Source organism: Enterococcus sp. GPZ-007 (assembly GCF_059374735.1).
Map to the genome: position 1 here is coordinate 1 of NZ_JCAFYN010000032.1, position 46,431 is coordinate 46,431.

A 46,431-nucleotide genomic window follows, 5' to 3' on the forward strand; every position below is an offset into this window, starting at 1 on the left:
TTTTTTAACCTAGTAAATGACTTTTTTGTGTTTTTGAACTGAAAAGCAGTTTGGACATTCGATCCTGTTCCAAACTGCTCTTTTAAAGTATTTTCATTTTGATGTTGTTTTTTACTTTCTTATTGAACATTCAGATTTCTAGTCAAAATAGATTCTATCTGTTCTCTTTCCTGTGTACGTGTTTTAGCCTCTACCATTCTCCAAACAAAAAATAAACGAGAACGACGACTAAAATTACACCTACTACTGCGAAAATAACTTTTCTCGCTGCTGTTTTTTCCTGACGCACTCCCAACGCTTCAGCCAATCGCTCAATCTCTTCTTCTGTAAAATCATTTTCTTCGCGAAGCAGATTAATTTTATCCGGATCAATATTTGTTACTTCTGCTAACTCTTCATTTGTAACACTATTCGTTTGAAGAGCCTTCTTTACATTTAGAAAATTCTTTTGACGAGTCCCTATAAAATGAGAATAAAAGAAATACATAACTAAGCAGAAGATTCCAAGAATAAATGTGGAATTCTCAAAATAATCCATCGCTAAGCTAAAACTAGCTACTAATACAACAAACCCTATCGAAATAATATTGATCTTTTTCAAATTTCGAGCTCCTTTTTAATAGTTCCACTCATTTGGATCAATTTAGATGAAGCAGCAAATAAAAAATAAAAGAGGCGATCATGATTAAGCCGTTGTTCAATATGTGTACAAGAGCTGAAAGTTCCCATAAATCCTCTAATCTGTTAACTGACCTTCTGCTTTTTTTAAAGAACTAGCGGCTTCTTTGAGCTTTTCCCGATTCGCATCAAATTGACTTGGCTTGGTAGATGCGTATACTTGCACGAAATTCTGTTCCGCCTCTAAAAGATAGGCAAGCGCTTTGTGTTTTACGCCTTCGGTATCGCCTTCAAGTACCATCTCAACTCCAGACATTCCATGAACCTCAACAGGTTTTCCTTGCTCAACGAATTGATACCCCATAGATTCATACGTATTGACTATCGTATTTTGCCAGCTTGCAAAATCCACATAATCCATCTTGTCTTCTATGAACAAACTCAAACCTTCTTCAACGGTCGTAACAAACAGTTCAGAGTTCTTATCTACACGCTCTACCCATCCCTTTAATACTGTGTAATGAAATAGTTCGCCATTTTCAGCTCTGACCTCGGTCACATAATCTTTAGTTGCTTCGCCTTTCAAAAGTTCGCTACTTTCTTGTATTTTCTTCGATTCTTGCGTTTGTTCAGAACCCTCTGTATCTTTCGGTGCACAACCGCTGATTGCCAATAATACCAATCCTAAAACAACGAACTTTTTTCTCATCTTGTTCTCCTTTGTAAACTGTCAATAATCGCACTCACTTTTCTAACTACTGTGGTCTTTATCTATCGCTTTTTCATCTATCCAGCTATAAATGAATTCACCATTTCGGTAACTAGATCACCATTTCTTTCAAAGAATGAAGGCAGTCCTACGAAATTAAGAATAATATACTCCGTCTCCGTTTCTAAAAAATAGAAACGAACATCGACTTTTGCGCCCTCAGCGATTCCCGTTAAGCTATAAAGTTCACCTGTATAATGTGCTGTTTGATACGGCTCTTCTTTAATCGTTTCTTCTTTTATTTGAACCTCCTCATCGGATTTCATTTGTTCCTTCATCGCACTTTTTAAGACATTAAAATCATCGATATCGGATTTCTTTAATCCTGAAACCATCACTTCTTCAACGCTGTTATCATTCTCAGCACGAAAAGAAAACTCTTCATCCTCAATGACTTTCCAGCTATCCACTATCTTCATTTTGTAATTTGTTCCTTCAACTTGAAAATCGACATCTTTCATTTCAATTTTCTTTTCTGAAGAAGATGTTACGGTTTTTGACGGTGAAACTTCTGTCGTAGATGCTGACTTAGTATTTTTCTCTGATTCATTGGTTTCCTTTGCTCCGTCTGAGCCACATCCTGCTAAAACTGCTACTATTGCTGCTAAAACAATCCATTTTTTCATTCTATATTCTCTAAACATCCTAATTTTTAATGACGTAATTTGCCAAATAAAGGCAATAAGGTTATACGAAGTAACCTAATTTTTTTTAGCTACTTTACACCGGATCTGACTCGTCCTGTACGGCATCTGTATCTTCTTGAGTGATGAGAATATTCCCTAATTCAGATTGATCGGGCCTTAGATAGATCACTTGAATTTTTGCGTCAGGGACCATCCCTTTTACAGAGTCCATAATTGGTTTCATTGCTTTGACCATCACTGGTTTTAACGCTTCGCTATCCATTGCCAGCCCTGGATCTTCTGTGAAGGTGTATTTATAAATCACCGTATGATTTTCACCGGCAGCGATTTCGATATTCGAATAAACGCCACCCATTTGTTCTTTCATTGCGGGAAGCTGAGACCGTGCCGCTTCGATCATGAACTCAAATAGTTTTGAATTGCCTCCCTCACTACTCTCCTCTGAACTTAATGTTTCTTCAAGTAGTTCCACTTCTTTAGAAGAAGATGTAGATTCTTTGGTCGATTCTGTGATTGATGAGGAAGACTCTGTGCCCTTCGTCTTTGCTGGACTGGCAGACTTATCATTAGAACATGCTGCTAAGCTAGTTAAAACAAACCCAACAAATAAAATCTTAAGCATTTTCTTTTTCATTTTAAACCCTCCAAAATTTGAAATTTAATAACTTCTTCAACCCTAATTATAGTTTACACTAATTCCAAATTAATCAATAACAAAATTTATTCTTTTCTCAACAAATTATGAATAAACGGATTTAAAATCCACGAGAAAATATCGATTAATACTACTTGGTGTTGAAATATAGTAAATCCACCTGAATATTTAAGATCAAATAAACAGCTTGGATACAATAAAAAGTATTCCAACCTACTTTCAAAAAATATTCTATTTTAGGATGTTAATTATTGGTTCAGAACGAGTGGCTATGTCAATGACATAATTCAATGTGATGATGATATGTTACACTCTCCGTTTTTGAGTAAATCAGTTGAATTAATGCTCTAAAATGTTTGATTATTAGATAAACTTTGCGACACAACTTGGAAAAGCACCTATTTCAATTTCTTTTCCTGAATTTCTATTTCTGGTTCATAATGGGCAATTATCTCAACAGAATCGTCTTGAGTCCATACAACAAAATGCCTTAAATCCCAATCATCATAGATACCCATAGTTTGGTCTGAAATAAAATCAAGAAACTTTGAATTTGATAGTTTGAAAAATCCCCACTTTAGATCTTTTCCGAATTTTCTGACCCATTCATAATCTCTTTTTTGAAGTCCAGATTCATCTGCGGTTAACATGGCATAGACAAAACCTGCAAAAAGAATTTTCACCATAAATTGTTTGCTATCTAATACTATCAGGGTTCCCTTCTCATCCTGTAATACTTTTTTTACCCAGTAATCACATTCAGGTAAATTATAGCTTGTTAATTTTCCCATTATTTTGTTCCTTTGCTTGTACCTTATTTTTGTGTTTCTGATTTTTTGAGTGATCACTACCCTATTTTCCTAACATTTACAATTGAAAACCCTAAATTATCTTAAAAATAGATTATTCACATGTGCAATTTTTTCATAAAGTTTTTTATCTTCATCATTATCAAAAATAACTGGGAGGCTCAGATCATAATTGGCGATTAACATCATAGGATGTGAGTTAAAGTATAAACTGTTCCATATTTTTTCTCGAAGAAAACCTTTGATAAATAGTTTTAAAAGATTTATATTTCCAATCTTATATATATAATTCTCACCATTATTTAATATATCGATTTGATTCATATAAATTAGTCTATCTATCTTATCTAATGCCTCGCAATCATTATCCATTGATTCTATTATCTTACTCTTGCCATCTTCACCTCCCAAATCTATATAAGCTTCGTTATCATTTATTTCAAATACTCTCTCAAAAAAAGATAAATACTTATTTTCTTGACTTAGTCTGAAGTATTCATTTGACAATAGATCAAGTCTCGGGTCTCCTATCTGCATAGTTTCATTAAACACATCTAATACAGCAACTTTTTTAAGCCTTGTCGCTTCAACCACTATATCATGATAATCTGTTGCATCGAAAAATAACTTATAAAGCTCATTATCAAAACTGCTTGATGAAAAATCCATTTTTTCTAATTCAGGGATCTTCCCATCCTGAATGTTAATCACTGATTTATCTTTATTCATCATCAAATCTTTCTTCCTCCAATTTGTAGATAACTAATTTCCCTGTTTTAAAATAATGAAGTCTGCCGCATATCCTACACGCCCACATTGAACCAACAGGCATTTTATCAACAAGCTTCTCCACATTTTTTGGCTTTTACTCCAGCACATCATAATAATCATTCGAAGGAAAAATCGTTAGCGGGATCGTAGTCTCTAAGTTTTCATCATTCAGTATATTTCCACACGCGCACCCTATTTTCACTGTTAAATCGCCCTCCTAAGTTAAACAGGAAGTTAAAATCATTTGAATGTTTACTATAAAATAGCACATTATCGGATAAAAACGAACAAACAATAGAATAAATATCAATTATTGTCACTTAACATAAAGCGAAAGAGTATTTTCTAACGTTTATAAATTTACTGGTCTGTCTTTCTACTCCTCATATGATATTTGGTAAAAAAAAATGAGTTTATATTTAAATCAAAATTAATAGGCGTTTTTGTAATTATTTATTGAAAACCCTAGAGAGTTACGATCAACGATTGAAACTTCTTCTATTAGTTGTTTTATTTTGATGATATTCCTTATTTTCAAGGATTAACAAAATAAAAACCGATTTCTCTTCGTTATTTATTCTATTAATTTTCTATTGCAGTTCGATTCATCTTTCGGTATACTATTCTTTGTGCTAAGTGGTTCCGTGGTGTAGGGGTTAACATGCCTGCCTGTCACGCAGGAGATCGCGGGTTCAAATCCCGTCGGAACCGTTAGTTATTCTGGAGGATTACCCAAGTCCGGCTGAAGGGAACGGTCTTGAAAACCGTCAGGCGGGTAAAACCGTGCAAGGGTTCGAATCCCTTATCCTCCTTTTATTTGGGGAAGTACTCAAGTGGCTGAAGAGGCGCCCCTGCTAAGGGTGTAGGTCGGGAAACCGGCGCGAGGGTTCAAATCCCTCCTTCTCCGTAACGAATAAGCCGGACTAAACTCTTTGAACGTTTAGTCCGGCTTATTTATGTTTTCGTGATTGTATCTTGTACGAAGGGAACAAGATCAAAACGAAAAAGCATTCATCACCCACCTATAGAGGGTGGCGACTTCTGCCTATATTAGTTAAATTGAGTGAAAGGATGCTTGATCATTCTATGAGGAATATTTATAGAGATGCCCATAAGTATTGTGAACACAACAAAGCAATATTGAAGGAATCCAAAATATGCGGATGCTTTTACTGCCAGAGTCTATTCAACTATGACAAAATAACTGATTGGATAGAAGATACCGCCTTGTGCCCGTATTGTGATATTGATTCCGTTATTCCCCAAAATGAAAAGTATGCTTTTCCAATCGACATTTTGCAGGGAATGCATGATAGTTGGTTTTAAGTCTTTTAATTATCGCTTAAAATACTGCATAAAAAAACCCAGTGATATTCACTAGGTTCCTGTTACTAATTAATGTTTATGCTGTTCCTCTTTTACCGGACAGCCACTGTTGCAATCCTCACATGAGCTACCGTTTTTAACGCGTCGATAAATGATCACTCCAGCACCGCCGAAGATCAAGATACTTAATACTATAGTTGCCATTCTTTCACCTCTTTGATCTCTTCGATTGTAATGGACGGTGTTTGTTTAGCTGGTCTTCTCACGATGAAGTAAACCATCGCTGCAAGTACTAATGCAGCTAAAATCAAACCAATCCCAATCGCTCCACCTTCAAACATTACGTGACCAAATTGATAGACGATGAAGCTCACAGCATAAGCGAGTCCGCATTGATAACCGATCGCCCGCCACGTCCACTTGATATCCCCCATTTCACGATGAATCGCTCCAATCGCTGCAAAGCATGGGGCACAAAGCAGATTAAAGACTAAGAATGAATAGCCGGCAATTGGTGTGTATGCTGCTTGCAGAGATTTCCAGATTTCTACACCATTTTCCGCAACTTCTGCATGGCGATATAAAATCCCGAAAGTCCCGATGACGTTTTCCTTCGCAACTAAGCCAGTAATAGCTGCGACTGCTCCGCGCCAATCACCCCAGCCTAATGGTGCAAATAATGGTGCGATCAAACCGCCCAATGCAGCTAAGATACTATCATTTTCATTAACAGCTTGCAGTGAAAAGTTGTAGCTGGAAATAAACCAGATAATGATACTAGAAACAAAGATGATCGTCCCAGCACGTTTAACAAAGGCCTTACTGTGATCATACGTATATCGAAGGGTATTGCCGATTCTCGGCATATGATACAACGGAAGCTCCATGATAAACGGTGTTGGATCACCAGAAAATAGCTTGGTTTTCTTCAAAGCAATTCCAGATAAAACGATTGCCCCCATTCCAACAAAGTAGGCTGACGGTGCTACCCAGCTGCTATTAGGAAAGAAAGCTCCGGCAATCAAAGCAATGATCGGTAGTTTCGCAGAACAGGGCATAAAGGTCGTCAACATGGCAGTCATGCGGCGATCCTTCTCGTTCTCGATCGTTCGACTAGCCATTACTCCCGGCACGCCACAGCCTGTCGCAATCAACATCGGAATGAAGGATTTTCCAGACAAGCCAAACTTACGGAAGATTCGATCCATGACAAAGGCGATCCGAGACATATAACCGCAGTCCTCTAACAGAGCTAGACATAAGAAAAGCACCATCAATTGCGGAAGAAAGCCTAGAACAGCTCCGACTCCAGCAAGAATCCCATCCAAAATCAAGCTTTGCATCCAATCAGCAACATTCCATGATTGAAGAGTCGAGCTGACAAAATTTGGTACGATATCGCCGAATAAATTCTCATTTACCCAATCCGTTCCCATTGCGCCCACTGTTTGAATCGCAATGTAGTAAATCAACCACATCACTAAAGCAAAAACTGGTAACGCCAAGAAGCGGTTCGTAACGATTCGGTCAATTTTATCAGAGATGGATAATTTGAATTGATCTTCATCGACGACGCACAATGCTTTCAAATCAGTAATAAAATTGTAACGCTCATTGATTACTAAACTTTCCGCATCTTCACCAAAAATTTTCTCTGTAATCTTAATAATTTCCTGCAGATCTTTTTGTTGAATGGGACTCAGATCTAAATCACTTTGTGCCCGCTCATCCCGCTCGAACAACTTCAGACTGTACCAGCGGCTATATTTAGCGACTACCGTACTACCTAAAACTTCTTCGATTTCGTTAAGTGCGGCTTCCAAACGATTATCATAATGAGGAAAATTGACCTCCTCCACGCCTTTTTTTACTAGATGTAGGGCTTCGCTGATCGCTTTATCCAAACCCCAATTTTTTAGCGCACTGATTCCCACGACCGGCACACCTAAAGCATAGGAAAGTTTGTCTAGGTTGATTTGCTTGCCACTTTTCTTGATAATATCCATCATATTTACAGCAACTACCACAGGAATGCCTGTCTCGATCAACTGTGTCGTCAAATATAGATTCCGTTCTAGGTTGGTTCCATCAATAATATTAACGATGGCGTCAGGTGTACCCGATAGTAAATAGTCTCGTGCCACCACTTCTTCTGGAGAATAAGGTGATAATGAATAGATACCTGGCAGATCATCGATGATTACTTCTGAATCCTTCTTATAGATACCTTCTTTGCGTTCAACCGTTACACCCGGCCAGTTTCCCACAAACTGATTGGTCCCCGTCAAAATATTGAAAGTACTCGTTTTCCCGCTGTTGGGATTTCCTGCTAAAGCAATATGCGTCTTCACCAGCTATTCCGCCTCCTTCGATACGACCACCATCTCTGATTCGTTTTTTCGTAAACTCAGCTCATATCCACGAACCCGCAGCTCGATCGGATCCCCTAATGGAGCAAGCTTCACTACTTTGACCGCGGTTCCCTTTGTCAACCCCATATCCATCAATCGGCGTTTGATCGAACCACTGCCATGAACGTTCACCACGACACCCTCTTCGCCTGCGCTTAATTGATCTAAAGAGACCCAAGTTTCCTGATCTTCTGTTAGTTCCTTCACAAGTATTTTATTTAATAAAGACTGGGATAAAGCCAGTCGTGTATTGTGTAGCAAAATGATTCCGTTATCACCAGAATGGTTCACGACGGCAACTTTTGAACCGACAATCATTCCCAAATCCTGTAAGCGGTGCTTCAAATCATTTCCTAAAGCCATTTCATCAACCTGAACGACGTGGTTCAATGAGACATCTGCCAAAGTTGTCATTTTTTTCTCCACCTTACGATTCAATTTCTATATCTAATTAATAATGAGAATCTTTCTCACTAAGAATAGCTTCATTTGCTAGCAAAGTCAATAAATGGTCGAAGATTTTATATTTTTTCTGAGCAATTTATTTGACAATCATCGCTTTGTTTGTTTTGAATTCTAGTTTTTCGTTATAAAAAAAACTTATTTTCCGTAAAAAAACATCTCGTAACGGTTTTTTTTATTCTGTAAAGGGATTATTCTTTGCAACCGCCTGTTTTCAAGGTTTTTGCAAAAAACACAAAGAGTAGTATACCACTATTTCGCCACCACAATATATGGTGTTTAACGATTGACTTTTTCCCTACATCTTTTATACTAGTAATTGTAGAAATCAAGGGAGGCAGTCTTATGGTTAAAGTATATTCTAAAAACAATTGTATGCAGTGCAAGATGACAAAACGTTATTTAACTGAGAATCAAATTTCATTCGAAGAGGTCAACATCGACAATGAGCCCGAAGCTCTAGGTTTTCTAAAAGATCAAGGTTTCCAAAGTGTCCCAGTTATTTTCGGCGGACAACAAGCCATCATCGGTTTCCGTCCAGATCAATTGAAAGCATTAGCGTAATTTAAGAGGTCGCGACAGAAGCGTTTAGCTTCAAGAAATAAGAAGGATTATCCTAAAACAGCCTTTCATGTTTTAGGGATGATTCGGCTTATTTCCGAAGAAGCTGCTTCTAGAGCACCGTTTTTCGAAACTTTGCGATCCACGATTGCAAAGTTTTCTTTTTTCTTACTACTACATATAGAAAGATGTGACGAGATGAGTTTGAAAGACTTAGGTGAAGTATCTTACTTCAAGTTGAACAACGAAATTAACCGTCCAGTAAACGGACAGATACCACTAAATAAAGATAAAGAAGCCCTAGCCGCTTTTTTCAAAGAAAATGTTGAACCAAACACCCATACATTTTCTTCGGTACAAGAAAAAATCGACTACTTAATAGAAGAAGAATTTTTAGAAGCAGAGTTTCTAGCGAAATATTCTCCTGCTTTTATTGAAAAACTCTTCAATTATTTAGCTGAACAGAACTTTACCTTCAAATCATTTATGGCGGCGTATAAGTTTTACTCTCAATACGCGTTGAAGAGTAATGACGGAACAGAATACTTGGAAAGCTATGAAGATCGCGTGGCTTTTAACGCCTTGTATTTTGCAAATGGCGACGAAAAATTAGCGTTGTCATTAGCTGACGAAATGATCCATCAGCGTTATCAACCAGCTACCCCATCCTTTTTGAATGCTGGACGCAAACGTCGCGGCGAATTGGTGTCATGTTTCTTGATCCAAGTAACCGATGACATGAACAGCATTGGTCGTTCGATCAACTCCGCTCTGCAATTATCACGAATCGGTGGCGGCGTTGGGATCAACCTGTCCAATCTACGTGAAGCTGGCGCACCGATTAAAGGCTACGATGGTGCCGCTAGTGGTGTTGTTCCTGTCATGAAACTATTCGAAGACAGCTTTTCTTATTCAAACCAATTAGGTCAACGTCAAGGGGCCGGAGTTGTTTATTTGGATGTTTTCCATCCAGATATTGAAATGTTCTTATCTGCGAAAAAAGAAAATGCTGATGAAAAAATTCGCGTGAAGACTCTTTCACTTGGTGTGACTGTACCGGATAAATTTTACGAATTGGCTCGTAAAAATGAAGATATGTATTTGTTCAGCCCTTACGGTGTTGAACGTGAGTATGGTGTGCCTTATTCTTATGTCGATATCACAAAAGAATACGACAACTTAGTCGCAAATCCAAACATTCGCAAGAAAAAAATTCGCGCACGTGATCTAGAAAATGAAATTTCTAAATTGCAACAGGAATCTGGTTATCCATACATCATCAACATCGATACCGCAAATCGTACCAATCCAATTGATGGAAAAATCGTCATGAGTAATTTGTGTTCTGAAATTTTACAGGTGCAAACACCTTCTACGATCAATGGACGTCAAGAGTATGATGTTCTAGGTACTGATATTTCATGTAATCTTGGTTCAACCAATATCGTTAACTTGATGGAAAGTCCCGACTTTGGTCAATCTGTTCGGACAATGGTGCGTGCATTAACTTTTGTTACCGATGAATCAGATATTGAGGTCGTTCCTTCAATCCAAAATGGAAACAAACTGAATCATACGATTGGTTTAGGCGCGATGGGCTTGCACAGCTTCTTTGCGAAACATTTGATGGAATATGGTTCAGAAGAATCCATCGACTTCACCAATATTTATTTCACGTTGCTCAACTATTGGACATTAATGGAAAGCAATGAATTGGCAAAAGAACGTAAGACGGTCTTCCATAATTTTGAAAAATCAGCCTATGCTGACGGTTCATATTTCGATAAATACACAACTGGTGAATTTGTACCTAAAACAGATAAGGTCAAAGAAATCTTCAAGGATATCTTCGTACCAACTGCTGAAGACTGGCAAGCATTAAAAGAGGCAGTCAAAAAAGACGGTCTGTATCACCAAAACCGTTTGGCTGTTGCGCCAAATGGCTCGATCTCATATATCAATGATACTAGCGCAAGCTTACACCCGATCACTCGTTTGATTGAAGAACGTCAAGAAAAGAAAATCGGTAAGATCTATTACCCAGCACCTTACTTAAATAATGAAACCTTGCCTTACTATACTTCTGCCTATGACATGGATATGCGTAAGGTGATCGATGTTTACGCGACTGCGCAACAACACATCGATCAAGGAATGAGCTTGACCTTGTTTATGCGTTCAGAAATTCCTGAGGGCTTGTACGAATGGAAAACAGAAAGCAAACAAACGACGCGTGATTTGAACATTTTACGTAACTACGCCTTCTACAAAGGCTGTAAATCAATCTATTACGTACGTACCTTCACTGATGATGCCGAAGAAATCGGTTCAAATCAATGTGAAAGCTGTGTAATCTAATGATCGCTACCTCTCGCACTTCGGTTCGAGAGGTCGTGTTATGCATAAATAACTATTTTAGGGGGAATATCCATGGCAGAAACTTACTATGAAGCCATTAACTGGAATGAGATCGAAGACGTCATCGATAAATCGACGTGGGAAAAATTAACCGAACAATTTTGGTTGGATACACGTATTCCGTTGTCCAATGACTTAGATGACTGGCGTAAACTGTCTGATTTAGAGAAAAAAACAGTGGGCTATGTTTTCGGTGGTCTGACTTTACTTGATACCGTTCAATCAGAAAGCGGTATGGATCAGCTGCGAAAAGATGTCCGTACGCCCCATGAAGAAGCGGTGCTGAACAATATCCAATTCATGGAATCCGTTCACGCAAAAAGCTATTCATCGATTTTCAGTACCTTGAATACCAAAACGGAAATCAATGAAATCTTTGAATGGACCAACACGAACCAATACCTGCAAAAGAAAGCCGAACGAATCAACGAGATCTATAAAAACGGCACACCATTGGAAAAGAAAATCGCCAGTGTCTTTCTTGAGACCTTCCTATTCTATTCTGGTTTCTATACGCCGCTTTATTATTTAGGTAATAACAAGCTAGCAAACGTCGCTGAAATTATTAAATTGATCATTCGTGACGAATCGGTTCACGGAACCTATATCGGCTATAAATTCCAACGCGGCTTCAATGAACAAACAGAAGAAGAGCAAGAGCGTTTGAAGGAATGGATGTACGATTTGCTTTATGAGCTGTATGAAAATGAAGAACGTTATACTGAAGAGTTGTATGATGAGATCGGTTGGACAGAGGAAGTTAAAACCTTCTTACGTTATAATGCCAATAAAGCACTGATGAATCTCGGCATGGATCCGCTTTTCCCAGATACGGCGGATGATGTGAATCCGATCGTGATGAACGGGATCTCAACTGGAACAAGCAACCATGATTTCTTCTCACAAGTCGGGAATGGCTACTTGCTTGGTCAAGTAGAAGCCATGAATGATGATGATTATTTGATAGGCTTGGAATAAAATAGAGTTGCCAGCAATGTTTTGCCGGCAACTCTATTTTTTATTCTGACGCTTGAATTCGTTTGATCACTGTCTCTTTATTGACGATCGTAGTGGTCGCATAAGTTAGAATCAGCTGGACAACGACTACCAGTACTATCATCAGTAAGACCTGTATTATTGGGTATTGATATACTTTGATCTGCATTAGTGAATTACTCTCAGCATACAAGTAGACCAAGTAACCTAAGATACTGCCCAAGCCGCCTGCTAGGAAAATAATTCCACCAGCATAAACTAACCCTTCTGTCCTCAACATTTTCTTCATTTGACGATCAGACATCCCAATGGCTTGCATAACACCCAGTTCTTTTTTTCGACTCAAAATACTATCAATAGTGGTATTGATTAAGTTCATGATGCCGACGATTGCTAGAACCAGCATAATAGCATAGCCTGCGCCAGTCATCATTTGCATTGCCCCCTTCCACTGTGCCAAAACTTCCTCATAACTTTCTAAATTGAAGAACTCGCTTGTTTCGGCTATCTTTTCGATTTCGGGTTTAATTGCTGCCGCTTTCCCTTTGGCAGCCTTAATATTCACGTAATAGGATAAATTGTTTTTCGATAATTGTTTTACTGCTTCATTACTCATTAAGAAATTATCATAGCTGCTGATAGACTCCACGAAATCTCCACCGGCGATGACCGTCATTTCTTTTTCATAAGTGCGTTCGCCATCAAACATGATGAATGTCAGCTTATCACCCATTTTGATTTCCGGGTAATTTCTCATTAAGTAATTAGTCATAACCACTTTGTTACCGGAGTTTAGTTCATCATAAGTAGCACTGCCTTTTTCGATTCCTCTTTGGATTAAGTCCATTTGATCTTTCGAAATTCCACCTAATGACATTCTTAGCGGCTTATTGGACCCTTGTTCCTTAAATCCCTTTACTTCTACATCAATCGAATGAAATGTTTCGACTTTTTCTACTCCTGGTATAGATTTGATTCGATCAATCATCTTGCTGTCTAAGGGATTATTTTGTTGAATCGCTGTCCAAGCACGTTCAGGCCGCATTTTATCACCACTAAACGATTCGATATTCAGGCGATAATCTTCTGCGATTGAATCACGTGCAATCTGTTGCGGATTCATACAACTAAAAACGGTAGAAATAACTACGAATAGAATTCCGATCATGCCTAATGAAAAGATGGTGATCAATGTTCTCTTTTTATTTCTTGAAAGATTAGCTTTTGCTAAACGTCGTAGATTCAGATCAATGAAGCCCTTACGCTGTTTTTTCTTGCCTTCAGTTTGTCCAGTGTATCGCATTGCCTCGACTGGCATGATTTTGCTTGCCTGACGCATTGGTTTTAGAGATGCCAGAATAACGGTCAATAAAGTAATTCCAATCGTCATTCCGACAATCCAAGGAAGAACCAATGAAACTTCCCCACTATCAACGACCTGCCTCATCACTTCTATTGGCGTATTTTCATTTTCGATCGTTGACATTATCTGGAAGAATACCAATTTTACAGAAGCGATTCCGATCAAAAGCCCAATTGGAATTGAAAGTCCTGCTACAATTAAGTTTTCCCGCAAAATAATTTGACGCGTTTGCCGTTTAGTTGCTCCTAGTGCCGCCAATTTCCCAAATTCTTGTACTTTGTTGATCAATGATACATAGTAAATACTGTAAATCGTCAAAGCCCCTGCTACCAAAATGATTCCAACAATGATCGCCATTCCAGAATAAAAGGCGGGGTCAATATAATTAGCCATTATATAATCGCTATTTTCAACAATATTGTCTTCAATTACATCAAAATTCTTTCCGATTTTCTTCACTTGATCTTCAATTGCATCAGTAGTAGTTGATACTTCATCTGTTAAGCGGACCATCATACGATAACCACGCTGGTCTTTTGGAATCACTGCCTTCATGAAATCTTCTGAAACCAGCATTGAGTATACTTTTTTATCACTTTTCCCTTTACCATTAGGAGAGAATCCGGTTAAACGGAAGGTCTTTTCCTGTTGCAGTCCCATTCCATCTGCTTCATAAAGCTGCACTGGGATTTTGATTGTATCTCCAATTTTTGCGTTCGGATAACCAAGTGCCTTTAGGGCATTTCGGGAAAGAACCGCGTCATTGTCTTTCTTTGGAGCATGGCCTTCTGTAAATGTTTGTTTGGCTAGCTTCTGAGCACCACTGTCTAAGTAGCTCATCAAAACAAAGTCGTCTTTATTCAGAACCGATTCCCCAACATCTTGGCGCAACCCATACTCGCCAATACTTTTATGCTGAGCGATTTTTTCCATATTCTCTTCAGAAACATCTCGATACATCGCATGCCAGGTTGGATACATCTTGTTTACAGCTGCATTCTGAACATTTACTACCCCGAGGCCTATCGAAGTGATCAAGAAAACTAACACACTGGTTAAAATGATCGCGATTCCCGAAAGCAGGTTTTTCCCTTTATGATACTTCGTGTTGGCTATAGCCACCGTATTAGTCATCTTCATTTAAATCACCCGCCCATCTTCAATGTGAACAATATGATCAGCTGTTTGCGCAATCCCTTCATCGTGGGTAATCATGATTAATGTTTGTCCAAATTTTTCAACGGATCGTTTAAGCAATGACATGACTTCTAATTCAGTTTTCGTATCCAAATTTCCTGTTGGCTCATCTGCTAGAATAATTGCCGGCTCTGAAGCGATCGCGCGAGCGATTGCTACACGTTGCTGTTGACCTCCAGAAAGCATGCTTGGCAATGCGTTTTTCCGATCGCTCAAACCGATCGTTGCTAATAAGTCTTCGATAAATGCGGTATTGACTTTGCGATTGTCTAAACCAATCGGTAAGACAACATTTTCCCAAACATTCAACGATGGAATCAAATTGTAATTCTGGAAAATGAACCCAATTTTCTGGCGACGGAAAACAGCTAATTGCTCGTCCTTCATGCGGAAAACATTTTTACCGTCAATAATGACTTGTCCAGAATCTGGACGATCCAGACCGCCGATTAAATTTAATAATGTACTTTTCCCTGAACCCGATTTACCAACTACTGCAACAAAGTCGCCTTTTTCTACTTCTAAATCGATATGGTCTACCGCCTTTACGACTGAACTTCCATCATCATAATGTTTTACCAAATCCCTAATTGTTAAGATCATTTTTGTCTCCCTCTTTCCTTGTCTCATTTCTATACTCTTAGTATAAAAAAGAACCCTTGCAGGATTCTTTCAGTGAACATAACAAATTTGTAAGAAAAGGCGATAGGTTCTATGAACTTGTTTCGCTTTTGTGTAATAAGATACGTTCGTAAATCCAGACAAGGAGTTATGGTAACGGCAAAGTCAATTGAAAGTTTGCTCCTCGTGGATGGTGTCGCTTCATCATCACTGTTCCGCCCTGTCCTTCAATGATTTTCCGTGTCAAATAAAGTCCTACCCCTGAGCCTTCTACTGATTCACTGTTCATGCCGCGATAAAAACGTTGGTAGATTTTATTTTGCTCATCTTTGGCAATTCCCGGACCTTCATCTTTGATTTCCACTAGCACATACGTTACTAGCGACGAAGCCTGAAGTGTTACCACCGTTTGCCTCGGCGAGTATTTGATGGCATTTTCTAACACATTCCCTAACGCTTCCAAGGTCCATTTCTCATCAACCAATACAAAGGTATCCTCTGGCAAATCAACCTCCAGCTCGATTTCCTTTTCAATTGCTTTCATAATCACGCTATTGACAGCCTTATTGACTAATTGCTGCAGGGAAAGCTTTTGCGGCTGCAATTGGATCAGATCTGTTTCTAATTGCGATATCTTAGCTAAACCGTCCAGCATCAAATCGAGCTTATTAATCTGAACCCCTGCTTGTTCGGCAAAATTTTTCCGTTCTTGCTCCTCATATTGATCCGAAAGCGCAATATCCAAACTTAACTTCAAGGAAGCGATCGGTGTCTTTAATTGATGGGTGATATCCGTAATACTAGATTTTAAATTTCCTTCTTCCTTTAGACTTCGTTGCAGCATTAACTCATTATGTTCAGTCGTTTCTTGATATTCCTTCGTCAGCTTCTCTAGATTATTTTCAAGCTTCCATTTCGCATGAAACTGCCAAAAGAAAAGCAACGAAAGTAGGAGCCAACAAATCGAGAAGACTCGCAGATTTCTAATGAAGAAAGCACGCAGAAGAATCGGATGATTCATGTTATCCACCAAATCATATTTTTCCTCTAACGTTTTCCCCTCGGTCACTAACTCAGAGGTTTTCTGCTTTTCAAAGACTTCAATCAATGCTGCTTCGGAAAATGATGCTTCCTTATTCAGCAGCGCCAGTGTTGCTTGACGATCTTGTTCGAGCTCTGAGTACATTTTGATGTTTTGCGAAATAAACAGCAAAAAGCTGCTTATGGAGATCAACACATAAAGCAGGATTATTTTTTTTGAACGTCGTTGATCCATAGATACCCCACTCCTCGAACAGTTTTGATTCGTTCCTTGCCAACTTTTTGTCGCAAACGACTGATATTGACCGATACGGTATTCGTATCGACGAAATCTCCTTTTGTATCCCAGATCTGATCCAGTAATTGATCTGAAGATAAGATCTGTTTCGGATTTTCCATAAACAGAATCAATAATTGAATCTCTGTCTTGCTTAGAGGTAGAAGCTCTCCTTGCAGCTTGACCTTCATTTCAGTCAACAACACCGACAATTCACCGGAAACCAACTCTTGTCCTTTATTCCGAACCACCCGCTTCATCATCGCTTGTACTTTCGATACAAGAACCATTAAACTAAATGGCTTCGTCATATAATCATCCGCTCCATGCACATAGCCCGTCACGATATCGTGTTCCTGATTGTAGGATGTCAGCATCAAAATCAAGACATTCGACTGCTCCCGAATTTTCTGACAAAAATCCAAGCCGCTGCCATCTGGCAAAGAAAGATCGCTGATGATTAAGTCGATCTCATTTTCCTGAAAAGCCTGTTCTGCTGAAGCAATATCTAAACATGCCGCGACTTCATATCCTTCTCGAGTCAGGCATAATTGAATGCCATTATTCAAATTTGAATCATCTTCTAACAACAGAATTTTCCCCATGTTTTCCTCCTAAATGATCACGTATTCCATTTCACTAACACTACCTCTAACTCTATCAATGAACAGATGCTCTGACAATACGAGTTTAAACAAAAAAAGAAGATAAAATCATCGCAAAATGATTTTATCTTCCTATTTATACATTGATCATGCGAAGTTTGGTGATGTTCTTATACATCGAGAGATCCTCAATCACGTCAGTATAATTCATGCCCCGCGGCAGATCGATCGTGTAGACATTCGTATAAATACGATAGTCATCCATGAAATCCACATCGAAATCGACATCTTCTACTTCAATTTTTTTACTCTCAAAATAGTTCATGATGAATTCTTTGGTCGCCTCACGATGAATATAGCGAATCTCCAGCTTCTTAATAGCATTGATCTTGATGATCCGCTTCACCACTGTCAATGCTAAAATAATCCCGACAAAACTGCAAATGGCGATCGTATAATAGCCCATGCCGATGGCGATCCCTAAACCTGCACCAGCCCAGATCGATGCCGCTGTGGTCAAGCCCTTAACTGATCGGTTACTGACCATGATCGTTCCAGCGCCAAGAAAACCGATTCCACTGACGACCTGCGCAATCAACCTTGCTTCATCTGCTCGGACAACACCGACAAATTCTGGTTTTGCCGCGGCATAGCGTAATGCTTGATCCGCAATCTCAACTTGGATCAAAGCAATGATCGTCGCGCCCATACAGACCAAGATATGGGTCCGAATACCCGCTGGTCGATTTTTATATTCTCGTTCAATCCCGATGGCGCCACCCATGATCATGGCTAAAAATAAGCGCAGCATAATTTCATAAACAGATAATTTCAAATCCATATGTGCACCACCTCCTCTTCCAGTATAGCACGGTCACTAACAAACCGAAGATCCTAACCCTTTAATGAGTGCAATTCACTCTCTGTCAGTGGTCGATAGTTTCCTTTATCCAAATCTTTCGGCAGAGTCAGATTCCCCATACGGATTCTTTTTAAATAAGTGACTTCTTTCCCGCAGGCTTTAACCATTCGCTTCACTTGATGGAACTTTCCTTCATGCAAAATAATTCGAACCTTTGATGTTTCCTCCGTTGTTTCATCAATCAACAACTCCGCGGGTAGTGTCAATTCTCCATCTAAAGTAATCCCAGCGACAAAACATTTCTGATCCTCAGCTGTCATCACTCCATCAACCTCGGCGAAATATTCCTTCTCCACATGTTTCTTCGGTGACAATAATTCATGGGCCAGCTGGCCATCATTCGTAATTAATAATAAGCCCTCGGTATCCTTGTCCAAACGCCCTACTGGAAAAAGATCACTACGATAATCACTTGTTGAAAATAAGTCCATCACTGTCTGATCTCGCTTGTCTTCCGTCGCACTTACTACCCCAGCCGGTTTATGTAATAAATAATAGTAGAATTCTTGGTAATGCAAGGGTTCCCCTTGAAACACGATACTATCTTTTTCTGGGTCCACTTGTTTTTTATCTGATTTTTCGACTTGCTGATTCACTGTAATTTGACCCTTTTTGATCAGCTGTTTGACTTCTTTGCGGCTACCTAAACCGACTTCAGCTAAAAATTTATCTAAACGCATAACGCCCTCCGCCTAACTTTTCTAGTGTTCACTATAGCCAAAGGAACAAAAAGAAGCAAGCCCAGCCGCGGACGGCTGAGCTATAATTTCTTACCCAAGCAATTGATCTATATTGCCATTTTTCAAATACGGGATCGCTTGTCTTATTTTTTCCTGCGACCAATCCCACCATTTCAACTGTCGCAGTCTCTTAATCGTTTCTGAATCAAATCGCTGCTTAATTTGTTTAGCTGGAACGCCTCCAACTACACTGTAGGGGGGAACGTCTTTTGTTACCACGGCCTTCGCCCCAATAATTGCCCCATCGCCAATCTCGACCCCCGACAGGATAGTCGCTTCGTATCCAATCCATACATCGTTTCCAATGACAATGTCACCCTTATTGTCCCAAGCAGAAGCTACTTGGCTCTTATCCAGCTGCCACTCTTCGTAAAATAAAGGAAAGGTGTAGGTCGAAAGTGAGGACTGTCGATGATTAGCACTATTAAAAATGAAAGTCGCACCGCAAGCAATGGAACAAAATTTACCGATTATTAACCGATCATGATTGACCGGATAGTGATACAATACATTATTTTTTTCAAACTCACGGGGATCCGAACGAAAATCATTGTAGATCGTATAAGCCCCCACTAAAATATTCGGTCGTGTTATTGCCGCCTGTAAATAAATCGTTTCTTGATCATTACTTCTGGGATAAAGCTTTTTTACTGGAATAGTTCTCTCCTCCTCTTTTTTCGTTAGATAACCATTCCAGTATTAACAATGCACCTTTTCATAAGATCACTCTCCTAAAACAAGTATACCACTATACAATCTTTATCATACAGCTAGCTCATTGTAGAGGAAATCATTTTTCAAAAATCAGAAAAATGAGTTTATTTTCGTACGCATACCATTCCACTAGGTTCTTAATCAATGACTCATTGAGAATCCATCATTTTCGCTCTCACTAAGCAAACTATGAAAAGTGGAACTGGCAAAAAAAAGTACCAAGGAGACTATCCTCGGTACTTCATTTATAGGATTGATTATAATTTGCTTGCTGCGTCTTCGTCGATGATCACTGTTACGTCAGCATGGTTTTGTAGAACACTTGCTGGTACATCCGTTGTAACTGACCCATCAATCATATCTTTGATTGCTTGTGCTTTATCTTCACCAAAAGCCATTAACAAGATTTTTTTGCTCTTCATAATTGAACCAATACCCATTGATAATGCATGAGTTGGAACATCTTCCACTTTATCGAAATTACGTTTGTTCGCTTCAATTGTTGATTCTGTTAATTCAACTACATGAGTTGTTACATCAAACGGAGTTCCAGGTTCGTTGAATCCGATGTGGGCGTTACGGCCAATTCCTAATACTTGTAAATCAATTGGATGATCAGCAATTACGCCATCGTAACGTTTGCATTCAGCTTCTAAATCTTCTGCCTTACCATTTGGTACGAATGTTTCTTTAAATGGTTTTTTGTTGAACAATTGATCGTTCATGAAATAACGATAGCTTTGAACATCGTCGCCAGCTAAGCCAACATACTCATCTAAGTTTACAGAAGTCATGTCTGAAAAATCTAAATCACTCGTTGTCATTTCTTTATATAAGGTTTCAGGAGTGCTGCCTGTTGCCAGTCCTAATACTTTTACGCCATTTTCCATTCCATCTTTGATGATTTCAAATGCTTTTTTTCCGCCTTCATTGGCATCTTTCACACGAATTACTTTCATGGTTAAACGCTCCTTTATCAATTTGGTATACACCAATTCTAACACCGACATACGAATTTTTCAATAAGAAAGTCTAGACCAAAATGTTAAATTTTTCTACTGTTTTTGTTTAAGGATATTATCCGTTATTTTTAGGGAAAGGTAAAGCCTTTTCAAGAGCAAAAAAGCTCCAACACAGAATTTCTTCCGTGTTGGAGACAAATGTTCCTTTTTTTATTTTCCAGATAAGATTAAGCCGATTTGAGCGATGACGGCACTCCCAAGATAGGTACCGATAAAAACAAAGATTGCGACGATCGCTACCTTCCAGGAGGTTTTTCGTAAATCCATCAGACTATCTGCCACCGAAAGCCCAGCAAAAGCCAAAATCGGAGTGGTAATTGATAAAAAGTCAACGCCCGCAATCACTTGTACAAAAAAATCAGAGAGCAGACAGAAAAATAAAGACGTCAGAGAGACCCACCCTAAAATCGGAAAATCAGCCAAAATTTTGATATTGGTTTTCTTTACCAAGGTTGAGATAAATACGCCAATCATTGAAAAAGCCCACAAAACAACCAAACCTTGAATCGTATTAAAAGTAATTGGCGTAGATGCTGGATTTTTAAGCAATTTGATTCCTTGAGTAAACAAGATCAAGGAAATACTCAGTAATAAAACCAGTGATATTTTGATGTATTCATTAGACTGTTTCTTTTCCACGACGTGATCCTCCTGTTAATAAGTTGTACATGAAACGCTGTAGCGGCACGGCAATAAAGACCATTGTGTAGGTTCCTAAAAAGCTTGTCAGTAATTGACTTGCGGCTGCATATGCCGCGATGGTTGTTTCATTTTCTGGCATCAGTGCAATCAATGACGAGGACGCTGCTGTCATCATACTAGCAGAACCAACACCTGAACTCATTGCCAGTGCGCGGTAATCAAAGCCCAGTCCCGCCATAATCGGCGCAAAAATACTAAAGAAAATTGAACCAAACAATGTACCAATTAGATAGAGTGACAATACTCCGCGTCCTTCGGCTGAGTCCAACGTATATTTTTCAGAAATGTACGCCAATTCCCCTTCACGTCCTAAGCCCAATGTTGCCCCAATAGCTTCTCGCCGCAAACCTAACATGAGTGCTACAGGCAATCCAATCATTACCGTTCCAACATTGCCCAATTCTTGGAAAAGGAAAACCCATCCAACAGTCAAAATTTCTTTCAATCTAGGTGCGACATCAGCACCGTATCGTGCCATCAACGGCAACATGATATACAGTAAATACTTTGCTGAAAACTGAATATTGCCTTTTGAATAAATCTTGGCAATAAAACCCTTGCGAATTACCGGCAATCCGAACAGCATCGCAAACAATACAGAAAATACTAATGGCAAAACCGTAATCGTTGTATTTCCTAACGAAATAAATTGCATCCCGATCAACTCCGCGACGGTTACCACTGCCACAACAAAACCAACTAACCACACTAACTGCTTTTTCATACATTCCCTCCGATTGACTCAATCAATTCTTTATATTCTTCAAATGAACGACGGTAAAATTTGGCTTCATCCAAATTACCCGCCATTTCTTTGAATACTTCCGTTAAAAACTCTGGAAAAGTTTCCAAGACAAATTCAGGATCAATCATTTTAAAATCATCGCCATGAATCGTTCCTTCAAATCCGCCATAACTGATTTGGATACAAGGCATCATAAAAGCCAAATCACCAATATCACCAGCCGCAGCGATCCCACCGCGATCGTCAATAATATCTGGTATCTTGTCAAATTTCGCAAAGGTTCGTTCTACGAAGCTATTTAAATAGCGATCCTGAACAAACGGCAAGTAGCCCATCTCCGTTTCAATCGTCACTTCACCCTCCAAAGCATACGCGCTTCCTTGAGCTGCATGATCCAATTTGCGCGCAACCTCTGGCATATATTCTAAAGTCTTGCAGCGCAAATCAGTCCCAACTGTAATATGATTCGGAATCACATTCGTCGACATATCAGAATCCATTACAATGGGATTTACTCGAATCGATTCCGTATCTTTAAACTGTTGACGACTCAAACCAATCGCTGTATTGAATAACGTTGACATACTGTACGCATTGATTCCAGAAAAAGGATCAAATCCTGCATGAACCGCCTTACCAGAAAAATGATAACGTTTATATAAAAAGCCCGCTAAATCACAATTCACTTCAATTGTCGGTCGTTCGAAGACTTCACCGATGGCATGAACACAAACACCAAAATCAATGTCATCAAAAATACCTAATGACATCGCTTCTGGTTTGCCACCTAAGAACTGAATCTTGCCCACAGCTCGAAGCTCCTTACGGAAATCCAAATCCAAATATTCTTCTGCTGGTACAAAGATAAAACACAGATTAAAATCTAAGTCCTTGTACGCTTCCGTTTTAACATAATGATCGTACAGCGCTAGCGCGATAGCGACTTGGGTAAAGTGACCGCAATTATGAGCCGCTCCCGTCTCAGTATCTGCTTGAAAATGTGTCGGTGCATAGACTGCGTCCAGCTCCGCAATAAAAGCCATTGTCTTTTTCTTATCAGTTGATAAAAATGTTTTAATACCAGTTTCTGAAAATTTAGAAAATTCAATCGATGGATGTATTCTTGTTAATTCCTCAATCACCTTTTCAGAAGTACGGTATTCCTTGTAGCCTAATTCTGGATGTAAAAATAAGTCCTCCGTAAATGCTTTTAAATGATGGTAATACTCAGCAAACGTCGTCATTTAACTCCCCCTTGTTTTGAATCAAAAAATAAGTGACTAAAACCCTTCTTTTAGTAAAGCCCTTCTGTCCTGTTAGGCTACAAAAAGTTTGATTATATCCATTGGTCTTTCTTAATCTTCCAGAGAACTCAATGAAATGAAATTTCTCAACTTTATTCATAATATCTTTTTAAACCGAAAGAATCAAGAGTGTTCCGACAAAAACACGAACTATTTCACTAGCAACGCTGATTAATGTTTCCTTATTTGTTTATTCAATTTATTGGATTCCCACCTATTAAACTACACTATTGCGACATTTTTTCTAGAAAACTTCCTTTCATATTAAAAATTAAGATGTTTTTTCTTGATTCATCTTGAAACAAAATTTCGCGATCAAACAAAAAAATCCCCCAACGCGGACAATTATTCCACATTAGGGGGAGGAGGAGCTAATCTTGATATCTTGCTACAATTTCCGCGATCAACTCATCATCGTGCAAGTCGGTCACTTGTTGAAGCACTTCTGCAACGGATTTTTCTTTTAGCAATCCTTGCAGTTCAACACTTTGTTCATCGTTTGGATCATCGTATTTCAAAACCATCGCTACCACATCGACTAGGTTTGAATACTCTAATCCACGTTCTTTTAGCTCACGAATCGGGCGAATAAAGCGTTCATCAAAGCCTAATTTACGAATTGGTGTCCGCGCTACCCGACTGATACTATCTGAAATGTATTTGTTTTCGAAACGGCTGACGATCTTATCAATGTAAGCAAGGTGCTTATCCTTGTCAAAATGCCATTTATTGATTACCAGACTGCCTGTTTCGCCAAGAACTGAGCGTAGTTTTGCTAGCACACGATCATCCGCGATTGCTTCATCAATCGTTTTGTACCCTTCATAGGCTCCGGTATAGGCAACTGTCGCATGTCCAGTGTTAACAGAAAAGAGTTTCCGTTCGATATAGGGTTCTAAATTTTCTACATACTCTACGTCTTCAAGGCGCAACTCTTTATTCTTACTTTGCGTTGCATCGATCACCCATTCACTAAAAGGCTCCACTGATACAAATAATGGATCTTCGTGGTGTTGAATCGGAACAATACGATCGACTGCTGCATTGGGGAATCCGATGTACTGTTTTACAAAAGCCATATCTTCAGCTGATAAGAAAGCTTGAACTTTTTCGAATAAGAACTGACTGCCGCCGATCATGTTTTCGCAGGCTACTACATCTAAAGCTGTTGTATTCCCCTCGTTGCGGCGTTTTTGAATCCCTTTCGCAATCAACTCCGCGATAAACGGTAGGATATTCGGTCCGATCGCTGTCGTTACGATATCTGCTTTGCTGACGGATTCAATCACTGCTTCAGGATTGGTTTGATTGTTCAGACCATCCACATTGGATACATGGATCTCTTTTTGACTTTCATCTGCCAGTTGGATCGTATATTCATTTCGTTCATTCAAAGCGTTGATAATTGTTTCGTTAATATCAACAAAATCGATGGAAAAGCCATTTTTTGCTAAAATTTCTCCAATAAATCCACGTCCAATATTTCCTGCGCCAAAGTGTGTTGCTTGCATCCTATTCTACCTCCTGAAGATAGCCAATGACTTCTTCTTTTGTTTTTGCATCTGCTAATTTGACTACATTCTCAACATCCGAACAAAAGATCGCGATCTTTTGCAGAATGTCTAAATGTTCATTCTCAATCCCCGCGATTCCAAATAATACCATCGCCACATCTTCTGTGTCATCCTTGCCAAAATGAACGCCCGTTGGAACTTGGATTACTGAAATACCGCTTTTCTTCACATAGCGTTTTGCTTCATCCGTTCCATGAGGGATCGCGATAAAGTTTCCCATATAAACGGAAACTAACTTGTTTCGCTCGATCATGGCATCGACATAGCCTTCTTCCACACACCCAGCATCCACCAGCAGCTGTCCACTCGCACGGATCGCGTCTTCCTTATTGGCATATTTCTGGTCTAATAAAATCATTTCTGGCTGTAATTCCATTCCTAATCTCCTCCTTATTCATTTTGATGTATTCATTTTTCTTAGGAAAAATGAGTTTGATTTTCATGCCGTATATCATTCTGCTAAAATGCTCATCTTTTTACTTTTTTCTCAACTAATATTTTTCTTGTACTCTTTATACTGCAAAAAGCAGAACTGACATCCGATTTTTTAAACTATCGTTAATTTTCTCGAATTTCTTTCACAAACAAAGAACTCAACAATTGATAGATAATTTCTTTGTTGCCAAATTTATATATTTCAGTGTTTAAATCACTTTCGATAACTGAACTGCTAATTTTTCCTAATAGACTTTGCTGACTCTCCGGCATTGGATCTGGAGCCAGAAGCAGCAACACTCGCGTCAATTCAATACTCTTTTTATCCATTCCTTGGATCAAAAATTTCTGATCTAAATCATAGATAGTAAACAGCGGCTCCTTGACATGAACATCTGCGCAATGGAACAGAGCGAAATTGGTGTTTGGAACGCCGATCGGGGCGACTAAATACCGTTTGATCACTTTGTCTGTCACTATTGTGGCATCAGAGACGATCGTACCCTGCAACTGATCGATGATTTCTGCTAATGTCAGCTCAATCGTTTCCTGTGCGTGAATCGGCTTCACGTCAAAGTTTTGTAACAGACTATTGGCAATCCGCATCGTTTCATAAATTTCATCAAAGGCTTCGCTAGGCTCTTGTTCCGGTTCATCAATGACTTCATTTACCTTTTCAGGATGCAGCGTCTGGATGTATTCTTTGATTTCCTTGATCTCATCATCCAAAAGCAGCGGCGAGATTACTTTATACGGCAAATTGAATCCTGGTAAAAAGACAGTCGCTAGAATCAGGTCATAGCTTTTATAGTCCAGTTGATTCATTTCTGAGATTTTGGCCACTTGAACCTTTTCGATCTCAGTTAAATATTTATGGACCCGGCTTTCTAATATTCGTGCCGTTCCTATACCGCTGGAACATAAAACTAAAGCGGATAATGCGCGACCGCTTGGATGTCGCTCTAGCGATGTGGCGAAATGAATTACGACATAGCCTAATTCATCCGCAGTGAATTGATGATCCGGAAAAACAACCGCCAATTCTTTGATGATTGCTGTCGTTAAGTCCTGATACTTATCACGAATTTTTTGTAGTAATGGATTGTTCGCTCCTTGGAGCACCGTCAGATTTCGTTTCAAAGCCGCGGACATATGGGCGGATAAATCATTGAAGAGCTGTTCATCTTTGCGAAAATCAACACCAGTTGTTTCTGAGACTAGGCGAATCAGTTCCTTGATTTTATAAGAAAGCTCCACATCAAAACTATCAATAAAAATGTTTTGCGGCTTCTTGTAATTCACTCCTTCTAATTGAAAGGCAAAGAAACGGACCTCCTGCGGCGGAATTGATTTTTTGATTGTCGTAGCCACCTTTATCATAATCTGACTGGCGATCTGCATACTCTCAGGTTTTGCTTTCGTTTCTTGCTCTACTTCCACAAATCGATCTTGCGACATTCGATCAATGGATAAAGCTAATAAAATCAAGACTCGCTGTAATTGATTGTCTGTCACCTGTTCAAAAGCCTGTTGAGAAATTTGCTCAAAAATCGTTCGGGCCAATAGTAAACTCGATTGGCTCAATAAGTTCAAAAAGAAGTTATCAGTAGTAGTGTTCTCTTCGTCTAACGAATCAATAAATTGGAAAAAATCAAATTCACTGACACCGTTATAAATCAGGTTGCTTAGCAATTGGCGACGCTGCTTCTCACGACCGACGATTCGAATGCCGCGACCTTTTAGCCGCTGCAGCTCTAACCGATAATCGATCAGACTTTTTTCAATGGTTGCCAAATCAGAGGTAATCGTCGCAGGGCTAACTTTAAAATCGATGGCTAAGCCTTCGATCGTCTCTTCCTCATCCATCAGTAGCAAGGAGCAAACAATCGCACTTTGTCGCTGAACATTATCCGTAAACAGCTCTGCTTGTTTTTCACCTAGTTGCTGCTGCAGCCGTTCGAGATTCAATGTTTCCCCAACGATTCGATAACCTTCGCCACGGGGCTTGATGATTTGGATATCCTGCGATTTGATCGTCTTCTCAATACTTGAGATCTCGCGATAGACAGTCCGTTTGCTGACCTGTAGAATATCTTGCAATTCCTCTGGTGTGATACCGTTGGGATAATCTAATAAAAGGGTAAGTATCTTCTTTTCGCGAATCGAAAAATACACAATATCTCCTCCAATAATTTAAAAAGGGTAAAAGCAGTGAGAATCCTCACTGCTTTAAGAGTAATACGATTCTGTAAAAAAGACTACTTATTTCCTTAAGTTTTGAATGACCTTGTCATACTTTTCTGAAGCAACTAAATCAGTCAATGGCACATGTGCCGCACTTGGTGCTTGTTGTTCAGCCTTGACTGTTTCATCACTGTTGGTAATGATTAAGGCACTTGTTTCATCCTGCAACGTGTTGATAGGTGCAACTGTTACTGGATAATTCAACCCATTATCCTTCATTAATTTTTTCAGGATCGTCGCGCCCATATTGGCAGAACCCTTTGTTTGTTCATACCCAAAGATAATGTGATCGACTTTCGAATAGTCGGCTAAGCCTTGGACCACATCATCTGTCAGCGGCTTTTTTTCGCTGTCACCTGCTGGTTCAGAAGATAAACGATCTACGATTTCATCATAGCGCGGTGAATTCATGAAGTTTTCCACTTGGACAAAGGTTGCACTTGGCGCTTTTTGAGAAGCCCGTTCATGTAATTCCTCTTGCGTGACAATCAGAGCATTTGGATCATCACTTAAGTTGTTGATTGCTGAGTTAGAGACTGGTAAAGTCAAACCTGCTTTTTTCACTTTATCGCGTAATACGGAAGCGCCCATCGCACTTGATCCCATACCAGCATCACAAGCAAAGATAATCTTGTTAATGTTGCCGAACATTTCTTGGTTGTCTGCTTTTACTGCATTTTGACCTTTTGCTTGTGCTTTTGCATCAGCCATTGCTGCTTGGTTAGCAGCCAAATCATCTTCTTCACTGTTGTCAGATTTGATAATAATCATAGCAACTAGGAATGAAACAACACATCCTACAACAATCCCAGCCAAGTTAGCAAAGATAGCATTTGGTGGTGTCATAGCCATAACAGCGATGATCGAACCTGGAGATGCAGCTGCTCGTAATCCTGCGCCTAACAATTGGAAAGTAAATGTTCCTGCAACCCCGCCAGCCATAACGGCTAGGAATAAAAGAGGTTTCATCATTACATATGGGAAGTAAATTTCATGAATCCCACCTAAGAATTGAATAATGATCGCACCTGGTGCAGAAGATTTCGCCGCGCCTTTACCAAACAATGTGAAGGCTAATAAGATTCCCAGACCTGGTCCAGGGTTTGCTTCTAATAAGAATAGAACAGATTTTCCTGCTTCTGCAGCTTGTTCAATTCCCAACGGAGTTAAAATTCCGTGATTGATTGCGTTGTTTAAGAATAAAATCTTCGCTGGTTCAATAAAGATATTTGCTAATGGCAATAAATGCATGTTGATGATTGATTCAACACCAGCCGCCATCATGTTTGTTAACGAACCTACGACTGGTCCAATTGCATAAAACCCGACGATCGCTAGAGCAAAGCCGATTAATCCAGAAGAGAAGTTGTTGACTAGCATTTCAAATCCAGCTTTGATTTTATCTTGGAAAGCGTCATCAAATTTCTTGATACACCAGCCGCCTAAAGGTCCCATCATCATCGCTCCGATAAACATTGGAACTTCCGATCCAACGATAACCCCCATCGCTGCGATCGCTCCGACTACCGCGCCACGTTGACCATGAACCATGCTGCCGCCTGTATAAGCGATTAATAATGGCAATAGATAAGAAAGCATCGGACCAACTAATGTAGCAAGTGATTCATTTGGGATATAGCCATCTGGGATAAATAATGCGGTGATAACACCCCAAGCAATAAAGCCGCCGATGTTTGGCATAACCATTCCTGACAAATGACTTCCGAGTCGCTGGACTCTTGCCTTGAGTCCACCTTTTTGTCCAGTAGCTTGCATTTCCATTTCCTTTTCCTCCTTAGAAATAAAATAAAATGATTTCGTTTACATACTCATCATATATCCACAGGTATCCGCTTTCAAGAAATAGAAGATAGAGCTTTGGCACAGAAGTTTGTGCCAAAATTAAAAAGCCGCTTATCTCACAGACAAACGACTTTTTCTTACTTATTCAACTTGTTTCGTACTCCGCGTTTTATAACATCAAAGAATCCAAGTGATTGCACCATATGGTCTGGATCAACATATTCACGAATGGCTCTTAAAACTTTTTTAGGTTCCTTTGATGCAAAAGAATATGTCCCATTCTTTTTAGTTTGTATCGCATAGCGAGGGATCCATTTTCCTTTAAAAACGACAGAAGCGATCACATAATCGATTTCTTCCCACGGAATTTGGACAAATTTCCTAGCATCACGATTATTAAAGAACTCAAAACCCTTATCCCCAATCATTATTTTCCCATAATCAGCGACACCTAAGTACGAGGTAGCATCGATCGTCAAATCGATCGTTGTATTGATTGACTGAACCATTAAGATCTACTCCATTTCTCTCTATGTATCTATTAAACCATTATACTTATTTTTTCTTATTAAGCAAAAAATGCTCGGGCACGCCCGAGCATTTAATCGTTGACTTTTTACATTACACCTAGTACGTGTAAGCCAACACCTACTACGAACAAGCCAAGAATAATGACGATTGGAGAAACTTTTTTCTTCAATAACCACATGCAAAGCAATGTCAATAGTAATGCAGCAAGACCTGGAATTAATTGATCCAAGTTGTCTTGTAAAGTTGTCACTTTCGAACTATCCAAAGAAAGACCGGAAGCTTGTTGAGACAATGCTTCTTTGATGCCTTGCGCTCCAGCAGGTAGTTTATCCCATTCGATATAAGCACCTTTATCTAATTTAACAGTAGATACAACAGGAGTGAACTTCACATTTACCCAGCGTTGTACTAAGGCACCTAAGACGAACATACCTAGGATAGATGCACCTTTGGTAACTTTTTGCAATAGACCACCTGAAAGGTCATCAGTGATTTTAGAACCAGCACGGTAGCCAAATTCTTGAGTATACCACATGAATGCCCAACGAATAATATTCCAAGCAAGGAAGAAGATGATTGGACCTAAGATATTTCCTGCTAATGCTAAAGATGCACCTAGGGCTCCTAACATCGGACGTACAGTAAACCAGAAAACTGGGTCACCAACGCCGGCTAATGGTCCCATCATACCAACCTTAACCCCTTGAATAGCTACATCATCAACTGGGGCGCCATTGGCACGTTCTTCTTCAAGAGCTAATGTAACTCCCATGATAGGTGAAGCGATATATGGGTGAGTATTAAAGAATTCCAAGTGACGTTGCATTGCTGCTGTCCGGTCTTCTTTTGTTGTATATAATTTTTTGATTGCTGGTAAAATTGCATAACACCAACCACCATTTTGCATACGTTCATAGTTCCAAGAACCTTGAATGAAGGTAGAACGCCATGCAACGGCCAAACGATCTTTTTTCGATAATGAAATTTTTTCTGCCATTTTATTTTCCTCCTTCAAGATTAATAATCATTCAAAATATCGCCTAATGGGTCACCAGTATTGCTTCCGCCACCGTTAGATCCACCACCAGAACTTTCTTGTAAGTTCAAGTAGATCAAAGCGAAGGCAACTGCGATAACACCAAGTGCGATCAACGTTAATTCAGAAAGTGCAGCAATTGCGAAACCAATTGCAAAGAAAGGCCATACTTCTTTTGTAGCCATCATGTTGATAACCATTGCGTAACCAACGGCAACAACCATACCACCACCGATAGCCATACCATCAGTTAACCATGCAGGCATTGATTCTAAGAATCCGCGTACTGTATCGGCAGGGATAACTAATAGTGCCCCAGCAGGAATTGCGATACGAACACCTTGCATACATACAGCGATGATGTGCCACATTTCAACTTTGCGCATTTCACCTTTTTCAGCTGCAGCATCCATAAAGTGAACAACTGGAACGGCTAAAGTACGAACGATCATTGTTAAGAACAAACCAGCAACAGCTAGAGGAACAGCGATTGCGATAGCAGAAGATACACCTTTGACTCCTTGACCACCTAAAACTAAAATAATTGCAGATGCAACAGATGCTAACGCAGCATCCGGTGCCACAGCAGCCCCGATGTTTGCCCAACCTAAGGCGATCATTTGAAGTGAGCCGCCAAGAACGATCCCAGCTTCTAAGTTACCGGTAACTAAACCGATTAATGTACATGCTACTAGCGGTTGATGGAATTGGAATTCATCTAAAATTCCTTCCATACCTGCTAGAAAGGCAACGATTACTACTAATACCATTGAAATACCAGACATTATAAGCCCTCCTATTTAAAGTTAATTGTATTGCTTAAGCGTTTTTCAATTCATTTTTTGCTTTGTTCAGGATTTCATCCATATTGTCTTTAGAGTCATTTGGTACTTTACGTACATCAAATTTGATTCCTTTTGCCTTCAATTTTTCAAAAGTATCAACATCTTCTTGACCCATTGACAATACTTTACTTACTACAACTTTCCCAACTGAATGAGCCATTGAACCAACATTGATCTCTTTAATATCAACGCCGCCTTCAACTGCACGTAATACATCTTCAGGGTTTTCAAACAACAACAACGCTTTAGTATTTCCGAAACGAGGGTCTTTTGAAATTTCGATCATTTTATCAATTGGAATAACATTTGCTTTAACCCCTGGAGGAGCAGCTTGTTCGATCAATCTCTTACGTAGATCATCTTTAGCCACCGCATCAGAAACAACAATGATCCGATTTGGACCAGTTGTTTTAGTCCAAGCAGTTGCAACTTGTCCATGAAGCAAACGAGAGTCCACACGTGTCAATACAAATTTAATGTGTCCATCCCCAAGTACAGTTCCTTCTGGAATCGCACCTGTTGGTTGATTGCTTGCTGCCGCAACCGGAGCTGCTTCAGCTGGCTCTAATTCCTCTGGGCGAATTCTTACGCCTTCTTTAGCTGTCCCAGAAATGTGAGCAGCGATTTCATGCGCAGTTTCCATTGAGAAACGTGAAGCATAAGCTTCAATAACCATTGGTAAGTTCATACCGGCAACAATTGCCCATGTGTCTTTGTGTTCTTCAAACAAACTATTCGCTTGGTTGAAAGGAGTTCCACCCCAAAGATCGACTAAGAATAAAACTTGGTCTTGGTTTTCGAAAGAGGCAATTGCTTCTTTCATTTTTGCCTTAACATCATCGGGTCCTTCACTTGGCATCAAAGTTACTGCTTTGACATTTTCTTGTTCTCCAAAGATCATCGCTCCGGATTGCAAGATACCATTAGCGAATTCACCATGACTAGCAATGATAATTCCTACCATCTTCATACCTCCTACTATTATTGTTACAGCTCAAAAATATAAATAAGTTCTTAAAAAACCTGTAACCAAAATTAAGTTATTGCAGCATCTTTTCTTTTTTGATCAGTTGCATCAGATCTGTCTTCCGGTCTGTCGGTACTTGACGTATTTCCAACTCCACTCCTGCTTTCATTAACTCAAGAAAAGATTCAACATCTTTGCTATCTACAGAAATAAAATTAGTGATCATTTTTTTCCCTTCGTCAAATCGCATACCGCCAATATTGACCGATTTCAAATCAACACCTGCCTCAACGACTTCTACTACATCTTGCGGGGAAGCAAACAACAACATGACTTTCATTCCATCAAACAATTGATCTTGATACACTTCAACCAATTTTCTTTTTGTGACAACATTGGACTTGATTCCTGGTGGAGCGGCTTGTTTTAGTAGGAACTTGCGTAACTCATCGTTAGCAACCTCGTCACTTACCACTAAGATGCGCTCGATCCCTGTTGCCTTGGACCAAACTGTCGCTACCTGTCCGTGAATCAAACGATCATCGATCCGAGTGAGTCGGATATCCATTACCATCCCACCACCTCCTACGACTACAAGGCTCAGATGCTAAAAGACTTGCACTACATTATTTGAGTACAGTATTGCATAGGTACTCACTTATAATAAAGCAAGTACCGTGCCAAAATACACTAGCAAGAAATTCTTTAGTTATCGCATTTATGACAATACACAAAAAGGGATACAGTATACTGTATCCCTTTTTGTGTATTGTTTATGCTAGAATTTCTTCATTATTCTTAAGCAATTGATAAATATAGTATCGTTCTGAGGTTGGTATCGTGATTTTCAGTTGGCTCTCTAGCTCATTCAATCCACGGTTCATTACAACGTTATCAGTCACGCTCTGGTAAATCCGTTTCGATTCATCGTCCACCTTCAATGGCTGCTGTAATATTCCTCGTTCGATCGTTCCAGCCATATGCATGACGAAATTCACCATCAAGGCATAATCAGATGAATCGCCATCATTACTGATGACCGTTTTGGCTAAACGCCATAACGGATCAATCAGTTTGTTCGGATTGATAAAAGTAAAGCTTTCTTCCATAAACTTGATACACAATTCCCGTGCCTTGTTTGCATCAAGAACAACCTCTTCCTGCTCTGACAAATCATTTTCCAACAATAGTTCGTCTAAAATTTGATCTGCTTTTTGATTAATGAATTTCTCCATTGGAATATATGGCGCGCCGACTTTCGGGTCCATAATTCCTGTTGTTGCTAAAATTTTGTATTCTTCTTTAAAAGCAGGGACTTTCGTTTTGATATCAGCAACAGCTAATGTCAAAACGTCGATATGTTTTAAGTTGCGCTGCTGCAGTGGGCGTTCGATGATTTCCTTCAAACGCTGAGCAGTTCCTTCGCCAGAAGCACAAATAGCTAAGATTGCTTGCTTTTCCTGCGGCTCTTCCTTTTCTGTCGTAACATGACCATACCCACGGAAACCTTGTAGCGATTCATATAATTCATCTACACCGGAACCCAATACACTTGATTTCCGAGCGGCTTCAATCAATAACGGTGTTGTGACCATGTCTAAGGTGCGAACTTCAATCCCGGTGTCCGTTTCGATTTCTTCATTAAAAGTAGCTAATGACCCCATGTCCACCATAATCAATACCCCGCTGCCCTCATCAATCTGGGTCACAGCTTCACGCATTTTTTCATAGGCGACTCGCGGATGCATGTCTAATGGCATATCTACCGCAATGATATTAGAGACATCCAATAACTCACGAACAACTTGCGCCATCGAGGTCGCGGTACTATTTCCATGAGCAGCTACGACCACACCAATCCTACCAGATGATTGATCTTCTCGTAAGGAAACCAGTAGTACAGTTAAATAGTAATCTTCGCTGTCAGGAATCACGACTTGAAATTCTTTTTCGACTAGCCGACGAATTTCACGAGCTACTGCGAATTCTGTTGGATAGTCTTTTGCCATTTCCCGAATATTGGCATTGGTCTCGCGTGTTTCTCCCACATGAATTTTTTTCAAGAAGGAAGAAATGTGCAGACTCATGGCATAAATAAAGTTTTGCTGAAAATGTGTTTCCAGCCGTTCACTAACTAGTACTGCGATTTGATTGCTAATCTCGATCACATGCTTATCAACAAACTCAGTTAAACGGGTCTCTGTATCAAAACTAAAGCCATGATCTTTATAAAATGATTTCAAATGTACATTAATATCGGTAGAAATAAAATGATTGATTGTTTCTTGATCGAGGCCTTCCGTTTTTAACAAAGCAGCTTTATCGCCGATAATATCATATAAATTATATGGTAGTTCATACGTGTCCGTTTTGATCAGCTCATCGATTTCATTTGGTGTGACAATCATTTCCGGCTCAAGATACGGCGAGATATCGGTTGATTTGATTCGATCAGCGGAAAGCTGAACCAACCCGGCTTTGATTCCCTCTGTCAAATCATTCAAGGTAATATGAATCTCTTCCTGCATCATATGATTCATAAAGCCGCGAGCACAAATTAGCTGAACATTTGATTTTAACTGTCCAACATTGCCATAAGAGACACTGCCTAATAAGGCTTTTACCACATCTTCGTTCAACGTAATCTTTCGTTGAATCCGATTGGCCTCCATCGCCACCATTACCCGTACCAAATCCAACTGTTCTGCCGCTGGTCGACTGCTAAAGGCGGGCATTTGAATATTGATTGGTATTCGGCGGACAAAGGTATCCAGCAATGCTGAATGAGGGTCTTCCGTTGTTGCACCAACAATTCGAACATTTGCAAAACGATTTTTTCCTGTTTCACCAAGACGGCTATAAGTTCCGTGATCCATAAAATAGAAGATCATTTCCTGACCTTCCGGCGGCAAGCGGTGAATTTCATCTAGAAAGAGCATTCCGCCATCAGCCTGCTGGATCAGTCCATCTTTTTCTGTATCCGCACCAGTAAAGGCGCCCTTTTCATATCCAAATAGATGACTCATTAATAATTCTGGATTATTGGCATAGTCAGCACAGTTGAAAACAACTAGTTCTCGATCTGGTTCAACTACTCCTTCAGTTTGTGCAAATTGAAACATTGCGTGAGCGAAAAACGTTTTACCCGAACCAGTCGGGCCTGTAATCAAACAATTCAAACCGCGCGGCGGATACAAGATCGCTGCTTTGGCTTGTTCGACAGCGTTACGCATGCTTCCGGTAGAACCGATGATCTGTGTAAACACATTGCCGGTATTTTGATTTAGAATTTTCTTCTCCGGCGGTTCTACAACACTTGTTTGTATGTGAGGTGCTTCGGTATCAAACGACGTTTCGGCTGATTGGTTCGAAACAAAATAGCGAACAGGTCTTCCTTCACTCTTACTTAGGTGCCCATCCTTGACTAGAAGATTTAAATCTTTACTGGCATTTGTCCGTTGAATATCCAATGAATCTGCTACGTCTTTTGTCGTTACGTTTGCATTTTCTGAAACAAAGCGATAAATGCGGTCAATCCGTCGTTCCATTCAGTCACCTTCTTTATTAGTGTATTCCTATATATTCATCATCTATATTTTTTATTAAAAAGTCAAATATTTAGAGAATAAATAATACACTATTTTTTTTAAATTTGAAAGTTTTTGGGAATCCTGCCTTTCACACCTTAACTATATTTAATGATTTTTATAATATCTTAGTATTTGATTATGGTCGTATTTTGTTTTGAGTCGAATTTCTTCTATTATATAAAGAAGACAACCTCAGTTCTTTTTCTGAAATAAAAATGAACGTTATTATCCTGACCATCTGCCAATCAAAGTATAGTTTTTATTTCCAGCAAAAGAAACCTTAACATTTTTGCTATTGTACTAACCAAAAAATCTTATCTCAAAAAAGAGATAAGATTTCTAAGTAACTATAGTTAACTCCTCCACAAAGATTTGGAGAAGAGCAATAAAACCGGAAACATCTCTAATCTGCCTGCTAACATGGCAAAGGAAAGTGTCCATTTGGAAAGATCAGATAAGAATCCGAAATTCCCGGTTGGTCCGATCGCTTTGAATCCTGGCCCGACATTGTTGATACATGTTGCAACCGCTGAAAACATCGTCTGGAAATTGATATTCTCTAGTGAGAGGATCAACAATGACGCAACAAACACCAGAAGATAAAGTACTAAATATGCATGGATATTGCCGATCGTCTTTGGTGCAATCGTTTCTCCTTCATACTCTAAAGATGTAACGCTGCGTGAATGAAGAACCTTTTTCATTTCTTGAAACGCATGTTTGATCAGCATTTGAATCCGCGAGACCTTGATCCCGCCGCCAGTGGAACCAGCACACGCGCCGACAAACATTAATAGTAGCAGGATCACCTGAGAAAACATTGGCCATAGATCGTAGTTTGTCGTGGTAAAACCTGTTGTCGTGATAATCGAGGCAACTTGGAATACCGCGTAACGAAAGGCCTTCAGATATGATGGGTATTGAGACGAGATATTGATTGTAATCAAGATCGTCGATGCCGCAATGATTCCCAGATAACCACGCAATTCCTGACTTTTCAAGACTGGCGCGATTTTTCCGATAATAAAGAAATAAATCAAGTTAAAGTTGATTCCAAACAGAATCATGAAGACGGTGATAACACCATCGATATAGGCGCTATTATAGCCAGCAATCCCGGCATTACTCATAGAAAAGCCGCCGGTCCCGGCTGTCGCGAAGGAATTCAAAATACTATCGAAGACCGGCATTCCACCCAGCACCAGTAAAATAATCTGTATCAACGTCAATACTGTATAGATCACGTATAAGATTCGCGCGGTCACACTAACCTTCGATACTAACTTTCCGATAATTGGTCCCGGCATCTCAGCTTTCAAGATGTGCATTGTTCTGCCTGAAGCGATGGGAATAAACGCGACGGTAAATACCAAGATACCCATACCGCCGACCCAGTGAGTAAAGCTGCGCCAAAACAAACTTGCCTGACTAATATTATCTAGTGTCGTCAGAATCGAAGACCCGGTCGTTGTGAAACCAGAGACTGTCTCAAAAAAAGCATCTGCCAATGATGGAATTTCACCTGAAAGCATAAAGGGAAAGCAGCCGAACAACGAAAGCAACGCCCAGCTGACTCCAACGATAAAAAATCCCTCTTTAGCAAAAATATTGCGATTCTTAGGTTTTTTCCAGCTCAACAAGGTACCGACTATAAATACCAAAACTGCTACGATCAGATAAGATAGCCCTTCCTTTTCTCGATAAATCAATCCGACAATACAAGGCAGCAGCAGCAGAATGGACTCTACTTTCAACAATTTGCCAATAGTAAAAATAACCATCTTTTTATTCATTGTGCTTCACCGCTATCTCCTTACCAGATCATTTAAACTACAGATTTTTCGATCCGTCGTAATAATCACGATATGATCTTTTAAGCGGATCTCGGTGTCGCCCTTCGGAATAACAAAGCCGCGTTCACGAGAAATCGCCGCTATTAAGATGTTGTTTTTCAATTTCACTTCTGAGACTTTTTTGTTTAGGAACGACGTTTGCGGAGTTACGATAAATTCCATTGCATCCACATCATCATTATCATCGCTGAATAAATGATGCAGTGTTTTGACGCTGCTGTCATCGTCCTTGTTGTTTTTCGCACGAACATAGCGCAGAATGTGCGTCGCAATAATATTCTTAGGCGAGATCACACTATCGATATCCAACTGATCCAAGACATTCATGAAATTCGTACGGGTCACTTTGGCTACGGTCTTTTTTGCCCTCATCTGTTTCGCATATAACGAGATCACGATATTTTCTTCATCAAGTCCGGTCAATGCCAGAAATGCATCGACAGACTCGATCCCTTCTTCAATCAGGACCTCCTCATCACTGCCGTCCGATTCAATGATCGTAGCGTCTGGCAACTTAGTAGAAAGCTCTAAACAACGTTTCGCATTATTCTCAATGATCTTGACTTGAATACCATGTTCACTTAATTGACGCGCCAGATAGTAGGAGATGCGGCCACCGCCAACGATAATGATCCGCTTGGTTTTCTGTTCAAATAGATTAATATCTTGGCAAAATCGAACCAAGTCGCGATGTTGTCCCATCACATGGATCCGATCCCCTCGTTCAAGCACAAAATTGCCGTCAGGAATGATCAGTTCATCTTTTCGCCGTACCGCACAAATCAATACATTTGTTTTAGATACCTTTCCTAGACGATTCAGCGACACGCCAATCAGTCGCGCATTTTCCCTCAAGCGGAATTCCGCCAGCTCAATTTTCCCGCCGACAAAAGTATCCACCTTAAAAGCAGAAGGAAATAGCAAAATACGACGAATCTCGTTCGCTGCCTCTAATTCTGGATTGATGATCATTGATAATCCCAGCTGATCCCGCATGAAGGAACGCTGTTTCAAATACTCCGGATTCCGAACACGAGCGATCGAATTTTTCGCGCCCATTTTTTTCGCCATTAAACAAGCCAAAATATTCAGCTCGTCAGATTGCGTCACTGCGATGAAAATGTCTGTGTCATCGACACCTGCTTCCATCAATATATCGTATGTCGCACCGTCTCCTACCACTCCTAATACATCGAACTGATTGACGATCGACTCCACTTTTTCTGCATACAAATCAATGACGACCACATCATAATCATAATCCTCATCAGACAAATGCTGAGTCAATGCTTTACCGACTTTACCAGCACCTAAAACAATAATTTTCATTCTATCCTCCTGTATTGAATTTGATATTCTTATTGTCCATTCTAGCCTTTTCTATAAGGGAAAACAACGGACATTACGAAAAGAGTTTTTCCATAATTATTCAAAACAGAAGGCTTTTTTGGGTGATTATAAATAAAAAAGTAGGAGTTAACACGATTACCCAATCAGAACCAAATATGTAATAAAAATAGTTAGATAAAAACTATTATTTCACGAAAAAATTAATCTGCCGTTGTGTCAAAATAAAAAGCAGTTAAAGTAAAAAAACTACTCTAACTGCTTCTTTAAAACTTAATCTCCGTTTTACATTAACGCTGTAATGAATGTAAGTGCGCCTAAAAAGACTCCCGGCACATTCGCAATAATGATGGGATAATCCTTTTTCTTTTGCATGGATGCATAGATCACCCAAAAAAAACAGTTGACCATCGCTACCATCGGCTGAATCGGATTCCCTTTATTCCCTGCCAAGTTATTCATAATTTGCGGGATATAGGATACATACATCAGTACCGATAAGGTTGAAGCAATTCTTCCGAAAATCAATATCGTTTTTTCTTTATTAGCCAATAAAAACACCTCAAACTTCTTTCATTAGTAAAATACTACCCCAAGTTGATGAAAGAAGCGAAAAAAAAGCCCTAACCCTGAAATCAGGATTAGGACTTCAAATGTCTTATGCTTCTTGAGCGACTGGGTATACAGACACTTGTTTTTTGTCGCGACCTTTACGTTCGAAACGTACTACGCCGTCAACTTTAGCAAACAATGTGTCATCGCCACCGATACCTACGTTTGCACCAGGGAAAATTTTAGTACCACGTTGACGATAAAGAATTGATCCACCAGTAACAGTTTGACCATCAGCACGTTTAGCGCCTAAACGTTTTGATTCTGAGTCACGTCCGTTAGAAGTTGAACCGCCACCTTTTTTGTGGGCGAATAATTGTAAGTTCATATTCAATAACATGAGCTGCACCTCCTATGATTTAGATTCTGTATGGATCTCAATGAAATCCAAATACTCTGTTTCGATTGATTGCAAGCCTAATAATAAATGCTCCAGCAAAATTTGCGAGATATTCATCTGCTCTTGGGTCATCGATTCATCTAAGTTCAAGACTACATGAAGGTAACCACCTTCAGTATCATTGGTCTCGATGTTCGGAGTGACACCTGCTAGTGCATCCAAGCTATTTACGGTACTAATGGCTAATGCAGAAACAGCGGAACAAACGATATCGCTACCGTAAGGACCTGCTTCAGCATGACCTGTCAACGTAAATTCGCTGATTTGACCTGCATGATTTCGAGTGAATGTACCTTTGATCAACTTAGGCACCTTCTTTTTTATGCTTTGATTGAGTCAATGACAACTTTAGTGTAAGGTTGACGATGACCTTGTTTACGGTGTGAATGTTTTTTAGGTTTGTATTTGAAAGTAACGACTTTCTTTTGTTTGCCGTGTTTTTCAACAGTTCCTTCAACAGTTGCACCTTCAACGATAGGAGCTCCTACTTTGGTAGATTCTCCGCCTACTAAAACAACTTGGTCGAAGACAACTTTTTCGCCAGCTTCAACGTCTAATTTTTCAATGTAGACAGCTTGACCTTCTTCAACTTTGATTTGTTTTCCGCCAGTTTTGATGATTGCGTACATGCTTGTGGCACCTCCTTATAATATATACTTAGACTCGCCATCCCAAGTGACCGAAGTACTTAAGAACTTGTTCTGTGCGGTTGTAGCTGTGGGTTCCACAATTACAACATTCATAGTTTACTAAAAAAGATAGGTCAAGTCAATGATTAATTATTGACGCCTGCCCTGCTTTTTTCTACTATTAGAGGGATGACAAAGTGAGGCGAGGAAAATGGAGTACCCAAAAAATCTAGTCACGTTCGTTACTGAACGTTCAGAAGATTTTCAGCTTGAAGGATTTATTGCTGGGCAAGGTCCGCTTCAGCCGAAACTAATGTTGGTTGGCGAGGCTCCTGGACGTAACGAGGTCGTCAATCATATTCCTTTTTCAGGGGCTGCCGGTAAGGAATTGATCCAAGCGATGGCATCAATCGGACTCACTCGGGAAAATACTTATATCACTAGCGCTGTCAGAAGTCGTCCCTTTAAAATCGTCGAGCGCGTGAATAAGCGAACGCAACAACACGAAACTGTTTACCCGAACCGGACACCGAATAAAAAAGAAATCTTAGCTCATGCCCCGATTTTGGATTACGAACTGTCAGTTGTTCAGCCAAAAATTATCGCCACATTAGGGAATATTGGCTTGCAACGGTTACTTGGGCCAAAATGGCAGATTAGCGAACGACATGGCGAAATATATCATGGTCCTGTATTAGAGCTTAATCAAGAACAAAACAGCTATCAGCTATCAAAAAAAGAGTATACTGTCGTCCCTCTTTTTCACCCGGCAGCGATTTTTTATAATCGTTCATTGAGTGAAAAAATTAAGGAAGACTGGTTAAATTTAGGAAACTTACTAGAGAAAGAGGAAGAATAATGCGTAACGAAATGATGTACCGGCCGATTATTAATGAAGACATCTTGCACTACTTACGAACAGAACAAAAACAATTAACTGGATCACTAGGAGAATTAGAAGAACTGGCTCATGAAAATGGTGTACCTGTAATTCCCCACGAAACAGTTGTTTTCCTACAATTTTTACTGAAGCAGAAACAACCGAAAAACGTTTTAGAAATTGGTACCGCGATTGGTTTTTCAGCTAGCTTGATGGCTGAATCACTAGGGAAAGAGGCAAAAATTACCACAATCGATCGGTTCCCTGTGATGATCGAAAAAGCAAAGAAGAATTTTGCAAAGCTAGGATTAACAGAACAAGTTACTTTATTGGAAGGCGATGCAGCTGACTTACTCAGCACATTAGAAGGTCCCTACGATTTCATCTTTATGGATAGTGCAAAATCAAAATATATTACCTTTTTACCTGAATGTTTGCGCCTCTTATCAGATGATGGCGTTCTGATGGTGGATGATATCTTCCAAGCAGGAACAGTCTTGCAGCCGATCGAAGAAATCCCTCGGAAAAACCGTTCGATTCATCGTCATTTGAATGAATTTTTAGAAGAAGTCACCAAATCACCAGAATTAACCTCGACTTTATTGCCTTTAGGTGATGGTGTCGCATTGATTTCAAAAAATAAATAGAAGATTGGCGAAAATTTGAAACTTTTTTGAATTTTCGCCATTTTACTTGTACCTGAGAAAAATCGGCGTACACTAGGGAACTGAAATGGAGGAATTTTCTGTGAGCAGCAAAAAAATAGGAAGTATTTTATCAATCATCATTGTATGTATTCTCGGAATAATTCTATTCGAAACAAAAGACCATGTTCATGCCGAAAAAAATTCGAATAATCCCTTACCGATCCCAGCGCCTGTAATTATGGTTCCTGGCACAAATGGAGATGTTGATCGATTTAACAGCCTGGTTGACTCCTTGAGAGAGACAGAAAAAGGCGTTGATGAAGTGAAAATAACGGTGAATAAAGATGATTCGATCACCTCATCTGGTCACTTTACTAAAGATACAAAACGACCGATCATTGCGATTGCATTTGAAGACGGATCTGACCCATCACTGCCCAAGCAATCTCGCTGGTTCCAAAAAGCGTTAGAGTATGCCGAAAAGCATTACACCTTTAATACCTATGATTATTTGGGTTACTCAAATGGCGGCTTGATCATCACCGGCTATTTGGAAAACGAACAAAAGGCTGATGATCCAGCTCTTTATCACTTAATCACACTAGGCTCACCATACAACGATACTTCTTGGGATTATAATGAAAACAGTTCGACCTTCACACAACCTAAAGCGAAGAGCGATCTGCTGACTTATTATTTGAAGAACAAAAAGAATATTCCAAAAAATATTACTGTCTATAATATCGCGGGCAATGTAGATAATCAGAACTCTGACATGACCGTTCCTTTGACCAGTGTACTTGCTGGGCGCATGATTTATGGCGATAGTGAAAAATATAAAGAGATCATCGTAGACGAGCAAGCTGATCATGGCTCGCTGATTGAGAATCCGAAAACCTTGAAGCTGATCAAGGAATATCTTTTTGAATCAGTAAAATAACGAATTAGGTTGACAAGCAAAGGTAGTTTTTCTATAATAGTTTTTGTTGCAAAACTACTGTCACAGTAGCTCAGCTGGATAGAGCATCCGCCTTCTAAGCGGACGGTCGGGGGTTCGAATCCCTCCTGTGATGTAAATAGAGTTTAGTATGGTTTATCCTTACTACGCTTGGCATAATAATCTGTTAGTTGACCTCTAAATCTGCTAACAGATTTTTTATTTTCTCTTAAAATCATCGAAATTCTCCATTTCTGCTAACACTTTTGCTAACACTCTTTTTGACCGTTTCATAAAAATCCTGTTAGATCAAATCAGATAGATCAGTTTCACTTTCTAAAGACAACAACTTTTCCTTTAAATCATCGGGCAGCGACTGAATGATATTAATTATTTTTAGATTCTGATCAATGTCTTTTTCAATAGTAGAATCAGCTTCATAAAAAGTTTGATTTAATTTTTCTGCATTGAGTCTTCTGTCCTCGTCAATGATGTGAGTATAGACTTCTGTGACCATATCTGCTTTTGAATGACCCGTATCTCCTTGAACACTTTTTATATCACCATTAGTCATTTTAAGCTTGTAGTTGGTGCTTAAGTGTCTTAAGCTGTGAAATTCCACCTTTGGTAAATCAAACTCCGTACAGAGCTTTTTAAGCCGTTTTCCAATTATTTTATTTTCAACAGGATCACCATCCTCATGAGATACCACTAACTCATGATTGCTATACTCAGACCCAAAAAAATCCTTTAATGATTCTTGTTTAGCTTTATGTTGAACTAGCATATTGGCAACAGTTTTAGGTAACCAGACGGTCCTACGACTAGATTCCGTTTTAGGCGTCATCAAAACTAAACTTGTTTTATTTTTCTTACTAGATGGAAATACCTTGATGATATCTTTTTCACGCAATTGCTCAATTGCAGCTTTAGATACTCTTGAAAGTTGCTTTTCAACAGTTAACCTAGCTGTTCCATTGTTAATTGACTGCTCATCTATAATAATGTTTTCCCAAGTTAATCCAAGTATTTCTCCAATTCTTAATGAACAAGCGAAAGCCAGGTGCATACACAATTTCAATAGATTATCATCAGTCTTCTCAATGGCAAATTTAAATGTATCAACTTCCCAAACTTTTCTTTCATACTTAGGAATTTTAGGAAGAACGGCCATTTTTGCAGGATTCGTTGAAGTAGACGGAAGATACTCCCATGCAATAGCTTGAGTAAGTGCAGAACGAATTAAATCATGAATTTTCTTGATATTTGCTGGCTGCAATAATTTCCCGTTAGAAGGACGATTACCAGAGGCTTCTTTAACATCTAACAGCTCGTTATAATACTTCGATAGTTTCCTAGTAGAAAGTTCATCAAGTTTGATTTCTCCGATTATAGGATCAATATAGTTATCGATTAAAGCTTTCTTATTTCTATACGTTGTAACCGACCAGTTAGCTTGTCCATAAATTTCAACATAGATTCCTATAAATTCACTAAATGAAATTCTTTCATCAGTCTCATCTTCAATGTGCAATAACCCTTGAGAAAACTCTTTTTCATCGGGAACTAAAACAGATCCATGTACTGACTGATAATACTCAACAAATTTCTTTCGTTTGTTCGCCTCTGCCTTAGAAGAAAATGAATCCCATTTTTGTTTGCGTTTCTCTTCTTCATTAATATAACTGTAAACTACAACTATTTTTTTACTTCTTGGTATAATTGATGCCATTATAAATCTCTCCTAGATAAACAATTAAGCATCAGCAATATTGTTTAACCACTGATCAAAAGATTTTTTTGAAATACGTATAATTCGACCAACCCTTACATGCCTAAAAAGATTTTCATGAACTAGAGAATAGGCAGACTTATTACTGATATCTAAAATCTCAGCAATTTCATTTATAGAGTAGGTCCTTTTTGTTTCTTGGTTGTTTTTTCCTATTTATATCCCTCCAATTACAGTTAGTTGATTATGATAGCCTTACCATTATATCAATATTTATTAAGTTAATCATCGAGTATTCGTCTTTGCAAAATACTAATTTCAAAAAGTTCGCAATAAGCTAGATATTTGAAAGTAAATAATTGGCAAAATTTCTTATCTGTTTGAACTTCTACATTTTTACTCTACTTGGTTTATTTACTTTTAAACTGCTCTAGGAAAAGCACATAGGATTCTAACCTCTCCTCAGTCTATGAGAGCCTTGCGGAAGTATCATTATATCTTGTCACCATCATTGCAATTTGATTTCCTAAATCAAATTTTGTGTTAGTTAGTATTTCGCTCAGCAATTTCATGGCGTAACTACACAATGGCTCTTGTGACAAAGAATGTAATTTAAAAGTATGATATTCAATTTTCAATGGACTAACGGCATTAATTTTGCCTTCACTAAGTA

Annotated in this window: 45 protein-coding genes, 4 tRNA genes and 1 other annotated feature; of the genes, 10 read left to right on the forward strand and 39 right to left on the reverse strand. The window is 39.2% G+C overall.

Features of this window, described 5'->3' with window-relative positions; translation table 11 throughout:
• Positions 1-190 precede the first annotated feature (190 nt).
• The 6 genes from AC4J95_RS14945 to AC4J95_RS14970 all read right to left on the reverse strand — a co-directional run bounded on the left by AC4J95_RS14945 (position 191) and on the right by AC4J95_RS14970 (position 4,230).
• Positions 191-601 carry a helix-turn-helix domain-containing protein gene (locus tag AC4J95_RS14945; protein ID WP_494550557.1) on the reverse strand — a complete coding sequence of 137 codons (411 nt, stop codon included), beginning with the start codon at positions 599-601 and terminating at the stop codon, positions 191-193.
• Between the two features lie 135 nt (positions 602-736).
• Positions 737-1,327, reverse strand: coding sequence for a hypothetical protein (locus AC4J95_RS14950; RefSeq protein ID WP_494550558.1), 591 nt, complete (start codon positions 1,325-1,327; stop codon positions 737-739).
• A 77-nt stretch (positions 1,328-1,404) separates the two neighbouring features.
• Entirely contained in the window at positions 1,405-2,013 is a 609-nt protein-coding gene (locus tag AC4J95_RS14955; RefSeq protein ID WP_494550559.1) for a hypothetical protein, read from the reverse strand.
• 94 nt (positions 2,014-2,107) lie between these two features.
• On the reverse strand, positions 2,108-2,668 hold the full coding sequence (locus AC4J95_RS14960; protein WP_494550560.1) for a hypothetical protein: 561 nt from the start codon (positions 2,666-2,668) through the stop codon (positions 2,108-2,110).
• Positions 2,669-3,087: 419 nt separating this feature from the next.
• Positions 3,088-3,480 (reverse strand): hypothetical protein, encoded by a 393-nt coding sequence (locus AC4J95_RS14965; RefSeq protein ID WP_494550561.1) that lies wholly within the window; start codon positions 3,478-3,480, stop codon positions 3,088-3,090.
• Between the two features lie 96 nt (positions 3,481-3,576).
• On the reverse strand, positions 3,577-4,230 hold the full coding sequence (locus tag AC4J95_RS14970) for a hypothetical protein (RefSeq protein ID WP_494550562.1): 654 nt from the start codon (positions 4,228-4,230) through the stop codon (positions 3,577-3,579).
• 677 nt (positions 4,231-4,907) lie between these two features.
• Between AC4J95_RS14970 and AC4J95_RS14975 the strand changes: the two genes are divergently transcribed.
• From AC4J95_RS14975 to AC4J95_RS14985, 3 genes are all read left to right on the forward strand, one after another.
• Positions 4,908-4,980, forward strand: a tRNA-Asp gene (locus tag AC4J95_RS14975).
• Between the two features lie 11 nt (positions 4,981-4,991).
• Positions 4,992-5,081: transfer RNA gene (locus tag AC4J95_RS14980), tRNA-Ser, on the forward strand.
• A 7-nt stretch (positions 5,082-5,088) separates the two neighbouring features.
• Positions 5,089-5,176: transfer RNA gene (locus AC4J95_RS14985), tRNA-Ser, on the forward strand.
• A gap of 488 nt (positions 5,177-5,664) precedes the next feature.
• Here the strand turns inward: AC4J95_RS14985 and AC4J95_RS14990 are convergent.
• Genes AC4J95_RS14990 through AC4J95_RS15000 form a run of 3 tightly spaced genes read right to left on the reverse strand, consistent with a single transcriptional unit; the run spans position 5,665 to position 8,420 of the window.
• Positions 5,665-5,799, reverse strand: coding sequence for a FeoB-associated Cys-rich membrane protein (locus AC4J95_RS14990; RefSeq protein WP_494550563.1), 135 nt, complete (start codon positions 5,797-5,799; stop codon positions 5,665-5,667).
• A complete protein-coding gene (gene feoB, locus AC4J95_RS14995) occupies positions 5,787-7,949 on the reverse strand; it encodes a ferrous iron transport protein B (RefSeq protein ID WP_494550591.1) in 2,163 nt (720 codons plus the stop codon). Before feoB ends, AC4J95_RS14990 begins: the two co-directional genes overlap by 13 nt.
• The gene (locus AC4J95_RS15000) at positions 7,950-8,420 is read right to left on the reverse strand and encodes a FeoA family protein (RefSeq protein ID WP_494550564.1); all 471 of its coding nucleotides are present in this window, start codon (positions 8,418-8,420) and stop codon (positions 7,950-7,952) included.
• 393 nt (positions 8,421-8,813) lie between these two features.
• Here AC4J95_RS15000 and nrdH point away from each other — a divergent pair, with 393 nt between their 5' ends.
• The 3 genes from nrdH to nrdF all read left to right on the forward strand — a co-directional run bounded on the left by nrdH (position 8,814) and on the right by nrdF (position 12,425).
• Positions 8,814-9,032 carry a glutaredoxin-like protein NrdH gene (nrdH, locus tag AC4J95_RS15005; protein WP_010745735.1) on the forward strand — a complete coding sequence of 73 codons (219 nt, stop codon included), beginning with the start codon at positions 8,814-8,816 and terminating at the stop codon, positions 9,030-9,032.
• Between the two features lie 195 nt (positions 9,033-9,227).
• Complete coding sequence (nrdE, locus tag AC4J95_RS15010; RefSeq protein WP_494550565.1) at positions 9,228-11,387, forward strand: class 1b ribonucleoside-diphosphate reductase subunit alpha; 2,160 nt, start codon at positions 9,228-9,230, stop codon at positions 11,385-11,387.
• A 72-nt stretch (positions 11,388-11,459) separates the two neighbouring features.
• On the forward strand, positions 11,460-12,425 hold the full coding sequence (nrdF, locus tag AC4J95_RS15015; RefSeq protein WP_216409904.1) for a class 1b ribonucleoside-diphosphate reductase subunit beta: 966 nt from the start codon (positions 11,460-11,462) through the stop codon (positions 12,423-12,425).
• Between the two features lie 40 nt (positions 12,426-12,465).
• Here nrdF and AC4J95_RS15020 read toward each other — a convergent pair whose 3' ends face one another.
• The 27 genes from AC4J95_RS15020 to rplU all read right to left on the reverse strand — a co-directional run bounded on the left by AC4J95_RS15020 (position 12,466) and on the right by rplU (position 41,562).
• Positions 12,466-14,946 carry an ABC transporter permease gene (locus AC4J95_RS15020; protein ID WP_494550566.1) on the reverse strand — a complete coding sequence of 827 codons (2,481 nt, stop codon included), beginning with the start codon at positions 14,944-14,946 and terminating at the stop codon, positions 12,466-12,468.
• Positions 14,947-15,606 carry an ABC transporter ATP-binding protein gene (locus tag AC4J95_RS15025; protein WP_494550567.1) on the reverse strand — a complete coding sequence of 220 codons (660 nt, stop codon included), beginning with the start codon at positions 15,604-15,606 and terminating at the stop codon, positions 14,947-14,949.
• Between the two features lie 166 nt (positions 15,607-15,772).
• Positions 15,773-16,900: a sensor histidine kinase gene (locus tag AC4J95_RS15030; RefSeq protein WP_494550568.1), complete on the reverse strand. Its 1,128-nt coding sequence runs from the start codon at positions 16,898-16,900 to the stop codon at positions 15,773-15,775.
• The gene (locus tag AC4J95_RS15035; protein ID WP_494550569.1) at positions 16,873-17,547 is read right to left on the reverse strand and encodes a response regulator transcription factor; all 675 of its coding nucleotides are present in this window, start codon (positions 17,545-17,547) and stop codon (positions 16,873-16,875) included. The genes AC4J95_RS15030 and AC4J95_RS15035 overlap by 28 nt, the downstream gene beginning before the upstream one ends.
• Before the next feature lie 136 nt (positions 17,548-17,683).
• The gene (locus AC4J95_RS15040) at positions 17,684-18,388 is read right to left on the reverse strand and encodes an MgtC/SapB family protein (RefSeq protein ID WP_216409909.1); all 705 of its coding nucleotides are present in this window, start codon (positions 18,386-18,388) and stop codon (positions 17,684-17,686) included.
• Between the two features lie 53 nt (positions 18,389-18,441).
• Positions 18,442-19,149, reverse strand: coding sequence for a pseudouridine synthase (locus AC4J95_RS15045; RefSeq protein ID WP_494550570.1), 708 nt, complete (start codon positions 19,147-19,149; stop codon positions 18,442-18,444).
• Positions 19,150-19,239: 90 nt separating this feature from the next.
• Positions 19,240-19,782 (reverse strand): CatB-related O-acetyltransferase, encoded by a 543-nt coding sequence (locus tag AC4J95_RS15050; RefSeq protein WP_494550571.1) that lies wholly within the window; start codon positions 19,780-19,782, stop codon positions 19,240-19,242.
• Between the two features lie 398 nt (positions 19,783-20,180).
• A complete protein-coding gene (gene nagB, locus AC4J95_RS15055) occupies positions 20,181-20,882 on the reverse strand; it encodes a glucosamine-6-phosphate deaminase (RefSeq protein WP_494550572.1) in 702 nt (233 codons plus the stop codon).
• Between the two features lie 213 nt (positions 20,883-21,095).
• Positions 21,096-21,584, reverse strand: a complete 489-nt coding sequence (locus tag AC4J95_RS15060) for a hypothetical protein (RefSeq protein ID WP_494550573.1) — start codon at positions 21,582-21,584, stop codon at positions 21,096-21,098.
• Positions 21,565-22,371, reverse strand: a complete 807-nt coding sequence (locus AC4J95_RS15065; protein ID WP_494550574.1) for a DUF3100 domain-containing protein — start codon at positions 22,369-22,371, stop codon at positions 21,565-21,567. The genes AC4J95_RS15060 and AC4J95_RS15065 overlap by 20 nt, the downstream gene beginning before the upstream one ends.
• Entirely contained in the window at positions 22,368-23,636 is a 1,269-nt protein-coding gene (locus tag AC4J95_RS15070; protein ID WP_494550575.1) for a M20/M25/M40 family metallo-hydrolase, read from the reverse strand. Before AC4J95_RS15070 ends, AC4J95_RS15065 begins: the two co-directional genes overlap by 4 nt.
• Positions 23,637-24,067: 431 nt before the next feature.
• Positions 24,068-25,207 (reverse strand): mannitol-1-phosphate 5-dehydrogenase, encoded by a 1,140-nt coding sequence (locus AC4J95_RS15075; RefSeq protein ID WP_494550576.1) that lies wholly within the window; start codon positions 25,205-25,207, stop codon positions 24,068-24,070.
• Position 25,208: 1 nt separating this feature from the next.
• Positions 25,209-25,646: a PTS mannitol transporter subunit IIA gene (locus tag AC4J95_RS15080; protein WP_316404729.1), complete on the reverse strand. Its 438-nt coding sequence runs from the start codon at positions 25,644-25,646 to the stop codon at positions 25,209-25,211.
• Positions 25,647-25,828: 182 nt separating this feature from the next.
• On the reverse strand, positions 25,829-27,880 hold the full coding sequence (locus tag AC4J95_RS15085; RefSeq protein WP_494550577.1) for a BglG family transcription antiterminator: 2,052 nt from the start codon (positions 27,878-27,880) through the stop codon (positions 25,829-25,831).
• Between the two features lie 87 nt (positions 27,881-27,967).
• Positions 27,968-29,731, reverse strand: coding sequence for a PTS mannitol transporter subunit IIBC (locus AC4J95_RS15090; RefSeq protein WP_494550578.1), 1,764 nt, complete (start codon positions 29,729-29,731; stop codon positions 27,968-27,970).
• 158 nt (positions 29,732-29,889) lie between these two features.
• The gene (locus AC4J95_RS15095; protein ID WP_494550579.1) at positions 29,890-30,261 is read right to left on the reverse strand and encodes a DUF956 family protein; all 372 of its coding nucleotides are present in this window, start codon (positions 30,259-30,261) and stop codon (positions 29,890-29,892) included.
• Between the two features lie 107 nt (positions 30,262-30,368).
• Positions 30,369-31,280: a PTS system mannose/fructose/sorbose family transporter subunit IID gene (locus AC4J95_RS15100; RefSeq protein ID WP_494550580.1), complete on the reverse strand. Its 912-nt coding sequence runs from the start codon at positions 31,278-31,280 to the stop codon at positions 30,369-30,371.
• 20 nt (positions 31,281-31,300) lie between these two features.
• Entirely contained in the window at positions 31,301-32,104 is an 804-nt protein-coding gene (locus AC4J95_RS15105) for a PTS mannose/fructose/sorbose transporter subunit IIC (protein WP_494550581.1), read from the reverse strand.
• 34 nt (positions 32,105-32,138) lie between these two features.
• Positions 32,139-33,128 carry a mannose/fructose/sorbose PTS transporter subunit IIA gene (locus tag AC4J95_RS15110; RefSeq protein ID WP_494550582.1) on the reverse strand — a complete coding sequence of 330 codons (990 nt, stop codon included), beginning with the start codon at positions 33,126-33,128 and terminating at the stop codon, positions 32,139-32,141.
• 76 nt (positions 33,129-33,204) lie between these two features.
• The gene (locus AC4J95_RS15115; protein WP_494550592.1) at positions 33,205-33,699 is read right to left on the reverse strand and encodes a PTS sugar transporter subunit IIB; all 495 of its coding nucleotides are present in this window, start codon (positions 33,697-33,699) and stop codon (positions 33,205-33,207) included.
• Positions 33,700-33,904: 205 nt separating this feature from the next.
• Positions 33,905-36,679 (reverse strand): sigma-54-dependent transcriptional regulator, encoded by a 2,775-nt coding sequence (locus AC4J95_RS15120; RefSeq protein ID WP_494550583.1) that lies wholly within the window; start codon positions 36,677-36,679, stop codon positions 33,905-33,907.
• Between the two features lie 395 nt (positions 36,680-37,074).
• Entirely contained in the window at positions 37,075-38,514 is a 1,440-nt protein-coding gene (locus AC4J95_RS15125; protein ID WP_494550584.1) for a TrkH family potassium uptake protein, read from the reverse strand.
• A 12-nt stretch (positions 38,515-38,526) separates the two neighbouring features.
• A complete protein-coding gene (trkA, locus tag AC4J95_RS15130) occupies positions 38,527-39,903 on the reverse strand; it encodes a Trk system potassium transporter TrkA (protein ID WP_494550585.1) in 1,377 nt (458 codons plus the stop codon).
• A 303-nt stretch (positions 39,904-40,206) separates the two neighbouring features.
• Complete coding sequence (locus tag AC4J95_RS15135; protein ID WP_494550586.1) at positions 40,207-40,473, reverse strand: SemiSWEET family transporter; 267 nt, start codon at positions 40,471-40,473, stop codon at positions 40,207-40,209.
• Positions 40,474-40,579: 106 nt separating this feature from the next.
• On the reverse strand, positions 40,580-40,873 hold the full coding sequence (rpmA, locus tag AC4J95_RS15140) for a 50S ribosomal protein L27 (protein WP_216410451.1): 294 nt from the start codon (positions 40,871-40,873) through the stop codon (positions 40,580-40,582).
• A gap of 12 nt (positions 40,874-40,885) precedes the next feature.
• Positions 40,886-41,236, reverse strand: a complete 351-nt coding sequence (locus AC4J95_RS15145; RefSeq protein WP_316404711.1) for a ribosomal-processing cysteine protease Prp — start codon at positions 41,234-41,236, stop codon at positions 40,886-40,888.
• A 17-nt stretch (positions 41,237-41,253) separates the two neighbouring features.
• Positions 41,254-41,562: a 50S ribosomal protein L21 gene (rplU, locus tag AC4J95_RS15150; protein ID WP_010740661.1), complete on the reverse strand. Its 309-nt coding sequence runs from the start codon at positions 41,560-41,562 to the stop codon at positions 41,254-41,256.
• 20 nt (positions 41,563-41,582) lie between these two features.
• Positions 41,583-41,654: a sequence feature (ribosomal protein L21 leader region), on the reverse strand.
• Positions 41,655-41,773: 119 nt separating this feature from the next.
• On the opposite strand from rplU, the gene AC4J95_RS15155 reads away from it, so the two are divergent.
• The 4 genes from AC4J95_RS15155 (at position 41,774) to AC4J95_RS15170 (ending at position 44,162) form a co-directional block, all read left to right on the forward strand.
• Complete coding sequence (locus tag AC4J95_RS15155) at positions 41,774-42,421, forward strand: uracil-DNA glycosylase (protein WP_494550587.1); 648 nt, start codon at positions 41,774-41,776, stop codon at positions 42,419-42,421.
• Positions 42,421-43,089 (forward strand): O-methyltransferase, encoded by a 669-nt coding sequence (locus AC4J95_RS15160; RefSeq protein WP_494550588.1) that lies wholly within the window; start codon positions 42,421-42,423, stop codon positions 43,087-43,089. Before AC4J95_RS15155 ends, AC4J95_RS15160 begins: the two co-directional genes overlap by 1 nt.
• 100 nt (positions 43,090-43,189) lie before the next feature.
• Complete coding sequence (locus AC4J95_RS15165; protein WP_494550589.1) at positions 43,190-44,029, forward strand: alpha/beta hydrolase; 840 nt, start codon at positions 43,190-43,192, stop codon at positions 44,027-44,029.
• Positions 44,030-44,088: 59 nt separating this feature from the next.
• A tRNA-Arg gene (locus AC4J95_RS15170) sits at positions 44,089-44,162 on the forward strand.
• 168 nt (positions 44,163-44,330) lie between these two features.
• Here the strand turns inward: AC4J95_RS15170 and AC4J95_RS15175 are convergent.
• The 3 genes from AC4J95_RS15175 to AC4J95_RS15185 all read right to left on the reverse strand — a co-directional run.
• Positions 44,331-45,758, reverse strand: a complete 1,428-nt coding sequence (locus tag AC4J95_RS15175; RefSeq protein ID WP_270791299.1) for a site-specific integrase — start codon at positions 45,756-45,758, stop codon at positions 44,331-44,333.
• A 24-nt stretch (positions 45,759-45,782) separates the two neighbouring features.
• Entirely contained in the window at positions 45,783-45,974 is a 192-nt protein-coding gene (locus tag AC4J95_RS15180) for a helix-turn-helix domain-containing protein (RefSeq protein ID WP_333562609.1), read from the reverse strand.
• A 251-nt stretch (positions 45,975-46,225) separates the two neighbouring features.
• Positions 46,226-46,431, reverse strand: a 206-nt coding sequence (locus tag AC4J95_RS15185) for a hypothetical protein (protein ID WP_494550590.1), incomplete at its 5' end; no start/stop codon positions are given.

Bases quoted from the DNA above. Each gene is read 5' to 3' on its own strand.
- nagB (WP_494550572.1), bottom strand. From the start codon at position 20,882: ATGAAAGTAATTCGTGTGAAAGATGCCAATGAAGGCGGAAAAAAAGCA.
- nrdH (WP_010745735.1), top strand. From the start codon at position 8,814: ATGGTTAAAGTATATTCTAAAAACAATTGTATGCAGTGCAAGATGACA.
- AC4J95_RS14955 (WP_494550559.1), bottom strand. From the start codon at position 2,013: ATGAAAAAATGGATTGTTTTAGCAGCAATAGTAGCAGTTTTAGCAGGA.
- AC4J95_RS15020 (WP_494550566.1), bottom strand. From the start codon at position 14,946: ATGAAGATGACTAATACGGTGGCTATAGCCAACACGAAGTATCATAAA.
- AC4J95_RS15075 (WP_494550576.1), bottom strand. From the start codon at position 25,207: ATGCAAGCAACACACTTTGGCGCAGGAAATATTGGACGTGGATTTATT.
- AC4J95_RS15155 (WP_494550587.1), top strand. From the start codon at position 41,774: ATGGAGTACCCAAAAAATCTAGTCACGTTCGTTACTGAACGTTCAGAA.
- AC4J95_RS15095 (WP_494550579.1), bottom strand. From the start codon at position 30,261: ATGGTTCAGTCAATCAATACAACGATCGATTTGACGATCGATGCTACC.
- rplU (WP_010740661.1), bottom strand. From the start codon at position 41,562: ATGTACGCAATCATCAAAACTGGCGGAAAACAAATCAAAGTTGAAGAA.
- AC4J95_RS15120 (WP_494550583.1), bottom strand. From the start codon at position 36,679: ATGGAACGACGGATTGACCGCATTTATCGCTTTGTTTCAGAAAATGCA.
- AC4J95_RS15025 (WP_494550567.1), bottom strand. From the start codon at position 15,606: ATGATCTTAACAATTAGGGATTTGGTAAAACATTATGATGATGGAAGT.
- AC4J95_RS15035 (WP_494550569.1), bottom strand. From the start codon at position 17,547: ATGGGGAAAATTCTGTTGTTAGAAGATGATTCAAATTTGAATAATGGC.
- AC4J95_RS14990 (WP_494550563.1), bottom strand. From the start codon at position 5,799: ATGGCAACTATAGTATTAAGTATCTTGATCTTCGGCGGTGCTGGAGTG.
- AC4J95_RS15045 (WP_494550570.1), bottom strand. From the start codon at position 19,149: ATGCGTTTAGATAAATTTTTAGCTGAAGTCGGTTTAGGTAGCCGCAAA.
- rpmA (WP_216410451.1), bottom strand. From the start codon at position 40,873: ATGTTATTGAATATGAACTTACAATTATTCGCCCACAAAAAAGGTGGC.
- AC4J95_RS15125 (WP_494550584.1), bottom strand. From the start codon at position 38,514: ATGAATAAAAAGATGGTTATTTTTACTATTGGCAAATTGTTGAAAGTA.
- AC4J95_RS15105 (WP_494550581.1), bottom strand. From the start codon at position 32,104: ATGTCTGGTATTTCAATGGTATTAGTAGTAATCGTTGCCTTTCTAGCA.
- AC4J95_RS15000 (WP_494550564.1), bottom strand. From the start codon at position 8,420: ATGACAACTTTGGCAGATGTCTCATTGAACCACGTCGTTCAGGTTGAT.
- AC4J95_RS14960 (WP_494550560.1), bottom strand. From the start codon at position 2,668: ATGAAAAAGAAAATGCTTAAGATTTTATTTGTTGGGTTTGTTTTAACT.
- AC4J95_RS15110 (WP_494550582.1), bottom strand. From the start codon at position 33,128: ATGGTAGGAATTATCATTGCTAGTCATGGTGAATTCGCTAATGGTATC.
- AC4J95_RS14965 (WP_494550561.1), bottom strand. From the start codon at position 3,480: ATGGGAAAATTAACAAGCTATAATTTACCTGAATGTGATTACTGGGTA.
- AC4J95_RS15080 (WP_316404729.1), bottom strand. From the start codon at position 25,646: ATGGAATTACAGCCAGAAATGATTTTATTAGACCAGAAATATGCCAAT.
- AC4J95_RS15160 (WP_494550588.1), top strand. From the start codon at position 42,421: ATGCGTAACGAAATGATGTACCGGCCGATTATTAATGAAGACATCTTG.
- nrdF (WP_216409904.1), top strand. From the start codon at position 11,460: ATGGCAGAAACTTACTATGAAGCCATTAACTGGAATGAGATCGAAGAC.
- AC4J95_RS14970 (WP_494550562.1), bottom strand. From the start codon at position 4,230: ATGATGAATAAAGATAAATCAGTGATTAACATTCAGGATGGGAAGATC.
- AC4J95_RS15030 (WP_494550568.1), bottom strand. From the start codon at position 16,900: ATGGATCAACGACGTTCAAAAAAAATAATCCTGCTTTATGTGTTGATC.
- AC4J95_RS14950 (WP_494550558.1), bottom strand. From the start codon at position 1,327: ATGAGAAAAAAGTTCGTTGTTTTAGGATTGGTATTATTGGCAATCAGC.
- AC4J95_RS15175 (WP_270791299.1), bottom strand. From the start codon at position 45,758: ATGGCATCAATTATACCAAGAAGTAAAAAAATAGTTGTAGTTTACAGT.
- nrdE (WP_494550565.1), top strand. From the start codon at position 9,228: ATGAGTTTGAAAGACTTAGGTGAAGTATCTTACTTCAAGTTGAACAAC.
- AC4J95_RS15040 (WP_216409909.1), bottom strand. From the start codon at position 18,388: ATGGATTTGAAATTATCTGTTTATGAAATTATGCTGCGCTTATTTTTA.
- trkA (WP_494550585.1), bottom strand. From the start codon at position 39,903: ATGAAAATTATTGTTTTAGGTGCTGGTAAAGTCGGTAAAGCATTGACT.
- AC4J95_RS15090 (WP_494550578.1), bottom strand. From the start codon at position 29,731: ATGGAAATGCAAGCTACTGGACAAAAAGGTGGACTCAAGGCAAGAGTC.
- AC4J95_RS15100 (WP_494550580.1), bottom strand. From the start codon at position 31,280: ATGGCAGAAAAAATTTCATTATCGAAAAAAGATCGTTTGGCCGTTGCA.
- AC4J95_RS15115 (WP_494550592.1), bottom strand. From the start codon at position 33,699: ATGGATATCCGACTCACTCGGATCGATGATCGTTTGATTCACGGACAG.
- AC4J95_RS15070 (WP_494550575.1), bottom strand. From the start codon at position 23,636: ATGACGACGTTTGCTGAGTATTACCATCATTTAAAAGCATTTACGGAG.
- AC4J95_RS15065 (WP_494550574.1), bottom strand. From the start codon at position 22,371: ATGAAAAAGCAGTTAGTGTGGTTAGTTGGTTTTGTTGTGGCAGTGGTA.